The sequence below is a fragment of the Micromonospora sp. NPDC049559 genome (genome assembly GCF_040676675.1).
Classification (GTDB): domain Bacteria; phylum Actinomycetota; class Actinomycetes; order Mycobacteriales; family Micromonosporaceae; genus JBFAPK01.
Genome location: NZ_JBFAPK010000001.1, coordinates 114,340 through 172,010 on the forward strand (window position 1 = coordinate 114,340; position 57,671 = coordinate 172,010).

The window sequence follows — 57,671 nt, forward strand, 5'->3', positions numbered from 1 at the left end:
CCGACGCGTACCTCGACGGCGACGCCTTCGGCGTGTTCCTGCGTACCGAGAACGCGCGGCTGGCCGGCGTGCTCGCCCAGCTCGGCCTGACCGTCCCGCCGGGCGACGGTCCGGCGCCCGGCTCGACCGCCGCCGCGCCGGGGGATGGCCCGCCGGGGAACGACCGCCCGGTCCGCCCGACCGTCCCGCCCGGGCCGGGGCCCGGGTGAGCCGCGCCACTCGGCGAGCCGTAACCCGGTTGAGAGTTGCCGACCGGGGCGCTGGAATGGCCGGATGGAAATCCGCCGCATCCGCAACGAGGAACGCCCCGCCACCAGCTGGTTCCTCGGGGGGTACGCCTTCAACCCGTCCCCCGTTCCGGCCGAGCGGCAGGAGAAGCTGCGCCGCTACCTGCCCTACAACTCCGGCAGCGTCTCGCTGATCGCCGAGGAGGCGGGCGAGACGCTCGCCACCGTGACCGCGATCCCGATGCGGCAGAACGTGCGCGGCATCGTCTACCCGATGGCCGGCGTGGCCGGGGTCGCCACCCATCCGCTCGCCCGCCGGCGCGGCCACATCCGTACGCTGCTGACCCGGCTCCTCGGCGAGCTGCGCGACGAGGGGCACGTCGTCTCGGCGCTCTACCCGTTCCGCCCCTCCTTCTACGCCAAGTTCGGCTACGTCGGCGTGCCGGCCGCGCGTACCGTCACGTTCTCCCCCGGCGGGCTGGGCGAGCTGCTCCGGGCCGAGCTGCCCGGCGAGCTGACCTGGCAGAAGGTCGACGCCGGCTACGAGGCGTACCGGGAGTTCACCCTGCGTCTGCTGACCCGGCGGCACGGCTTCTCCGTCATGCCGGACTACCGCGCCGCCGGGCTCCGCGAGGAGGAGCTGTGGCTGGTCACCGCGCGCGTCGACGGTGAGGTCGTCGGGGCGGTGACGTACCGCATCGAGGAGCACGGCGGCACGCTCGCCGCCGGCGACCTGCTCACCACCGGCCCGCTCGGCCGGGCGCTGCTGCTGCGCTTCTTCGCCAACCACGTCGACCAGGTGGCCCGGGTGACCGCGCTCGTGGGCGCCGACGAGACCCCCGAGCTGTGGGCGACCGACCTGGTCGCGCGTACCGAGGCGAAGATCTCCTTCCCCGACTCGCCCGCGCCGATGGCCCGGGTGCTCTCGATGGCGGGGCTGAACGGTCTCGCCGCCGGCACCGGGCGGGTCGACGTGGAGATCGTGGACGACCCGTTCATCGCCGGCCGGTACCGGCTCGACGGCGGCGACGGCACGCTGGAGGTACGCCCCGGCGAGGGCGGCGCCCCCGCCGCGACGTTGACGGCGGCGGGCTTCTCGGCGCTGGTCTACGGCGTGCTCGACCCGGCCGAGCTGCCGCTGCGCGGGCTCGGGACGGTACCGGACGACGCCGCCGCCGAGCTGCGCTCGCTCTTCCCGCGCGAGCTGCCGTACCTCTTCTCCGCCTTCTGATCCGGTCCGCCGCCGCCCCGGGGTTCAGCCGCGCGAGAGGTCGCGCTGACCCCGGGGTCGGCGGCACGGCCCCCGGGGTCAGCGGGGCGAGGGGTCGCGGAGTTCCCGGAAGAACGCCCGGATGTCCTCGGTCAGCAGTTCCGGCTGCTCCATCGCGGGGAAGTGCCCGCCGCGGTCGTACTCCGTCCACCGGACGATGTTGTTCGTGCGCTCGGCGACGTGCCGCAGCGGGACGAAGTTGTCCCGGGGGAAGACGGCCAGCGCGGTCGGCGCGGTCGACGGCTCGGGCGGCCGGCCCCAGTAGTCGGCGTGCGCGCGCTCGTAGTAGATGCGGGCGGACGAGCCGGCCGTACCGGTCAGCCAGTAGAGCATCACGTTGGTGAGCATCTGGTCGCGGTCGACCGCGTCCTCGGGGCGCTCCGCCGAGTCGGTCCACTCCTTGAACTTCTCGACGATCCAGGCCAGCTGGCCCACCGGCGAGTCGGTCAGGCCGTACGCCAGCGTCTGCGGCCGGGTGGCCTGGATGTCCGCGTACCCCTGCCGCTCGCGGCTCCAGGTCTTCAGCCGCTCCCAGGAGGCCAGCGTGCGCTCCCGCTCGGCGGGGTCCAGCGCGGCCAGCTCGCCCGGTTCGGGTTCGTGCGCCTGGTGCGCGTTGGGCAGCAGGTTGAGGTGCACGCCGACGACCTCGGGCCGGGTACGGCCCAGCTCCCGCGAGATGACCGCGCCCCAGTCACCGCCCTGCACCCCGTACCGGGCGTAGCCGAGCCGTTCCATCAGCACGGCGAACGCGGCGGCCACCCGCTTGAACTCCCAGCCGGGCTCGGTGGTCGGCCCGGACAGGCCGAATCCGGGGATGCTCGGCAGCACCAGGTGGAACGCGTCGGCCGGGTCGCCGCCGTACCGGCGGGGATCGGTCAGCGGGCCGGCGACCCGCTCGAACTCGACGATCGAGCCGGGCCAGCCGTGCGTCATCAGCAGCGGGGTCGCGTCCGGTTCGGGCGAGCGGAGATGGGCGAAGTGCAGGTTCGCACCGTCGACGGTGGTGGTGAACTGCGGCCACCGGTTCAGCCGGGCCTCGGCCGCGCGCCAGTCGTACCGGTGCCGCCAGTGGTGCACCAGCTCCCGCAGGTAGTCGCGCGGGACGCCGTACGCCCACCCCACGCCCGGCAGCTCGTCGGGCCAGCGGGTACGGTCGAGCCGCCCGTGCAGATCGTCGAGATCGCCCTGCGGTATGTCGACACGGAACGGTTGGATGCCGTCGTCGGTCTCGGTGCTCACCCTGGGCATGCTATGTCGGCGCACCCGGGCGGCTGGACATCGCCGCTGGTCACGCACCTGCCCGAGAGGTCGTACCGCCGCCACGAGGGCGAGTCGACGGCCTCGTTCGCGAACCCGGCCTCGCCCGGCGCGTTGAAGACCTGTAGCGCCGGCCGGCCCGGCTCGAACCGGAACTCGACCCCGCCGAGCACCCACGCCTCGACCCGGCCCCCGTTGAGGTGCTCCAACCGCAGGTCGTTGCAGAGCACCCGGACCTCGCGGAGCGTACCGCCGACGACCGGGCCCAGCTCCGGCTCGTCCAGCTCGCCCCAGTCCACCGCCAGGTCGGGGTCGTCCTGCTCCTCGATGTCCGGCGGCTCGGTCAGCGGGATCCGGTCCCAGCTCAGGTAGAGCCGATCGAAGCCCGCCATCGTCAGCTCCAGGTGCCGGCCCTCGAAGTCGAGGACCAGCGGCCCGGTCGGGCACCGGTCGCCGTCCACCGCGAACCGCAGGCTCCACACTCGACACAGCCGCCGTCCGGTCAGGTCGGCGAGCCGTTCGCCGTGCCGGGCGAGCAGCTCCTCGACCGAGGTGAACGGCCTCGGGTCGTACCCGGCGATCCCCCACACGAGGGCCGAGGTTAGGCAGGCCGGCGGGGCAGGTCAACGACCTCCGTGACACCCGCCACGCCCGACGCTCGCCACGCCCGATTTCCGGCGTGGCGACACGGATAGTGGTTATTTCGGACTAGGCACGGCTGCACCGGTGGCGGTAGGTTCGTTTCGTGCAACCCGTCGCGCTCGCCCGCCCCCTGTGGTGGCTGGCGCTGCGGTCGCTGCGCCTCCTGACCGGACTGGTGCTCCTCGCGGTCGCGCTCGGCACGGGCCCCGGCCCGACCGCCGTCACGGCCACCGGCGCCCGTCCCGTCGCGGTCTCGTCGGCGGTGCAGGGCCCCACGGCGGTCGCGGCGCTGCGCCCGACGCTCGTGACGACGCCCCCCGGCAGCGGATTCCGTCCCGCGCCGAGGCGGGCCGGAACGACCGAGCCCGCCGGAGCGGATCTCGGCGCCGAGCGGGCCCTCCCCGCCGACCGAGTCGACCTCCTCGCCGCCGCGACAGCGCGGCCGGCGGCGATCCGACCGGCGACGGACTCCCGGCGGATCAGCGGCGACGCGCACGACTGGGCGCGCGGGCAGCGCGCACCGCCCCGGGCGTAGCCCGTTCCCGACGGCCCGGCCGCTCCGGCCCGCCGCTCGCACCGTCCCGCCGGTCTCCGGCATCACGCGCGCCCCTCCCGGGTAACCGGTCCGCGGGCGCCGGACGTGATCACGCTACGCACCCGCTCCGGGCGCACCCCGTACCTGTTCGCATCGCTCAACCTCATGAGGTGCTGGTCATGGAAACCGTCCTCTACCACTTCTTCGTCGACGTACCCCGCGCCGCCTTCATCTGGACCGGGCTGATCACGCTCGCCGTCATCGCCATGGCGGTGCTGATCGCGCTGCCGCGCCGGGAGCGGCGCGCGGAGGAACCGGAGCTCCGCGAGGAGGCCGGACGGCAGGCGATCCTCGCCGCCCGGGCCCGCGAGGCGAGCCGCTACGCCGACGAGGTCGCGGTCGCGGCCGACCGGGCCGCCGAGACCGCCCGCCGGCAGCGCGAGCAGTGGCTCGCCGCGCAGGAGGAGGCCGAGGCCGCCTGGCGGGCGTACGACGAGGCGGACGCCGCCGCCCGGCGGCTGCTCCCCGCCGCCGCGCTGCCCGCCCCGCGTACGCCCCGCACCCCGGCCGAGTACGCCGACCGCGAGCGGTACCTGCACCGGGCGGCGATGAGCGCGTGCAGCCACCGACAGCTGCCGGTGCTGGAGCTGAGCGACGTGCTGGCGAACCGCAACGGCTGGGACCCGCGGCGGCACCCGGTCGAGCAGGAGGTCATCCTGCGCCGGACGGTACGCGACCGGCTCTGGGCCGAGTACCGGGCGGCCGTGCAGCGGGAGCAGGAGGCGTGGCAGGCGGCCGAGGTCGCCGCGACCGCGGCGCGCAGCCTGCGGGAGGAGGCGTTCGCGGCGGCCGCCCGGGCGCACCGGCTGCGGCCCTGGCTCGCCGCCGAGACCGTGGCGGAGCCGTCGCCCGCCGACACCATCCGGCTTCCGCAGCGGCAGTCGGTGATCGACACGGTACGGATTCCGCAGCAGCAGTCCGCGATCGACACCGTCCGGATTCCGCAGCAGCCCACCCAGCCGACCCTCCGCTGGCACCCCGCCCGCGCCAGCTGACCCTCCCGTCGGAACTCGACCGCATGTTGCCGGTGCGCGGAGATGGCCCGTCTGGTGCGGGTTGACGGTCAGGGCTTGGCGGTCGGTCGCATGCCGTCGAAGAGGATGGTCAGTACCCGCTGGCGGAACTGCTCGCTCCACTCGTCGGTCATCGCCTCCTGGCAGATCGCCGCGAGCAGGGCGATCAGTTCGGCGGGTCGCAGGTCGTCGCGGACGGCGCCGGCCCTCTGGGCGCGTTCGAGCAGCAGATCGACGGCGGGTCGCAGCCGCGTCAGGGCATCGCCGAGGTGAACCCGGGTCCCGGTCTCGGCGAGCCGGGCGAACACCGCCCGGTTCTGGGTACCGATCGCCATGACGCGGGTGCAGAGCCCGAAGAGGGCGGTCACGTCCTCGGGTTCGTTGACCAGCTCGTCGACCTCGACGACGAGGCGGTCCCACAGGTTCATCACCACGGCCGCGAGCAGATCGGGTTTGGTCGGAAAGTGCCGGAACACGGTACCGATCGCGACGCCGGCGCGCGCGGCCACGGTCTCGGTCGACGCTGCGGCGCCCTGCTCGACGAAGACGGCCCTGGCCGCCTCCAGGATCCGCGCCCGGTTGCGGCGAGCGTCGGCTCGAACCGGTCGCCCGCCACTCGCGCTGCCGGCGGGCGATACACCGTCTCGGTTCATCGGCCCTCGATTCTTGCCAAGGTGAGTCGCACTCACTATCTTCGAAGTTGAGTTTCACTCATCTTAATTCGAGAGGTGGCACCGTGGCACAGTCGACAACCGCCACAGCAGGCCCGCTGACGATCTACCGGCGCATGCAGGAGGCGGTCCTGGGCGACAATCCCACCCTCCTCCCCGCCGAACTGCTGGCCGAGGACATCGTGGTCGAGACCCCGTTCTCCCCACCCGGCATGCGCCGTTACGACGGTCGCGAGGCCTGGTTGGCGTACTACCGGGCCACTAGCGCGGCGCTGCGGGTGCGCTTCGAACGGTTCCGGGAACTGGCCACCCACCAGACCGACGACCCCGAGGTCATCGTCGTCGAGTACGAGCTGACCGGGACGGTCGTCAGCACCGGCGTACGGTCCTCGGTCACCTGCGTCGGCGTCCTGCGGGTCCGCGACGGCCTGATCAGGCATTGGCGGGAATACCAGGACGTCCTGGCGATCAGCGAGGCGCTGAACGGGCGACCCGAGGACCAGACCGACGCCGGCACGCGCGTTCGGTAACGTTCCGCCCTCGTGCCACGCGAGCACGAGATCGACGAGTCCAATCAGGACTGTCTTCCCGCCGAGCGGGTGGCGGCCACCCCGTCGACGAAACAGCTCGGACCACAATGCGGTGGGGCCCACCGTGCCCGGCGAAGACATCAAGCCTGACGTGATTCGCCGGGTACGGTGGGTCCCACCCAAATGCGGAACTCGAATGCGGAACTCAGAGCATCGACATGTGCACGTGATCGGTGTGATCGGAGGCGCCGCTGTACGACTTCCAGCCCGACCCCGGCCACCAGATCTGCTTGTACCAGATGACGTAGAGGATTCCGAGCCGGTCCGCGTTGCGAATGAGGAACGCGGCGAGGTTGTTGCCGTACAGCTTCTGGTCCTGGGTCTTCGCCGAGGCGAATCCCCTGTTCAGCAACGACCAGTCGCAGGCACGACCCTTCGGGTGCTCGAACGGGCCGCCGGGGCGGTAGCAGCCGACGAACCGGTTGAAGCCGGCCTTCTTCACCTCGGTGTACGCGTTGAGCGTCCGGGGGGTGATGCAGCCGGAGGTGGTCGGGTCGTCCTTGCTGCACGACTCGTTCGGCCACTCACCGTTGGCGGTACGCGGCGCCGCCTTCGCCACCGGCGAGGTGGCGCTCACGAAGCCGTTGCCGATCAGACGGTTGCCGCCGACCAGGTCGAGCGCCTTGTCGGCCTCGCCCTTCCGCTTGGCCATGATGGCGAGCTGCTTCTGCTGCTCCCGCAGCTCGGCGTCGAGCGCGGCCTGGGCGCGGGCGACCTGTTCCTTCGCCTCGTCCAGTTCGGTGAGCTTGCCGTTGTTGACCATGTTCATCTGGTCGAGCCGCGCGACCCGCTCGATGAACGAGTCGCTGGACGAGCTGGAGAGCAGCACGGCCGCCACGCTGAGCCGGCCGGTGCGGTACGACTGCGCGGCGATCTGCCCGACCTGCGGGGCCAGTTCGTCGAGCCGCGCCTGCACCTTCCGCAGCTCGCCGTTCAGCTCGCCCTGGCGCTTCTTCGACTGGTCAACCTTGGCCTTGGCCTGGAGGTAGTCGCGGCCGGCCACTTCGAGCACGTCGCGCAGCAACGCCGGTGGGGCGTCCTCCTCGGCGGCCGGCGCGTCGGGCGCCGCCGTGGCCCCCTCGGCGGGCGCCACGACCATGGCCACGCCGGCGACCAGCGCCAGTGCGGGGGTGAGCAATCGGCGTAGGGGTGTAGTCAAGTCGTCTTCCTTCCGTCGACCGCCGACCGGGTTAGCTGACGGGTTCGGGACGGAAGTCGGTCCCTACCGCTGGCGCGGATTCACCCCATGGAACGTGGTTCCCCGATTCGCCCCTTCGGCGATTAGGCGGCGGCACCACCGGTACCGGTAGGCACCTGCGGGTGGTGACCGTCCGCGAGAATACCGGACATCGACCGCTGACTACCAGGCCCAGGAGCTGCGATAACCGTTGCAGGACAACAACTCTGAGTAACCTCCGCTGCTCCGGCGCCCGTAGACCACGGTCGATCCACCAGCCCGACCGGCACTCGGGGAACCCTACCCGATCTCCGAAGCGGGTTAGGAGACGCGGTACCGCCGGACCCCTTCCGCTCGGCCGCCCGGCGACGGCCGGGCGTACCGCTACGCTGTGGGGCCGCACGGGAGGGGGGACGGGGCGATGCACGGCCTGGGTGAGCTGGAGTCGGCGATCATGGACCGACTGTGGCGGTGGGACGGACCGGCCACCGCCCGCGACGTCGTCGAGGCGCTGCACGGCGAGCGTCCCCTCGCGTACACGACGGTGCAGAAGGTGATGGACAACCTGTACCGCAAGGGCTGGCTGACCCGTACGCTGCACGGCCGGGCGCACCGGTACCGGCCGAGCATCTCGCGGGAGGCGGCGGTGGCGCGGCTGATGCGCGAGGCGCTCACCGACACGCCCGACCACCGGGCGGTCTTCGCGCACTTCCTGGCCACGATCGACGCGGAGGAGTCCCGCGCGCTGCGCGCCGCCCTGCGCCAGCACGGGCGGCCGGAGCCGGAATGATCGCGGCGCTGGTGCTGCTCGCGTACGCGGTGGTGCTGGCCGCCGTCGGGCCGCGCCCGCTGGCCCGGCTGCCGGAGCAGCACGGCTATCCACTCTCGACGGTCGCCGCCTGGTACCTGGCCGGCACCTGGGCGGCCGTGGCGGCGGCGAGCGCCGTGGTGCTGCTGGTGGGGCTGCCGCCGCACGCCGACGGCCGGCTGGTCGGCCTGTTGCCCGGTTCGCCGGCGCTGGCGCACCACCCGCACGAGCACCTGCCCGAGCTGACCGCCCCGGTCGCGCTCGCCGTCGGCGCCGCGGCGCTGGCCCGCCTCGGCTGGGTCGCCGTCGCCGGGGCCCGCGCGCAGCGCCGCGCCCGCCGACGGCACCTGGCGTCGCTACGGCTGCTCGGCGGCGCCGAGGCCGCACCCGGCGTCCACGTCCTGCCCGCCGCGACGCCGGCCGTCTACTGCCTCGGCGGGCGGCGGCCGGTCATCGTGGCGACCACCGGCGCGCTGCGGGCGCTGACCGGCCGCCAACTCGCCGCGGTCCTCGAACACGAGCGCTGCCACCTGCGGGAACGCCACCACCTGCTGATCCTCGCGGCGAATCTCGCGGCGCGGGCGTTCCCGTTCGTGCCGCTGCTCGTCGCCGCGCGGGAACGCGTACCGGCGTTGCTGGAGCTGCGGGCGGACGACGTGGCGGCCCGGCGGCACGGCCCGCGCGCGCTGGTCGAGGCCCTCGCGGTGCTCGCCACCGCGCGCCCGGCGGCCGGACTCGCGGCCGGCGGTCCGGGGATCGCGGCGCGGGCCCAGCGCCTGCTGCGCGGCGGCGTACGCCCGAAACCGTGGCGTCTAATCGGATTGTTCGGTGCCGTCGTGCTCGGTCCACTCAGCGCGTTAGTCGTACCGTTCTGCTGGTGAGAAGCCCGGCCGCCGATTTCCGTGAATAGGCGTCTACTCGGTGTAACCGAATCCGCGGGCGGCGGCGCACTCTCCGACCTTGCTTCGGACAAAGAGGTTCCCTAAGGTGAATCACCGACCGCCCGAGGACCTGTCGGTCTCCACTGATTCCCCGCTACGGAGACGTCCCGGCGGTCAATCACAAAGGAGTCGGTACCGGTGGCAATTGTGCCCGCCCAATCCCGTTCGCCGGACCACGCGCCTGCCCGCAGACGTCGCCCCACACGTTCCTTCCATTTGCTGCTGGCGATGGCCGCGGCCGTGTGCGTCGGGCTGACCTCCGCCGGCAGCGCGCAGGCCGCGCCGACGGCGCAAGAGGTCGAGAACCAGATCGACAAGCAGTGGGAGCAGCTCGAACCGACCATCGAGCAGTACAACAAGGTCCACAACCAGCTGCTCGCGAACCAGAAGAAGGCGAAGGAGCTGGAGGACAAGATCCAGCCCCTCTCGCTCCAGACCGATCTCGCGATGACCCGGGTCGGCGGCATCGCGGCCAAGTACTACAAGATCGGTCCCTCCTCCGAGGTCAACGCGATGCTCGCCACGGGTGACCCCGGCACGCTGACCGAGCAGCTGACCATCCTGGACCGGCTGGCCCGGGACGAGCAGCGGCAGATCGCCGACGTGGTGGCCGCGCGGGACAAGTTCAACGCGGAGAAGCAGCGACTGGACGCGCTGATCGTCCAGCTCGCCCGGCAGGACGCCGATCTCGCCGCGAAGAAGAAGCAGATCGACGCCGAGATCAAACGGCTGGAGAAGCTTCGGGAAACGGCGGTCGGCAAGGTCACCATCGACGTCGGGGCCTGCCCGGCGGTCACCGTCATCGGCAAGGCGGCGATCGCGGTACGCACGGCGTGCCAGCAGCTCGGCAAGATGTACAAGTGGGGGTCCACCGGACCCAACACGTTCGACTGTTCGGGTCTCACCCAGTTCGCCTGGAAGAAGGCCGGCGTCAGCCTGACGCACTTCACCGGCGACCAGTGGAACGAGGGCCGACCGATCAGCAAGTCCGAGGCCCGCGCCGGTGACCTGGTCTTCTTCTTCGCCGACCGGCACCACGTCGGGATCTATCTCGGCAACAACCTGATGGTGCACGCCTCCCGGGCCGGGCAACCGGTCAAGGTGGCGAACATCCAGTACATGCCGGTGGCCGGATTCCGGCGGGTGGCCTGAGCCGCTCCGGCGGGAGTACGCGAGATCCGGGGCCCGTGGTCGACTCTCGACCACGGGCCCTGTTTCGTCTCGGGCCTCGCGTCCTCGCGGGCCGGTGTCCTCGCGGACTCCGGTAGCGGGCGACCCGGCGCGGTGAGGCGCGCCCTACCTCGAACCGGGCGGATGGCAGGCGTGTGCCCGTGACCTCGCCGAACCGACGATGTGAGGTATGAGGAGAACCCCGCGTCGCAGCCGCGTACCGCTGCGCATACTGGCGGTGGTCACCGCCCTGGCCCTGGCCGCCACCGCCGTGGCGCCGCCGGCCCTCGCCGCCGCCCGGCCGGCGCCCCGCACGGACGCCGTCGTCGTCGTCCAGCCCGCACCGGCCGGCGCCCAGCCGCCGGGCCATCAGGTCGCCGCCGCCCGAGGCCGGATCGTCAGCGTCACCCCGGTGCTGAGCCTCGACGCCGCCCAGGTGCGCACCCTGCGCTGAGCCCGACGGGGCCGCCGGCTCGCCAGGCCGGACCGGAGCCCGCTCGCCGGGCCACGCCGGCCCCGAGGACCGGGCGGCGTGGCTACATCCGGTCCGGACTGGCGATGCCGAGCAGGTGCAGGCCCTGGCGCAGCACCCGGGCGGTCAGGTCGCAGAGCACCAGCCGGCTCTGGCGTACCGGGCCGTCGGCGCGCAGCACCGGGCAGTTCTCGTAGAAGCCGCTGAAGGTCGCGGCGACGGTGTGGAGATACCCGGCCAGCCGGTGGAACTCCAGCGTCGCCTCGACGGTACGGACCACGGCGCCGAAGTCGAGCAGCGCGATGGCGAGCGCCCGCTCGGCCGGCTCGCCGACGATGACCGGGGCGCCCTCCGGTACGCCGACCCCGGCTCGGCGGAAGATCGAGCGAATCCGGGCGTGCGCGTACTGCAGGTACGGGGCGGTGTTGCCGTCGAGCGCGAGCATCCGCTGCCAGTCGAACACGTAGTCGCGGTTGCGGTCGGTGGCCAGGTCGGCGTACTTGATCGCGCCGATGCCGGCCGCCCGGGCCACCGCCGTCACCTCCTGCTCGTCGAGGTCCGGGTTCTTCCGCCGGGCCAGCTCGGCGGCGCGCGCCACCGCCTCGTCGAGCAGCTCGACCAGCTTGATCGAGTCGCCGGTGCGGCTGCGCAGCATCCGGCCGTCCGCGCCGAGGATCGAACCGAATCCGACGTGCTCCGCCCGGGCCGGCGGCCGCAGCCAGCCGGCCTGCCGGGCGACCGCGTAGACCATCTCGAAGTGCTGCCGTTGCGGCAGGCCGACGAAGTAGAGCAGCCGGGTCGCGCCGAGGTCCCGGGTACGGTGCCGGATCGCGGCGAGGTCGGTCGCGGCGTACCCGAAACCGCCGTCGCTCTTGCGTACGATCAGCGGCAGCGGCTGCCCGTCGCGGCCGGTGTACCCCTCCGGGAAGACGCAGGCGGCGCCGCCGCTGGGGCGGAGCAGGCCGAGCCGGTCCAGCTCGTCGGTGACCGGGGCGAGCTGGTCGTTGTAGTAGCTCTCGCCGTAGAAGTCCCCGGCGTCGAGCATGACGTCGAGCCGGTCGTAGACGGTCAGGAAGTACCGCTCCGACTCGGTGACCAGCAGCCGCCACAGCCGCAGGGTCGTCTCGTCGCCGCCCTGCAGGGCCACCACCCGCAGCCGGGCCCGCTGCTTGAACGCGTCGTCGGCGTCGAACTTCGCCCGGGCGGCCTTGTAGAACGAGTCCAGGTCGCCGACCGACAGCTCGTGCGCCGCCTCGGCCTCGCCGAGGTCGACCAGGTGCTCGATGAGCATCCCGAACGGGGTGCCCCAGTCGCCCAGGTGGTTGGCCTTGATCACCCGGTGTCCGAGCCACTGGAGCAGCCGTACCGTCGCGTCGCCGAGCACGGTGGAGCGCAGGTGCCCGACGTGCATCTCCTTGGCCACGTTCGGCGCCGAGTAGTCCACCACCACCGTCTCCGGCGCGGCGCTCGGCGCGACACCGAGCCGCTCGTCGGCGGCCATCCGGGTCAGCAGCCGGCCGAGGGCGGGCTCGGCCAGCGTCAGGTTGACGAACCCGGGGCCGGAGACCTCGGCGGCGGAGCAGAGGTCGGTCAGCTCCGCCGCGCGCAGCACCTCGGCGGCGATGTCCCGGGGTGGCCGGCCCAGCCGGCGGGCCAGGGCGAGGGCCGCGTCGGACTGGAAGTCCGCGTGCTGCGACCGCCGTACGGCCGGGGCCACCGGCTCGCCGGCGACGGTGGAGAACGCCTGTGCCAGCCGGTCGGCCAGCAGTTCTTCAAGACTCATGACAGGTACGCCAATCTCGCGCTGCCGGGTCGGACAGCTCGCGGGCAGGTGTGCGGACCCGGATCGATCGGCGCCTGCTGCGCTGGTCACGCCCCCGAGGGACGGCAGCGGTGGGAAACCGGCGGGATCGATCCGCCGGTAGCAGGATGGTCAGCTCAGGCGGTCGGAGACGGCTCGCGGACGAGCCATGGTTCGCTCCCGCCGGAGCGCCGGAACAGAGGAGGCCAGGTCGGACCGCGCCGCCTCCAGCGAGGAGGGCGCGCGGTGCAGTCGGATCTGCCGGCCGGCCATGGGCGGTAGCATACCGGCCCCGGCCCGCCCGCTCGCGCCGAGTTTCGGTCCCCTCGGTCGGCGCGGTCCGGGTCGCCGGTCGCCCCGGTCAGCGGCGGTGGCCGTTCCGGTCGGCGGTTCTGCCGTCGACGGCGGTGGCCGTTCCTCGCGGTCGCCCCGGGTCAGCCACGGTGGGTCGGACGACCGAGTTTCGCGAGCGCGACCAGGTAGCGGCAGTCCCGCCCCGTGGCGTTGACGAAGCTGCACGGCGCGGGCGGGCCGAGTTGGAGGCAGTCGCCGGCCTCCAGTTCGTGCACGGCGTCGCCCTCGTGGAAGCGGAGCTGCCCGTCGAGGACCCAGATCTGCTGGGAGATGAACGCGTAGGTGCCGGCCGCCACGTCGACCCGGGCGCCGGGCGGCAGCACGACCTCGACGAGTTCGAGCGGTCCGTCGCCCGGCGGCGAGACGGCGCGCCTGCGGTACCCGGTCTCCGGGTCCGTCCAGATCGGCTGCTCGGCCGCGCGGGCGAGGCGCGGCTGGCCGGTCTCGGCGCGGGCGATGAGTTCGGAGAGCGTCAGCCCGAGGGCGGCCGAGAGCCTCGCGAGCAGCGCGGCGGTGGGCTGGACCTCGGCCCGCTCGATCTTGCTGATCATCGCGCGGGAGACGCCGGAGAAGTCGGCGAAGCCGTTGACGGAGAGGCCGCGCTCCGTCCGCGCCTCGCGTACCACGACCGCGAGCCGGGCGGTCAGATCGTCCGACACGGCTGCGACTATAGCAGCAGAATTGGCTACTATCTGAAACGTGAACTCCCCGACCTCTGAATCGCCGGCCTTCGACGCACCGGCCTTCACCGTCCGCGACGCGACCGCGGCGGACGCGGCGGCCTGCGCCGCCATCTACGCGCCCTACGTCACCGGCACCGTCGTCAGCTTCGAACTCGTTCCGCCCGACGCGACCGAGATGGCGACCCGGATCGCCGCCGCCGCGCAACGCCACGCCTGGCTGGTGCTCGAATCGGGCGAGGCCGTTGTCGGGTACGCCTACGGGCACCCGTTCGCCGCGCGGCCGGCGTACCGGTGGGCCTGCGAGACCAGCATCTACCTCGACCGGAGCGCGGTCGGCCGGGGCGGCGGGCGGCTGCTGTACGAGCGCCTGCTCGCCCGGTTGGCCGAGCGCGGCCACCGGCGGGCGTTCGCCGGGATGACCCTGCCGAACGAGGCGAGCGCCGGGCTGCACCGGGCGCTCGGCTTCGAGCCCGTCGGCGTCTACCGCCAGGTCGGCTGGAAGGACGGCCGCTGGCACGACGTCGCGTGGGTACAGAAGACGATCCTGACCGAGGCCGATCCGCCGGCGGAACCTCGATGAGGGTCGACCTGGCGCGATAAGGGCTGGTCCGCCGCGACGAGGGCTCTCCGCCGTAACGACAAGTTGATCAAATGGTCCTAGGATCGGCCCGTCGATCCGATCTCGGAATCGGGTCATGTCCAGGAGGATCCTTTGACAGCACGACAACGCGTCCTGGCGGCGGCCGGTGCGATCACGCTCGTACCCGGTCTCGCCCTGATCGCCTCGGCCGCGCCGGCTGGCGCGGCACCGGACGAGAAGACGGCCAGCACGGCAGCGTCCCCGGGCGAGGCGAGGACCGGGCTGACCAACGACAAGTTCACCTTCAACGGGAAGCAGCTGGAGCCGCGCTCGTACGCGCCGAAGCGCGCGGCCCGTACGGCGGCGGCCGCCGTCGAGACCCCGGCCGTGGGCACGGTCCGGTCGTGGCCGGCGCGGGACGACACCACCGGCTCCCTGTACCTCAAGAGCTACACGCTCCGCGCGGTGGGCCAGAAGATCGAGGTCTGGGTGGCGAACGACCTGTCGTTCCCCGCCGGCGACTGCCGCAACGCCGTTCCCGGCACCACCGACGTCACCGACGCCCAGGCGCAGGCGCTGGTCACCGAGTTCGACACGAACATGTACCCGAAGGAGACGGCCGCGTTCAGCACGCCGCCGGACCGGGACGGCACCAACGCCCAGGTGGCGGGCGACTTCACCGGGGCGGGCGACCGTACGGTGACCCTCGTCGACAACGTGCGGGACGACAACTACTACGACTTTCCCGCCGCCAGCTCGTACATCGCCGGGTTCTTCTCCAGCGCGCTGAACGAGTACTTCGACCGCAACATCATGACGATCGACGCCTTCGACTGGGCGCACCGCACCGGTGCCGCCCCGGCGGACGAGCCGACGAGCGACCCGTGCACCAGCCGCCCGGCGCGGCCGCACAGCTACGAGGGCACCTTCGCGCACGAGTGGCAGCACCTGCTGCAGTACTACGTCGACCCGGCCGAGACCAGCTGGGTCAACGAGGGGCTCTCGGACTACGCCCAGACCCTGGTCGGCTACGTGGACGGGACCAAGACGGTCTCGGAGTACGGCTACGACGGTCACCTCGCCTGCTTCCAGGGCTTCGGCACCGTGCAGACGCCGTACAACCCGAACCCGCGGGACTGTGGCGGTCCGGAGAACTCGCTGAGCCTGTGGGGCGAGTCCGCCAACCCGACCGCCGTGCTGGCCGACTACGGCAACGCGTACGAGTTCATGCTCTACCTGAAGGACCGTTTCGGCGCCGACTTCCTGACGAAGCTGCACCGCGACGGTGCGCGGCAGGGCTTCGCCAGCCTGGCCGCGCTGCTGCGGACCAAGGGTGAGAAGGACATCCACAAGTTCCTGCACGACTACCAGACGATGGTCCTGACCGACCGGATCGTCGACGGCAAGCACGGGAAGGCGCAGGGCATCTCGAAGGCGAAGGCCACCTCGGCGAGCCTGAGCTCGACGGTCAACCTGGCCAACCCGGCCGCGTACGCGACCCCCGGGGCGGCCCCGAACGGCGCCGACTACGTACCGCTCGCCGACGGCAAGGGCCGCACGCTGAAGGGCTCGGACCTGCGGTCCCTGCGGTTCACCGGCGCCACCAGCCTCCCGGCCGTACCGTTGGCCTGGACCGTCGCCGACGACGACCCGGACCGGCCGGGCAACCCGGTGCTCTTCTCCGGCAACGAGAACAACACCGACGCCAGCGCGGTCGCCCAGGTGACCGTGCCGGCCGCCGACCCGACCCTGACGTTCCAGGCCAAGTACGGCGCCGAGGCGGGCTACGACTACGGCTACGTGATCGTCTCCACCGACGGCGGCGCCAGCTACACCGCGATCCCCGGTGACCGGACCGTCGACGGGCCGCGCGGGCCCGCCGTCAACGGCACCACGGACGGGTTCGAGCAGCACCGCTACGACCTCTCCGCGTACGCCGGCAAGACGATCCTGATCGGCTTCGAGTACGTCAGCGACGGCGGCGTCAACGAGGGCGGCTGGAAGCTCGACGACATCGCGGTCGGCGGCACGACCGTCAGCGACGGCTCCAGCCTCGACCCGTTCGACTCGATCACCGAGATCAAGCCGGTCTCCGTGGCCGGGTGGAACCTGCGCCTGGTCGGCCTCGACGCCAAGCACTCGACCGTGCTGCAGCGCGACTTCGGCGCCCGGGGCACGGTCACGCTCAGCGCGGGCGACCTGCGGGAGCTGAAGCGCTTCCCGCAGGTCGTGGCGATCGTCGCGTACGACGAGCCGACCGAGCAGGTCGCTCAGTACGCGCCGTACACCCTGACGGTGAACGGGGTGACCCAGCCCGGCGGCAAGTAGCCGGTTCGGCTGAGATGAGGGGGCCCGCGCCGGTCGGCGCGGGCCCCCTCGCGCGGGTACAGAAGGCGATCTTGGTGGCTGCTGGCCGTCAGGCGGGGCCGGTAAACACTCGGCCTCAGCCGAGGTGATCGGCGGGTGAGGTCTGGAGCAGCCAGGCCAGCGGCATCTTCGCCCGCTCGTCGTAACCGCCCTGGTCGTCGAGCCGATACAGGGTCACCGTCTGTGCGCCGTCCCGGTCGACGACCCAGTACTGCGGGATCCCCGCCGACGCGTACTCGCGGACTTTGATCACCGAGTCCATGCCCTCGGAGCCCGGCGAGACGATTTCGATCACGAGCGCGAGGTCGGCCACCCCGGACCACACCCCGCGCGATGGCGGCTTCCGCCAGACGCTGACATCCCGGATCCGGCCGCCGTCACCGCTCGGCCCGGGTATCCGGATGCCCGCCACCTGGAGCACCTGGTCGGCCGGCCACCCCGCCATGATGAGCCACGCGAAGAGACGGCTCGCGATCATCGCGTGTTCGGTGTCGGGCGGCGGCGTGACCGACAGGACCCCCTCGGGGCTGGTCTCGTAGCGATGGCCGTTCGCGTCGGCGGCGTTCATCGCGGCCACGTCGTCGAGCGTGACGACGGCGGGCATGTGGGTGCCGACGGCCGCAGCGCTCATGCGCCTCATGATATGCCCGATCAGGCGCTCTGGCCGGCTGCTCCGCGCGGTCGTGACGCCGGATGGCAGGCTCCCCCGGCCCGACGCGCAGCCGAGCGACGCCCCGGCCCGGCGCCTCCGGTTCGGGTGGAGGATCGTGCAGGATGGATCGGGTCGGGTGACGACCGAACCCGGGCCGGACGACTTCATGGAAAGGCAACCGCGTGGGCATCTACGACATCCCGCTGCACACCCTCGCCGGCGAACCCGGCTCGCTCGGGGACTTCGCCGGCAGGACCCTGCTCGTGGTCAACGTCGCCTCGAAGTGCGGGCTGACCCCGCAGTACACGGGGCTGGAGCGGCTGCACGAGCGGTACGCCGACCGAGGCTTCTCCGTCGTCGGCTTCCCGTGCAACCAGTTCGGCGGCCAGGAGCCCGGTACCGCCGAGGAAATCCAGGAGTTCTGCTCGACGACGTACGGCGTGACCTTCCCGATGTTCGCCAAGATCGAGGTGAACGGCCCGGGCCGGCACCCGATCTACACCGAGCTCACCAGCGTGCCGGACGCCGACGGCGAGGCCGGTGACATCCAGTGGAACTTCGAGAAGTTCCTGGTCGCCCCCGACGGTACGGTGGTCGGCCGGTTCCGGCCGGGCGTCACGCCCGAGGACGAAACACTGGTCGCCGCGATCGAGAAGCACCTGCCGGGCTGACCCCCGCGCCGGGCTTTCCGTTCCACCTGCCCGGCTGGACGCGCCGCCCGGCTCAGGATCAGGCTTGTCCGCAACTCACCACGGCGGTGGCCCGCCCACCGGTCGTCCGGAGGATCGGCCGCCGTGGCCATCCGCTCCCGGCGTTTCATCAGGAGCGGATGGCCACGGCTACCGCGACGGAGCTGGGCCTAGTTGCCGGCCACCGGCGCGCTCCGCGACGCGTTGAACAGCCTGTCACCCCGGTAGTGGGCGACCACCGGGGCGGCGAGTCCGCCGTGGGCGGTCCGCTTGAGCTGGGCGACTCCCTCATGGACCGGGGCAGACCCGAGATACGTGTCGCCGGCGTAGAAGTCGACCTTGCCGGACGGGTCGGCGACGTTGACGCTGACGGCGCCCACCGTCGCGGTCGCGGTGACCGTGGTGTTGGACGGGGCACCCGCCGGGGCGACCGCGACGTCGAGCCCGGTCGTGGTGGCCCGGAACGCCAGGGCGCGCAGGTAGTGGTCCAGCAGCGGGCGCCACACGTGCCAGGTGTGGACACCGGGCACGTTGAACTCGTCCAGCTCGACGCCGGCCGCCCGCAGCGCGGCGGCGTTCTGCTGGGACGCCTGGGCGATGTTGCCGAGCCGGTCCTGGAGCCCGGTACCGATCATGATGCTGCCGGCCACGGCCTTCATGCTGTCGACCTGCGCCTGGTTGGCGGCCGGTCCACCCATGCTCCAGGCCGCGTGGTAGCCGAACATGTCGGTGTGGTTGTACATGATCGTGTACGCCCGGCTGCCGCCGGCCGAGAAGCCGCCAGACGCGCGGTCCTGCGCACGGGTGGAGACGTGGTAGTTCTGCTCGACGAACGGGATGACGTTGTCGCGCAGTTCGTCGACGTAGCCCTCGTTGCCGCCGGGTAGGCCGTTGAAGTCGGTGGAGACGATCACCATCGGCTCGGCCGCGCCGTCCTTGATCGCGTTCTCCAGGATCAGGTGGGCAACGCCCTGCATGGTCCAGGCGGTCGAGTGGTCACCCGAGCCGTGGCTCAGGTAGAGGGTCGGGTACGGCTCGGCCCGGTCGCGGTCGTAGCCGTACGGCAGGTAGACGACGATGTCGTGTACGCCCGCCGGGTTGGTCGACCCCGGCGAGCTGTACCGGCGCGACTCCAACGTGCCGATCCTGGCCACCGGCGCCTGGTAGCCGGTGTCGTACGTCGGGAACCTGGTGCTGGCCGGGACGTAGATCGTGCTGCGCACCGCGCCGGGCGCGCCGGGGTACTGCGGCTGGATCTGCCACCGGTTCGCCGGATCGTCGTGCAACGCGCAGCCGGTGGCCAGCTCGTCGGCGCAGTCGTGGGTGAAGGCGTACCGGAAGGTGCCGGCGGGCAGCGGCGTGGTGAACGTCCAGACGCCGTCGGCGCCCTTCCGCATGGGCAGGATGTGCCACGGGGTGGCCGCGACGTCGCCCGGCTGCCACTCGGCCGGCGGACGGGCGTCGCCGCAGTCCTGGCAGGTGATGTTCTCCGGACGGGAGTAGAACCAGTCGCCGTAGATGTGGACCTGCCGGACGTTGTCGGGTGCCCGGTACCGGAAGGTGACCGCGTACCCGGTCGGCGGTTGGTTGGTGCGGGTCACGGTCGGGCCCAGCGGCGCGGCCGGCGCGGCGGAGGCCGCCGGGGCCACGACGGATCCGGCCGCGACGGCCACCGCCGCGAGCAGTACGAGCGTCAGCCGCTGGCGCGGCGGCGACGGTGACTTCGGACGAGGACGCACGACGGGCATGTGCCTACTCCCTCTCGGGTACCCGGCGAGACCGGTTCCACCGGTCCGGCCGGCAGTTCGATGGTGGAGGTGAACGGATACCGGGCACGATCGGAGCGGCATCGACAGCCGGCCGGATTCGGGCAGCGTCGATCGCGCGCCGCCGGCCCGGCACGTCTGACGCGATGGTTCAGCCCGTCACGGGCGGGCCGGTTCCCACCTCCCGTCGACGCGTCTGGCAATCCCGGTGAATTCGTCCCTGAGCTCCTCCGGCAGGAGCCATTCCGGCGCGTCCTGCCAGGCGATCGGGCGGAGGAACCGCCGAATCGAGGTGGCGCCCACGGAGGTGTGTACGGAGTTGGTCGACGGCCAGGGCCCGCCGTGGTGCTGCGCCCACGACACCCGGACGCCGGTCGGATAGCCGTCGAAGACGATCCGACCCGAGCGCTCGCCGAGCACGTCGGCCAGCCGGCGGACCTCGTCGGCGTCATCCTGGGGTCCGATGTGGATAGAGCCGGTGAGCGACGGCGGGACGGTGGCGAGGGCCGCGTCGAGTTCGGCGACCTCGCGATAGCGGACCACCACCATCAGCGGGCCGAAGCACTCGTCGGCGATCTCGGTGGTCAGGCCCGGCAGGTCCACCTCCAGCAGCACCGGCGCGACGGTGAAACCATCGCCCGGACTGACGTCGGGCCGCGCCGAGACGTGGACACCGGCGCGCTCGAACGCCGCCGCCCGGTCGACGAAGGCGTCCCGGATGCGCTCGTTGAGCAACACCGCGCCGCCGGCCGAGGCGACCCGCTCGCGTAGCGCCTCGACGAGCCGGTCGCCGGCGGGGCCGGCCGGGACGAACGCCAGCCCGGGCTTGGTGCACAGCTGCCCGCCCGAGCCGGTGAAGGAGCCGAACAGCCCCTTGGCGATCTGCCCTCCCCGGGTCGCGGCCGCCGCCGGCAGGACGACTATCGGGTTGACGCTGCTCAGCTCGGCGTAGAACGGGATGGGATCGGCGCGTTCGTCGATGGCGGCCTGGATGGCCCGGGCGGCACCGAGGGAGCCGGTCAGCGCGGCTGCCCGGATGACGGGGTGGCGCACCAGCGCGCGGCCCGCCTGCTCCCCGTACACCAGGGCGAGCACACCCTCCGGACCGCCCAGCCCCCGGACCGCCGACCCGATCGCCGCACCGGACTCGTGCGACGTCAGCGGGTGGGACGGGTGGGCCTTCACCACGACGGGGCAACCGGCGGCCAGCGCGGCAGCGGTGTCGCCGCCGACGACCGAGAAGGCGAACGGGAAGTTGCTGGCCCCGAAGACGGCGACCGGCCCCAGGGGGACGAGCATCCGCCGCAGGTCCGGACCGCGCCCGAGCGGCGTGTCGGCGGCGTGGTCGATGGCGGCCTCGACGTACCCCCCGTCGCGCAGCACGTCGCCGAACAGCCGCAGTTGGACCGCCGACCGGGTGAGTTCCTGGTCGAGTCGCGGGTGACTCAGCCCGGTCTCCGACTGCGCCGTCGCGACCAGGTTCGCACGCCGGTGCTCCAGCGCGTCGGCGATCGCGTCGAGCAGGTCGGCGCGGCCGGTCCGGCCCAGGCCGGAGAGCCACCGCGCGGCCCGGGACGCCTCGGTGGCGATCGCCGCCAACCGGGTCTCGTCGGTCTCGGTGAGGTCGGTCGCCCGACGCCGACCGTTGGCCGGGTCGACCGTGGTGATCACGTTCACAGCAGTCCTCTCCGGGCAAGGTTGCCCATCAGATCGCGGACCCCGAACTGCCAGGGCTCGCACTCCTCGGCGTGGCGGACCCGGTTGACCAGGGTGCCGAGCGTGGGGCAGCTGATCCGCACCACGTCGTCGACCTTGTGGGTGAACCCCTCGCCCGGTCGGTCCCGGTCCTCGATGGGCGCGAACATGGTTCCGAGCATCAGCACCGCGCCGTCGGGATAGTGGTGGTGCGGGCCGATCAGTTGCCGCACCAGCGCCGCCGGATCCCGGGACATCCGGGCCATCTCCGACACCGCCGTCAACTGGAAGCCGTCCCCGCCACTGACCTGTAGGCGCACTTCGAGCTCGCGTACCCGGTCCAGGCCAAACCGGTCGTCGAACAACCGGATCAGGGGCCCGAGGGCGCACGAGGCGTTGTTGTCCTTCGCCCGCGGGAGCAGGAGCGCGGACCGTCCCTCGACATCCCGGAGGTTCACGTCGTTGGCGAGGGTCGCGCCGACGATCCGGCCGCTGGCCTGCACGATGAGCGCGACCTCGGGTTCCGGGTTGTTCCAGGTCGACGCGGCGAGCACGCCGACGGGGACGGCGGTGCCGACCGCGGAGAGGATCTGGCCCTTGGTGAAGATCTCGGCGTCCGGTCCGAGCCCCACCTCCAGGTACTGACTCCAGACTCCCTCGGCGACCAGCAGGGCCTTGAGCCGCTCCGCCTCGGCCGAGCCCGGCGCCAGGCTGTGCAGGTCGGCGCCGATGTCGGCGAGCATGCGACCACGGAGGTCCGCCGCGAGCGTCAGGTCGCCGCCGGCCCGCTCCTCGATGACCCGTTCGATCATCGACACGGGGAAGGTCACCCCGGCCGCCTTGAGCGCCTGGAGATCGACCGGAGCGAGCAGCCACGGCCGGGTGTGGTCCCGGGTCGCGGCGTCCGTGTTGGCCAGGATCTCCGCGAAGCCGCCCAGCCGCGGCCCGTCGAGCTCGGCCACGACCGAGGCGGGATCGGGCAGCTCGCAGATGTCCCGTACGGTCGGAAACCGGTGACTCACGTCGAGGACTTCGCCGTCCCGGACAATCACGGGCGAGGGTCCGTCGACGGTGGGATCCCAGATCCGGCCGACGAGCAGGCTCCGCTCGACGTCGTCCGGCAGCGCCTCGGCGGCGGTGCCGATCCAGTCCGGCCCGGCGGCGGTGTCGACCCGGTCCGGCCCGGCGGCGGGCTCCTGGGGCGGTGGCAGCGTCATGGGGTGCTCTCCAGGTTGAAGTACGACCGCTCGTCCGGGGGTCGGATGTCGTACACGGCGTCGCGGAACATGCGGAGCGGGTGCGGGGTGAACGGGTGCCGCTCGATCGCGGCGAGGTCGAGCTCGATGCCCAGTCCCACGCCGGACGGGATGAGCACGTCACCCTCGTCGGTCAGCACCAGCCGCTCGTTGGTGATCTCGGGGCGCCACGGAACGTCGGTCGCCATGATCTCCAGGTACCGGAAGTTCGGCAGGGCCGCGGCGAGCTGGAGCGACGCGGCGGTGCTGAGCGGACCGCTCGGGTTGTGCGGAGCGAAGCCCACGTAACCGGTCGCGGCGAGCGTGGAGATGAAGGCGAGTTCGGCGATGCCACCGGCATGCGTGACGTCGGGCTGGACGAAGTCGACCGCCTGCCGGGCCAGCGCCGGGGCGAAGCCCTGCCGGCCGTACCACCGCTCCCCCGCCGCGATCGGCACCGGCGACGCGCGGCGGATGTCGACCAGGGCGTCGAGGTTGTCCGGCGGGCACGGCTCCTCGAACCACACCGGGTCGAACGGTGCGATCTCCTTGGCGACCTTGATCGCGTGCCGGACGTCGAACCGGCCGTGCCCCTCGATGAACAGCTCGACGTCGCGCCCCACGGCGCCACGGACGGCATCGACCTGGGCGAGCACCCGGTCCAACTGCCGGGTGGTGATGGTCATGTCGTAGTTCTCGAACGGGTCCCACTTGAGGCCACGGAAACCGGCCCGCACCGTCGCGCGGGCCGCGGCCGCGTACTCCTCGGGGGTGACGGCTCCGGAGAACCAGCCGTTCGCGTACGCGCGTACCCGGTCCCGGGTCGCACCCCCGAGCAGCCGGGAGACGGGAACGCCGAGGTCCCGGGCCGAGATGTCCCACAGGGCCATCTCCAGCGCGCTCAGGGCGGTCATGATGACCGGTCCACCGCGCCAGTACCAGTCCCGGGTGAGTTCGTAGAGGATCTTCGAGATGCGGGTGGGGTCCAGCCCCACGACCGCCTCGGCGGCCTCGGCGACCGCGCCCTGGACGGCCCGTTCCTTGCCCTCCAGGGTGGCCTCGCCGAGACCGACGATCCCCTCGTCGGTGTGGACCCGCACGATGACGAGGTTCGTGCGGTAGAAGTCGACGACCAGCGCGTCGACCGAGACGATTTTCATGTCCGCGTCAACCCTTCACCGCGCCGGCGGTCATACCGGAAACGACGTACTTCTGTGCCAGCAGGTAGAAGGCGACGGCGGGCAGGGTGAACATGAAGGCGACCGCCATCACCGTCTGGATGGGCGTTCCCAGCTCGCCGATGAAGTTCGCGATGCCGACCGAGGCCGGCTGCAGGCCCGGCGTGAAGATGAAGGTCACCGCGAACACGTACTCGTTCCAGGCGTGGAAGAAGGCGATGACCGCGGTCGCCGCGATCGACGGGGCGATCAGCGGCACGTTTATCCGGGTCAGGATGACCAGCGGTGATCCTCCGTCGACCCGCGCCGCCTCCTCCAGTTGCCGCGGAATGGCGTCGATCGCGCCCTTGAGAATCAGCGCGACGATCGGCAGGACGAAGGCCGAGTTCACCAGGACGAGGCCGGTCAGCGAGTCCAGCAGGTCGAAGCGGCGGAACAGCGCGAACAGCGGCACCACCATCAGCGCCTCGGGGAGCATCTGGGTGAACAGCAGCACCAGGGTCAGGACGGCCTTGCCCCCGAACGAGAATCGGGACAGCGCGTAGGCGAGCGGGATGCCGAGGCCGACCGAGACGACCATCGTGCCGACCGCGATCACCAGGCTGTTGAGCAGCCACCCGGCCGCCTTCCCCTCGGCCAGCGCGTCGACGAAGACCCCGAACCGGCCGAGGTCGGGGGTGAGCCGTGGCCGCGCGGCGAACAGGTCGCCGTTGCTCGACAGCGCCGTGACGAGCATCCAGTACAGCGGGAACACCGCGACGCCCAGCACGGCGAGCACGGCGACGATCCGCGCCGTGACACCGATGCGGAAGCCCCTCATCGGACGTCCTCCTTCTCCACCGCACGGGCGACGAGTCGGCTGCCGGTGATGACGATGAGCGAGATGACGACGCCGACCATGCCGATGGCCGCCGCGGCGCCGAGTTTCTTCGAGTCGAAGGCCTGCGAGTAGAGGTCGATGACCAGGGTCCGGGTGGCGCCGACCGGACCGCCCTTCGTCATCAGCCAGATGAGTTCGAACCGGCGCAGCGACCAGATCGTCATGAGCACGGCGAGCAGGCCGACGGTCGGCTTGACGACCTGCCAGGTGACGACGCGGAAGGTGGCCCACCGTCCCGCGCCGTCCACGATCGCCGCCTCGTTGAGATCCTGCGGTACGGCCTGCAGCGCCGAGAGCAGCACCACGGAGGTGAACGGGAACAACTGCCAGATGGTCGTCGCGAGCACCGCCGGCAGCGCGTATCGCGGGCTGTCCAGGATCGCGCCGCCCGGCACGCCGAGACCCACCGCGTCGAGGAACCGGTTGACGATGCCGTACTGCGCGTTGAGCATCCACGTCGCGACGAGCGCGACCGCGATACCGGGCGCGGCCCAGGGGATGGTCACCAGCGCGCGGGCCAACCCCCGGCCACGGAAGCCCTTGTTCAGCAGGAGCGCGACGCCGAGCCCGAGCCCGACCGAGCAGACGACGCAGGCGATCACGTAGCCGAGGGTGGTGAGCAGGGTACGGTGGAAGTCCGGGTCGCCGAAGATCGTCTCGTAGTTGTCGAGCCCGACCCACTGTCCACCGGTGGGGTTGAGCAGGGTCGTCCGGGTGAAGCTGAGGTACACCTCCTGGACCAGCGGCACCGCCTGGAAGACGAGGATGAACAGCGTGGCGGGCGCCAGCAACAGGTAGGGGGTCCACCTGCTACCCAGCGCGCCGCCGCGGCGGCGCCGCGGTCCGGATCTGGAAAGCGTTCCGGGCGTTCTGGTCTGCTCGACAACAGTCATCGAGTTCGGTCCTTCTCGGGTAGGAGGCTGCCGCGCATCAGGCTGTCGCGTCGCCTGGTCGAGGGCCGGTCAGCGGGGCAGCTGGCTCGCCTGGTGCTGCGGCCCGGTCAGCGGACCAGTTGGCTCGCCTGTTGCTGGGCGCGGTCCAACGCGGACTTTAGGTCCACCTTGCCCTGCAGCGCCGCGATCACGTTCTGCACGACCACCTTGCGGATGTCCGGCGTCTTGGCCTCAAAGCCCAGCACGATCTGCGGCAGGCTGGACTCGGTGAGCTGGTCGAAGACGGGGAGGAACGGGGTCTTCTGGAGTGACTCGGCGCTCCGTTGGGTGGTGGTGGCGACGCTGCTCGCGCCCAGGATCTCCTGCAGCTTGACCTGGTTTTGCGGCTCCAACGCCCAGCGGATGAAGGTCGCCGCCGCCTCCTTGTCCTCGCTCGCCTCGTTGACGACGATCGGCGCGAGGATCGCACCCTGCTTGCGGACCGGGAACGGGATGGGCGCGACGTTGAAGTTCAGCTTCGCGTTCTGGCCCCGGGTCGCGGTCACGTACCCGCCGTTGTTGAGCTCCATCCCGACCTTGCCCTCGGCGAACATCCGGCGGAACGTCGCCGCGTCCGCGCCGCGCGGGATCACGTTCGCGTCGTATAGGTCCTTGTACGCCTGCAGCCCCTTCAGGTTCTCGGGCGAGTTGATGGTCAGGTTCTTGCCGTCCGACCAGGCGCCGCCGAAGCCGTAGACGTAGTTGAAGATGTCCTGCCACACGCCGGCTTCCTCGGCCTCGGTCTGCCGGAACGCCAGGCCGTACACGTCGCCCTTGGTCAGCGACTTCGCCGTGGCGAAGAACTGCTCGTACGTGGTCGGCGGATTCGGGATCAGGTCCGCGTTGTAGAACATCGCGTAGTTCGACGCCTCGAAGATGACGCCGTACCGGACCCCGTCGTGCACCATGAACTGGTCCGGCTGCTTGAGCAGGTCGTACTTGCCGGCGTCGACGAGCTTGTCGAGCGGCGCGATCAGGCCGGCGTCGGCGGCGGCCTCGAACTCGGGCATGTCGAAGCGGACCAGGTCGGGTCCCTTGCCGCTGCCCATCTGGGTGAGCACCGTCTGGCCGAAGGTCGGGTACGGCACGGCCGCGGCGGAAACCTCCACCTTGTCCTGGCTGTTGTTGAACTCCTCGAGCCACTTCGTCAGCAGCGGCCCGCGCCCCGGGTCGCCGAAGGTCGAGGCGGCGAAGGTCAGCTTGGCGACGCCACCGCTGGAACCGCCGTCGGAGCCGCCACAGCCGGTCAGCAGGGCGGCCACCAGACCGAGAACGCATGTCGCCCCGGCGATACCGAGGCGCGCGGATCTCTTGCTCATCGTTGCGCTCCTGTTACAAGTCAAGGTCAGCTTAGAAAATTGCAACGATCGTAGCGCCATGCGCAACGGCGTCAAGTGGCAGTTGCGATGAGCGTCGTCTACATTGCATGATGCGCAACGCGGACCCCGACGGTCGGTCACCGGCCGGGTCGCGTACCGCGAGCGAGCGCATCCATCACACGAGGGAGACCGGCTGTGTCACAGTCGATTCGCCGCGCGATCGACCTTCTGCGTCGATCGGCGGAGCACCCGCTGACACTCACCGAGGCGGCGGACGTGCTCGGCGTCCACAAGTCCACGGCCCTGCGGATCCTCCAGACACTGGAGTCCGCGAGATTCGTCCGCCGGACCGGCACGGGGACCTACGTGCTCGGCAGCGGACTGATCGAGCTGTCGGAACTCGCGCTCGGCTCGATGGACCTGCGACAGCTCGCCGCCACGCAGCTACGTATCCTGCAACGCGAGACCGGGCACACCGTGCACCTGGCGCAACTGACCGGCGACGAAATCATCTATATCGACAAGGTAGACAGCCAGGCGTTCGACGCCGTGAAGCTGCCGTCCCGGGTGGGGCGCGCAGTATCGCTCTACGCGAGCGCCGTCGGCAAGACCATCCTGGCCTACCTGCCCCGCGAGGAACGCGATCGGCTCCTGTCCCACGTCGTCTTCGAGCGGTTCACCGACACGACCTTCGCCGACCGCGACCGCCTCGAAGCCGAACTCTCCCGCATCCGCGAGCACGGCTGGGCCAGCGACAACGGCGAGCACGATGCCTACGTCATGTGCGTGGCGGCACCGATCAGGGACTTCCGCGGCCACGTCGTCGCCGCCATCTCCATCACCGCGATCGAGGTCATCGCGAGCCTCGACAAGCTGAAGGCCAACCTTCCGACGCTACTGGAGACCGCGAACCAGATCTCCGCGGAACTCGGCTACACCTCTTCGGCCGCGGTGACGCCCGCCGGGCGGACCACGGCGGCGGCAGGAACCGGAGGGTAACGGTCACCGGCGCGGACATCGACGACTGGACCGACGACATCTGGCGTCGTCGCCAGCCTGGCCCGCACCCTGCCGTCCGACCGGACGACCGCGCTGCCCGGCCTCCCGGTGCCGCCTGGACCCGACCGGGACCGGCCGAACCTGGTGGGCGATGCGGTGGAAGCCCGCGTTGAACGCCTTCGCGATCACCTTCAGCGACCGCTCCCAGCAGCTGAAACCTACTAGCCAAGATCGCCGAAAGCACCGTCGGCGTGACAGACCCGCCCGCGAGGAAACCGGTGAGCGGCGGCGGTGGCGGTCTGGACCGCGGAGCACCTCGCCACTTTCCTGGGCGCCGTCGGCTACGACTGCTGTTCGCGTGCTGTGGCTGACCACGCTGCGCGGCCTGCTCCGCGGCGAGATGTGCGGGCTGCGGTGGAGCGCCGCGGTAACCGTTGCCTGCACCGGCCGTTCAGGGCGTGGGTGCGAGCGCTCGTTAGCGAAAGATCGCCAGCGCCCACATCTTGAGAACGCGATCCTTCTCGTCCCAGGTCTCCACTTTGCCGAGCACGCGGGCCGGAAACGACGCTTTGCCCTCCGGAAGCACATCCTGCTCACGTAGTCCGCTCCGGGTGATCTTCACGCGAACATGGGCGTCGCCGGAGGGGTACGGCGCGCGCAACCGCAGGTAGTCCTGGTCCGACCCGTCGCGCTCCTCGTACTCCTCGAAGCGCCCCTCGATCGACAGGAACATTCTGCTGTCACTCAGTCGCGCACCGCCTGTCGCGTTGTCGCCGAAGCTCCGGTGCGCGTGGACCTCGCCCTTGTGGAAGTCCGCGTACACGATCGCGTTGGCCTTCTCGAGTTCCTGCACGACCGTGCGGATGGCGGTTATGGGCCGCTCCTCGGCCTCGAAGGTCTGCCTCTCCTCGCCGTCCCGGATCCGGACCGCGCCGAGTTTGAACCAGCGAATCTTGACCTCGCCCTGCCCCTCCGCGCTCTCCCGGGTGTACTGCTCCACCTGCCTCTTGAGCGCCCGCACGTTCCCCCGGTACTGGAACATCTCCATGACCAGGGTCTCGTTGAGATACATCAGGAACTCGTTGGCGCCGATGCCATCCGTCCCGTCGCGGAGGCGGCGCCTACGGCGTTCGTACAGCACCACCGCGGCGGCCACGAGAGCCGCGCCGGTGAGTATGAGAGCCCAGAACCACGGGTTATCGGCAGCCACGGATCTCCTTGAATGCCTCGGACAGGGATGTCCCGTTCGCGTCGACCATGCGCCCGCCGGTGGCTTTCGCCGCTCGGTCCAGTTCCCCCGGGTTGGCTTCGGCGAGGCGGACGGTGTAGGTGTGCACAGCCTTCGCCGCGGGCGGCCGCGCCTCGTAGTTGCGCAGGAAACCCTGCAGGTTGATCCCGGTATTGTTCTCACCATCGGTCATCAGGACGATCGTGACCGGCCGCTCGGGGTGATCCCGGGTCATGGTTTCGGCCTTCCCGTACGCGGCATCCAGAGCCGACCACACGCCGGTGGTTCGGTCGAACTGCTCGGTGGCGACGTAGTCCCGGATGGCGTCGAGGTCGGACGGCCCGGAGATGGTGAAGTCCCGCTGGTCGAGCACCCGGCCGCCGAAACGCATGATGGTGAACTTCTCGCCCTTGTAGAAGCGCACGAACTTGCCCGTCGCGGACGGGTCGGCACCGCTGAAGCCGGCGAACGTGGCCCGCAGGGCGGCGATTCGCGACCCCCTCATCGACGCGGAGAAATCGAGTACGAATATCAGGTGCGAAGGATTGCGCGACTGCGGCTTGGCGTATTCGGCGACGAGCCGGTCGATGGTTTCCTTGCGCTCCGGAAAGTACAGGGTGTTGGTGCTGAAGTCGCGGAACCGAGGGTCACGCGGGACCTGGCCGTTCAGCGGACGACGCAGAGTCCGCTCCATAATCTCGCGCTGCGCGCGCTCAGACCGAAACCAGTTGACGACCATCTCGTAGCTGTCCCGCTTCGCGGGTTGGAGCAGCAACATCGGGTAATCGGCGAGAATGATGCCGTCGCGCGGGTAAAGGATCTCCAGCGGCTCGCGCAGCCTGCCGCTGGCATTCAAGGAGAGCAGTACGGATTCGTAGTTGATCAACGCGTCCGCGGCGTCCTGATTGCTCAGGTAGGAGTCGGCGAGCCGCCGCGAGGTGTCCTCGGTGAGGGTGAGCCCGGTGAAGAAGCCACGGAGTCGATCGCAGGTGATGTCCTGCTCGCGCAGGGCGCCGCCGGTTCCCGCCGCCGCCGTGGCGACGCCGATCAGTGCGGAAAGAGCGCTGCCCGCGTGCTGCGGATCCGCCATTCCGAAGCGCACCACCCCCATAGCCGAATGGTCGGCCAGATCCGACCACGAAAGATGCCGATCCGTCGTGGAGGTTCTGAGTAGATCCGCGATTTTCGGTTTGACACCGATGGCCAGCGGCGAAAACATGAACCTGCTGCTGATCGGCCGCTCGCCGGTGAAGCCGATCTGCTTCAGCCTCAGCTCGAAATAGCGGTCCGTGGACAACCACGCAATGTCGTGCTGATAATTTCCCGGATTCAGATCATTGGTCGCGTCGATCGTTCCACGGTGTTCCATAACGAGTTCGATGCCGGTGTCCCGCCGCAGCTCGTCGAGCAGCGGCTGCATGTCCGTCAGCTCGGAGGAGGCGAGCACCCGCAAGGTGGTGTGCGGTGGCGGCTGCTCGGGCGCGGTACACCCGGCGACCATCCCGAGCGCGACGCACAGTACCGCACCGGCGAACCTTCGGGGGCCGGGCCGCATCAGCAACCGCCGATCGTAATGATCAGCTTCTCGAACAGGTCGAGCGGCGGCAGGTACGCCCGGGTGTGATTGTTGTCCGAAGGCGGCACCTCGATCCCGCGCTCGGCGAGCAAGCCGGCCAGCAGGGGGCTCGCCGTATCCTGGTCCGCGTCGAGCACCCGGAAACCAAGCTCGACCGCCCGCGCGCGCAGCTCCGGATCGGTACGCAGCAGATCACCGACCTTCCTTCCGCTCTCGTTGAGCGCGATGAACGATGGCTGGGTCTCGAAATGGTCGGCGGGGTAGAGGAGCACGCGGTCCTCGTCGGGTTTTCCTTGAGGACGCCGCAACTGGTGGGCGAGGTACTGATGCTCGTAGATCACGACGATCGGCGCGATCCGCATCCCCTCCGGGGAGAGGTAGTAGGGAACCCGATCGGCCGTGGGTGCACCCTGTGCGCGGTAGAGCGGTTTCAGTGACTGGGCGAGTGCGGCCACCTCACTCTCGGCCGACGCGGCCCTGCCGTTGTTCTTCGCGTAGGCGATCAGACCCTGGTACGTGCCGCCGGAGTTGGACAGACACACGTCCGCGGTGTGGGCGAGCACCAGGTTGCTGTTCTCGATCCCGTAGTTGCGGATGCCGATGTCGTTCCAGCGCACGCCTACTTCGCTGAGCTGGACGAATCTACCGAGGTTGATCTTGTAGTAGAGGGGGTTGCTGCCGTTGGGATTCATGGCCGTAGCGACGCCCGCGTCCTGCAGCGCACGCGCGTACGGGCGGTAGGTGGCGAGCACGATCGGGCTGACGAACGGGAGGTACGCGTGGGCTTCCTTGTTGCTCTTCAACCTGGTGGACATGATCAAATCAGCCGCCGGCTGACCGGACGGGAAGACGAAGTCGTACTTGTCGACGTCATGCGTGGCGATCTCACGTGACCCGGTGTTGTCGACGAGCACCTCGATCTGCTTGCGCCGCAGAATCTCCCGCACCTTTGAGTCACGGAAGAAGTCGACCTTCGAGGCCATCTTGCCCTTCACGACGGTGACCGCAGGCACCGCCGGCGTCCGCGCCGGCCGGATCACGACCAACGGCAGCCCCATCACGAGGAGGCCGACCAGGCCGAGAACCAGTACGGGCGCGAGGCCAGGACGAGTTGGAGGTTGTCTGATCTTCAGGTCCGGCTCGGCCACACGCCCTCCAGCGGTTCACTCCACAGCCTGATCGACATTCACGGTTACGCCAATTGGTAAACGCGATACAAAGGCTCGATAACGCTTTGATCCAGGGGCATGACCGATCTACGACAAAAGCCCGGCCAGGGCGGGCCATCATTTCGCTGGCGTCACCTTCGACACGCACGGCGGCCACCGCAAGCAACGCCGGACCCCGACGGCATCACCACGAGCAAGGCCGTCGACGGTAGACATAAACGTACCCCGATCCGGCCACGGCAGCCAGGACGGCCCACGGCTCGGCTCACGGTTTCCGTGATCAATCCCTCCTGGGTAAGCCCACTGCCTGCCTTCGACGTGAACAGGGCGACAATGTCGGTCTGATGTGGACGCTCGCGGGGCGCCCACGGAGGAGACGCCCTGACGATGCGTTTGAGAAAGCTGTCGGCCGTCTTGCTGGCCGCGGGGTGACAACGGTGCTCACCACGCCGATGCCCGCGACGGCCGGACCGGTCCAGGCCGGGACGACGGCCGCGACACCACAGGCAGAACCGGTCCGCGTCACGCTGATCACCGGTGACGAGGTGGCCGTGAACGCGCACGGCACCGCCCTCACACCCGCGCCGGGACGAGCCGGCATCCCGGTCATGCGCCAGGTTCTGAACGGCGACCAGTACGTGATCCCCGCCGACGCGCTGCCGTTGCTCCGGTCCGGCCGGCTGGATCAGCGGTTGTTCGGCGTCACCGCGCCGCAGAGGTTCGGCTACACCGGGCGTCGGGACCTGCCGCTGCTGGTGCAGTACCCGAAGTCCGGCGCGAGCAGAGGCCCGGCCGGCGCGCGCGCCGCGGTCGGCGCGAAGGCCCGGGTGAGCCGCGACCTCGATCGGGTCGGGATGCTGGCGGTACACGCGCGCAGCGACCAGGCCGCTCTGTGGTCCTCGCTGACCAGTGGTACGACCAAGGCCCGTACCCTGCGCGCGGGTGTGCAGCGGGTCTACCTGGACGGCAAGCTCCGTTCCAGCGATGACGTCAGCAACCCGCAGGTCGGCGCGCCGACCGCCTGGCAGCAGGCGACCTGCGTATCAGGCTGCGGAATGTGCCGATCGGCATATGGCCGTGCGGCTCGTCCGCGGACACGCTGAACCCATGAAAATTGCTCTCCTCGCAATGACGGCGGCAGCCGCCGTTGGTACACCAGCCGCCGCTGGCACGCCAGTTGCCGATCCGACGATGCCTCCGCCCGTCCCCAGCACCCCCGGCGCGCGCGTACGCGGCGTCGGTCAATTCACCTACGACGAACCTGGAGTGCAGGGCCACCGGATCCGGTTCAGCATCAGAGCCAAAGTGGCAGCAAGCGGTACGACCAACGGAGTCCTCGGTTACCGGCACCTGCTACCCGATGGACAGGTCCTCGGCGAGGGTTACGCGGAAGTTACCTGCGTTAATGTCCAGCAAGGCACGGCATTGGTGGCCGCCGTCGTCCGTGAAGGCCACGGCAGCGTCCGCAACCACGGCTTCTACCTCAAGATCGTTGATGGCGGTGAACGGCGACCCGACCACATCGAGACGCTTCAGGCCCAGGATGGCCCCACACGTCCACCGCGATACTGCATCGACACCGCGATCGATCCGACCCTCAAGCGCTATCCGATCGAACATGGCGGGTACCAGATCCGATTTTAATCTCGGATAGCGCGCGTACGTTGTCGAACAACCATGGAGTTCATGGTCCGGCTGCCGCCGCCGTGGGCGCGCAGGACCTGAACGCTGTGCCTGCCCAGGCGACCGCACGCCGCCCGGCTGCGGTCTTGGGAGCGCCTTCGACGATCTGGTAGCCGCCATTGGTCCCAGTTCCGCTCGACAGTCAGCACGCTGCCGGCCGTGGACGGGTGCCGAGACAGCCCGGTGAAAGCCGCATGTAAGCCCGTGCTGGTCCACCGAGCCGGCGTAGAAATTGCCGATCGTAAACACGAAGCCGGCAAGAAGTGTCGTCCCTACCTCTCGGAGTCATTGAATGGCAGAAAAGTCCGCTCGCAACTGGCGACGCCACCTCGCGTTGGTTGCCGCCCTCGTGGTCGGGTCGCTGGGCCTACACGTATCGTCGGCGCAGGCGAGAGAGGCGGTGTCACTACTCGATTGCCCGACCATCCCACCCGTCCACGACCCGGCCGTCATCAAGACCGTCCACCGGCTCGCCCGTGTCCGTGCCGTGTCCGACAAGGTGATGTTGGCCGCCTTCGAGACCGGCTGGGTCGAGTCGCACATGAACAACCTGCCGTGTGGCGACCTCGACTCAGTCGGCGTGTTTCAGCAGCGCCCGAGCCAGGGCTGGGGCACGCGGGAGCAAATCATGAACGTCGAGTACGCCACCACGAAGTTCCTGGACGCGGCTATCGCCGTCGAGCGCAGGTCTCCCGGACTCAGCGCGCCGCAGGTGGCGCAGGAAGTGCAGCGGTCGTGCTGCCCGGAAAAGTACGGCCAGGCGGAGGGCATCGCACGGAACCTGATCGCGCTGGCGATCCGGGCCAACGCGGAGCGCATCTCCGATTGGAGTGGTGACGGGCATGCGGATTTGTTGGCGGTGGATCCTGGCGGGGCGCTCTGGTACTACCCGAACAATCAGCTGCGGTTGAGCGGGCGGGAGTTGCTGGGTGAGGGTTGGGCATCGTTCCTGCATGTGAAGGCCGCGGACTGGAGTGGTGACGGTTTCGCCGACGTGATCGCCGTCGATCCAGCTGGCGACCTGTGGTACTACCCGCACCAAGGCACTGGTCTCGCCGGCCGGCAGCGGATCGGCGTGGGTTGGCAGGGGTTTCGGCACGTGATGGCGGCCGACTGGAGTGGTGACGGGCACGCGGACATCATCGGCGTGACCGCCAGCGGGGACCTGTTGTATTACCCGCACCAAGGCGATGGGCTGGCCGCGCCCGAGCGAATCGGCGAGGGCTGGGGAGGATTCCGGCACGTCATGGCGGCGGACTGGAGTGGTGACGGTTTCGCCGACGTGATCGCCGTCGATCCAGCTGGCGACCTGTGGTACTACCCGCACCAGGGCACTGGTCTCGCTGGCCGGGAGCGGATCGGTACCGGCTGGAACACCTTCCAGGTCGTCCGCGCGATGGACTTCTCGGGTGACGGCTTCGCGGACATTGTCGCTGTCGATGCCGCAGGCGATCTCTGGTACTACCCACACCAGGGCAACGGGCTCGACGCAGGCCAGCACATCGGCGCCGGCTGGGGCGGCTTCACACACATCCTGTAGTCGGCTGGGTGGCCCGGGGGGCATCTCACCCCCGGGCTCCCGCAGCGGGCTCGAGGCAACTCGTGTAGCCAGCCGGCGCCGTCGTCGATCGCGCCGGACGGCGAGTCTGGCCGGCCAGCAGATCAGCGGTACGACAAGCCCGAGCAGCAGGATGGCCACAAGCAGCACGCCGTCGGCGGCACCGGCGGGTATCAGACAGTTCGGCGGCCGGTCCTCGTCGCGGCGGCGTCCGGTGCGGACGACGCCACAGATCGCGGTCCCACTCGTCCTGACTGTGCCCTAACGGCAATCCCAGCGACGTTGGCTCCTGCGCCGCCTGGTCACCCCGTCCCGGAACAGCCGAGCACCTATGAGCACCCAGCCCGACCGCAAACACGAGAATGGCTCCGACTCCGAGGCGAAGCCCCAGGCCAGAGCCGTGATCATCGGTGGGCCGCCTGGGACTCGAACCCAGAACCCGCGGATTAAAAGTCCCTGGCAGCCCATCCAATCCACCAGGATGGGCTCTACTGCAGGTTCCGTCCGATCGCAGCCTTCCCAGACCGACCGAGTCCCGCCGCGTCCGCGCAGGTCCACGGCCTGGGACCCAAGGAATCCAGCGCAGCCGATAGAGGAGGCGCCTTGTGGGAGGTCAGGGATCCGGTTGTGTCCCGGTGTCTCCGCGTCAGTTCCCCGACGTTCGAGCACCCACAGAGCACCCCGGGAGCGCCCAACGGCTTCCCCTGCGCGGCCGATCGCATCGCTAACGGCAAAAGGCCACCGCTGCAGCCGGACGGAGGCGCCGCTCGGCCAGGGCGATTTCGCTACGCAGGTCCGCGACTCTGCCGATGATCCGGCCGAACAGCGGGTCCTGGGCGGCCTTCTGCATCTGGGTTCGCGCGGTGTCTCCCCCTTTGAGTAGGCGGTAGCGGTCGGCGAGATGCCAGTCGAGGCCGAAGAGGTAGGCGAGGTTCGTGGTCGCGTCGGCGTCCGACCGCCGTCCGTGACTACGCACCGCGGTGTTGTAGCCGTTGGAGTTGGTGCGACGAATCAGAAAGGACACCAGATTCCGGCCGCTGATGCCGGCGTGCTCGTCGGGCAGGCTGAAGAGGTCGCGTTCGATGAGGCGCTGCCACTCCGCGAGCCGGAGGTGACCGGTGTTCAGTTCGAGTTGGCCGCGGTCGGTGGCTGGCGGCAGCGGGTCGAGGTGTACCCAGCCAGGGCGTGATCCAGTGCGCTTTACCTGCAGCGGTGTGGTGAGCTGAGACCAGTCGAGTGACAGGGTGAACTCGATGCCGCGCAATTCTGGACGTACAGCAGGAGTGGATGCGTCCGCTCGTTCCCCGAGGAGGAAGTGCCGTAGTTCGATCATGCTGGACTTGCCGGCACCGTTGCGGCTGTCGGTCTCCCGTGACCCGGGGGTGATGTCGGCGACGAAAACGGAGCCGACACGGCCGCCTCAGCGGGGGCGGAGTATTGGCCGCGCCAGCCGCAGAAACACCAGAGGAAATCTGGAGCTGTATCCCGACGATGTGGCAGCGAGCGTGGGCCGCCTGCGGTGCCCACTTCCACTCACTCTTGGCTACCCTGAGCGCAGGTCGAGCTCGGCCATGCGGGCAGCGGCTCCCGAGGCACCCCACCAGTCAGTTCCGGGAATCGGATATGGAGTCGGCGGAGTCAATAACCTGCAGTTCATTCGAGTGCACGTATTGGACGCTCAAGTGATCCCGGGCAGCCGAGGCAACGTAACCGTCTATGAATCGGGCGATGCCTTCGAAGTCCGACTGCACAACCCTCATCCCGTCGTGGTCGAACTGCCTCCAAGTCCCGTCCGATGCGCCGTCCAGGTGGACTCGGCGCAGTGTGGGTGTCCGGACTGGTAACCAGTGTTCTCTATGCCCCCTGTTCAGCAGCACCAACTCCTGCAAGGCGGTCATGTGCCCGATCTCCTTGAGATCGTCGACGCCCTCCAAGACCAGTAACCGGCAGGCGGTCATGTGCCGGAGCACATGACCGCTGGCGCCCCGTCCGTGCAACCACAATACCTGCAGGTGCGCGCCCCATCGACGCAACTCGCTCAGATCGGAGGTCTCGGTCAGGTTGCCCACCATCAGCATTATTGGTGGGTTGATCAAACGAAACGAATTTTCTGAAACGAGTTCCGGGCTGTCAAGATAGATACTATGGAGCGGGCCAGGAATGTTACTACTGGTAATCAGCTCGCGCAACCATGAATCGACTGGAGACGGACGGAATCCGACCATCCCATCGCGGGACCATTCCTCTATTATGCGATCCGGTCCGACTCCGTAGCTGCGCAGGCGCATGCGAATATAGCCTAAACCGAAGACCACACGTGCTGCCCGTGAATTGAGGAGGCTCCAGGCGGCAGCCGACGACACGTCGGGGACGGATATGCTCTCCACATTGGCTGCGACGGACAGCGCTTCAAGTACAGTTGGTTCCGACACAGCAGGGGTGGGAATCTGCAGTGCGCACCGTTTGGAAACGTGTCGCAGCGCCGCGAGCACCTGCTGCACATTGCTGGCCATTACAGGCATCCGATCAGCCGCGAGGGGTCGGACAATGCGGATCGCGTACTCGTCCGCGCCGAAGAACCGCCAGGCATCCATTAGTGCGCGTCTGACGGTCCACCGGGGATCGGCCAGGTGACGCTCCAGAAGTGCGATCCCGGCCGGATCCCCGATCTCACCCACGGTACGGATGATCGCCGTGACCTCCTTGACCGTGCGCCCGGGGAACTCGGCGAGCAGGTCGAGCACGAACGCTCCGGCTGTCGCCAGCGAGCGGGCCGCCGCGACGTTGTTGGGGGGAAGCAAACGCGTAGCCGCCGCTTTGACCCGCTGCCGCATCTCGGGCGTGAGTTCACGTACGGTCTCCAGGCACGAGACGGCCAGCAGGTGGAACACCTCCCGGCGGTGAGGCTCCCGGTCCCCTCGGTCCAGCAACGCGGAGACGAGCTCACCAGCCTGCTTTGGGGTGGCATGGCCGGCTGCCATGACGATGGTCTCCCGCCATTCAGCCTCGTCCGCGTTACGCGGAAGCAGCCCAACGTCGTCAGCATCGACGGCGGCCTTGCCAGCCAGATACTCCTGGAACGTGCGATGCACGAAATTCGTGTGCTCGTGCACCGGCTCCCGGATCAGTCCGCTGCGCTCCAGCAGATGCCGGTAGACCTCTTCCGCAGTCGCCTCGATCGCCGGCAGGTTGGGCAGCCTCGTGCCGATACGCTCGACCACTCGCGACGTGGGCGCCTCCGACCAACCGTTGCGGATCAACCAGTAGGCGACGTCCTGGAGCAGCAGGGTCTTCGCCGTACGGGTGAGCCCACGCACCGCGTCCAACCCGCGCTCGATGTCCCGCCGCTCGAGCAGCATATGCAGCGACACCTCGTAGAGCTCCATCCGACTGGACGGAAGGTGTGCATGCCGGTCCCTGTGCAGGGCGCACAGGAGCGCACAGAGTAGTGGATATCCGGCCAGCCGTCGCAGATGGTTACGCGATTCCAGCTTCAGCAGCAGACTCTGCTCGTAGCCGTCCAGGTCCTGCCGGGTGGAGGCGTCGCGGCTCTGTTCCCGCATGGCGCTGTGCCACCGCTTTACGAACTCGTTGATGTCTGCGCGGGCCATGGGTTCCAGTTCGCATACCTCGAAGTCCTCACCGTCGAGCCAGTCGGCCGGCGCGGCGGACGGACGCGAGGTGACCACGTACCGGGCCTCGTGGAAGAGGTCGACCAGGCCACGCAGCCAGTGCCGCACCTCCTCGCGACGCGTCGCACTGAGTTCGTCCAGCCCGTCAACGAGCACTACCGCCTGCCCGGACCGGAGCTTGGCGTGCACCCAACCAGGCGGCATCTCGGCGGACACGTGCCGCCCCAGTTCGGCAACAAATTCCTCCGGCCCGGGCAACGGTCCGTTGGCGTGCCGGCGCAACGCGATAAAGAACGGCACCGTGTCGTTCCAGCCCGACAGGGCGGACTCGAACGTCGAGCGTGCGCTATGAACCGCTATCCACTGCAACAACGTCGTCTTGCCCAGCCCCGCCTCTCCCCGTACGAAGATCCGCCGATGCCGGCTCAGTACGTCCGGCACCCGTAGGCCCGTCTCACCGAGCCCCTCGTCGCTCTCGCTGTCCCCGGAGACGGTCAGGCTGAGGTATGCGACCGAGAGCGGGTAGCGGCGGCTCGCTTCTGACAGCGTCGCGCCGAAAAACTCAATCTCGTCGAGCCGGTTCGCGACGAGCTGCCGGTAGTCACGTTCGAAATCGCCCTCACCACGCCGTTTCGGGAGCCGGTCAAGCGCCTCCCGCACCAGGTCGAGCAGTTGAGCGTCGCGTCGCAGCAACTCGCCCATCCCGGCGATCCCGGTTTGAGGAAGTACGGTACGGAACTGGATGATGTACGTGCACGACTCCCGGAGCACCAGGTCGTACAGGCTTCCTGCCTCGGCCGATAAGCCGGCCCGGTGTTTCGCGTCGGGCACCGCCCGTCTGACGTACCGATCGAGCTGCCCCGCGTCCAGGTCCATCGCGAAAAGATCGTCGTCGGTAAGCGCTACCCGGTCGAGGGTGTCAGTGACGGCCGCCACCGCGGCGAGTCGCTCGTTCTCCGGAAGCCCCCGGTATTCCCCGAGAATCAGTGGCTCCAGCCGCTCCGCCACCACCTCGGCGCTCTCGTCGACCATCCGCGTGAACCGGCGGCGCTCCCTGTAGCCGGTCAGGCGCTGGCCAGCGATGTCCACGGCTACACCGATCATGTCGGCGGCGATCTTGTTGCTACCGAGCCAGATGCCGACCGCTCCCTTGACGACGGCTCCGCCCAACGCGATGGTGATGGCCTCGACACTCATTCGGACCATCGTGCTGCACGCGGGCAACCGTGTCATCTCCCAATGCCATGACACTGCCGGGCGGCGACATCTCTTATCGGTGAAGTGACCTCTTGAGGCCGAACTCCTCCTGACCTGGCATCCTCCTGACGAGAAGGAAGCCGCGCTGGGGTCTCTCTCGTGAACGGCCCTGATATACAGTCCCGGCACCGGCGGCGCCGATGCCGCCGGACGCGCCGGTGACCACCGCAACGGGGGCGCGATCCATCGCTTCCGGTCGTTTAGTCAGCAGCGTGGGGGCGGGATCCCTCGGCCACTGGGCGTTCTCACGAGCGGTGAGACCGAGCAGGATCTCGACGTAGCAGCCTCAGGAGTTCCACGTTCGCGGCTTCCACCCCTTCTGGGTGAGTCCGATGGCGTCTAGGACCACCTTCTGCCGCCCGAGCGGAAAGTTGATGGTGTCGATCTCGAAGTCGACACCTTCGACGGGCAGGTCGGGCGAGGTGAGCGTGTCGATGACGTCGTCGAGCGAGCGAGGCTTGCCGTGGCTGGCCATGTACCGGAAGGACGTCGCGTAGATATCGTCGAAGGGCAGTGGCCGCAGACAGAGCTGCTGAGGCGTGGCCACGGCCCACGTCCAGGTGATTTCGGAGAACGCGGGCCAGCCCTTGGGCATCTCCACGACGGCACTGCCGGATGTCAGCTCCGTGCGGAGGCGGTTGACTTGGGTGGCGGCTGAACTAACCCAGTCCTCGATCTTGATGACTTCGGGAAGCGAGATGGCGTCGATGGGCCACTTGATCTCGAGGCAGAGGCCTCGCCGCTGGCTCCGGTCCACCGCCACCACGTCAAGGTCGCCAGCCGTTTGGCGGTCTTGACGCCGGGCTCGTATCCGGTCGGCCACAAGGACTCCAGGTATCTGACCGAGCCAGTCCTTCCACTTCACTGCCCGGTTTCCCTGCCGTTGACCGACGGGCCCGTACCGGCCGGGGTCGTAGGCGGAACTGCGCAGGATGATCGCGTCGATGACCCGAGGCGTGATGAGCGGCGGGCACACGATGATGGTGTCCTCGAGCTTTGCCAGCGGTGATACACGGCAGGAGCGGCCGGTAGTGTAGGTGAGGCGTTCGATGGTGGCGTCGATGCATGCCGTCGGAACCGTTGGAAGCAGCTCGGCCGTCATCTCGAGCAGCGTGGTCCGACGGAGGTTCGCCAGGGTCGTTTCGGTGCGCTTGAGCATGCGCGCCGCCGCCTCGCACAGTGAGGCGAATCCCATGACGACCGACAGCACATCAGCAACTTGGCCCACGGTCAGGCCGCCATCGAGCTGGAAGGAGTCGGGGAGGTTTCCCTCCGGCAGCGCGTGGCGGTAGGCGTCCACAGCCGTTTTCGCGCGCTGCGCCGCCGCGCGGAGGACATCCGCCGGGGGGAGTTCTCGGGATGCTCTTGGCCGGCTCCCGATCCACGCCCGTTCGACCGACGTGATTCCGGGAAGGTTGGCAGGGGCGGTGGCGTGTTCGAGGAAGGCGTCGGCCGCCTCGACTGCGGGATTCCAGCGGTGTCGGATTCGGAAGGCGTCGCCACGACGGCGAATCTCGTAACCACCGGCCCTGACGGTGCCGTGGAGGTTGTCGAGGCGGGTCGCTTCCAGGGCGGCGAGGCAGATGTCTGCGGCCTCTACGTCTTTACAGGGCCCTTCTCCCACGGGAATCTCGTGGTGCCACGTGATGATCTGGGCGAGGACGGACTCCCATGGCACATCGCTACCACGCCCTTGAGCAATCTCCATTGCACGGAGGCGAGTCGCATGCTGGAGCAGCGTGAGCAGCCGCTCCGGCGCGGACCGCCAGCCGGGAAGATCGCGTGCCGCCTGTCGGCGGCTGTCGATGAGGCTCTGGAGCTCGTCGTCGGGTCTCACGTCGTCATCCCGAGTCTCCCCGTCCTCTCACTCCTGTCGATTTGGCCCTGTCGATTGTTCAGCATTGGCCTGGCCGTGGCGACCCCTCCAACGCCAGCGCTGCGGCTTCCCGAGCCACAGTCCGCTGCGCCATCGGGGCGCGCCGGCCGAGCTTGAGGTCAGAGTCGGCAGAGGTTGTCACCATCGCCGAGCCAGGTTGTCGGTGCCGACTGGTGAACTTGGCGGGCGACCGAATCCATCAGGAGGAACGAGTGCCCTATCAGCCCGCCGAAGCGTGGAGGCACCAGCCTTCGTACCTGCAACCGGCGGTGCGGGTCCCCGATGTCGGTGAGGACCCTGCGCCTTGAACGTCGAGCGGTTGACTGGATCATGTCAGGCGGGCGGTGGCCGAAGGGGTTCCCGTGCTCTCTACAACGCCGCAAAGTCGTACGGAGGTCCCGGGCCTGTTCATGCGCTTGCTTCTCGTTCCGGTGCCTTCTGGGTGCGCACGCCAGGAGGGGTCGTCCTTGCCGGACTGGCACGATACGGCCTGCACCGGCCCAGGTCTGCCGGAATCAGCAGCCTCGGACGCCCCGACCGCAACGCCTGGAGTGAGCGTGCCGAGCTTGGCCAGAGGGCCAACGCGGTTGGTCGCGGTCACGGCTGCGGGGAGAGAGGTCCGACCAGCATCGCCGCCGCCAACCCGATACCTCGTCCCGCGACAGCGAACAGCCACTCGCCGATGGTTGCCTGATGGCATCGCCGAGCCTTGGCTCCAGCCAGATCCCCGGGCGAGCCAAGGGACGTATGAGCGTGGTCCTCGACGGACGCTCTCGCCGAACCGGTGAACATTATGATCTCTCGGTCGTTTACGATTGGCCGTCCCAGAGCCGACCAGCGGTTCGGACCTGGGGCGCAGGACCGAGGACAGCGATATCTGGGGAGCACGACGTGTGAGCAGCAGGTTGTCCTGATGTCCACTGCGGCGGAAATCTTGCTTTCACGAGCGTGTCTGTGTTCTCCTGGTCCTGGTTGATGTCACGCGTACGAAGGGTTGTGCTGTGAAAAAGGGGCACTACGGCGTACCTCTTCAACGCAGTGACTACCTCAAGCTGGATCCGAACGAGAACAGCTGCACCCTGGAGGGTTTCCAGGACTGGCTGGAAGGCTTCGGCAAGGGCAAGAGGCTGGCTGTGGACCTCTTTTCCGGCGCCGGCGGCCTCAGCTCCGGCATCGAGCGGGCGGGATGGACCACAGCAGCAGCGGTAGACTTCGACGAGCGTGCGCTGGAAACCCACCGGGCGAACTTCCCGGGCCTCAGCCTGAAGATGGATCTCGGTGACCCCGCCGAGCGCGACAGACTTGAAGGTATCCTCAGGCCCGCCAAGATCGATCTCGTCGCAGGAGGACCCCCCTGCCAGCCGTTCAGCAGGGCGGGGCGCAACAAGATCCGCGACCTCGTCAAGAACCATGGCCGCGACCCGGAGGACCGCAGGAAGGAGCTGTGGAGCGCGTACCTTGACATGGTCAAGCGGATCAGCCCGCGCGCGGTCCTCATGGAGAACGTTCCCGACATGGGGCTCCACGACGACTTCTTCGTGATCCGGACGATCGAGGAGGAGTTGGAGGAGCTCGGCTACGCAACGCAGGTACGGCTCGTTGACGCGTGGCATTACGGCGTTCCTCAGCATCGGAAACGTCTCATCCTTTTGGCGAGGAGGGATGTCGACGACTTCACGTGGCGGAAGCCCGACTCTGTGCGCACCACCCTGCGCGAGGCCATCGGCGACCTGCCCGAGCTGGAGGTCGTTCCGACGGAACGGGTCGGAGGTCGGGAGCTGAAGTACCGGAAGCCTCGCGACCTGTCCGCTTTCGCCGCGAAAATGCGGGAACAGGCGCCTCAAGGGGTGGTCTGGGACCATATGACCCGGAGAGTCCGGGTCGACGACCACCGGATCTTCGAGGTCATGGAGCCCGACACCAAGTACTCGGATCTCCAGGAGAAGCTAGCCGAGGACGAGAGGGAGTACCAGCGCTACAGCGCGGAGAAGTACACGGACAAGTACAAGAAGCTGGCCTGGGACAAGCTCAGTCGTACGATCACCGCCCATATCGCCAAGGACGGCTACTGGTACATCCACCCGCAGCAGCTTCGGACGCTCACCGTGCGGGAGGCGGCACGTGTTCAGACGTTCCCGGACCACTTCCGGTTTGCCGGTACCCGGAGTGACGCCTTCCACCAAATCGGGAACGCCGTCCCTCCGCTGCTGGGCGAGGCCGCAGCGGAGGTGCTGAAGCCTGTTGGCGACGCCACTGCCATGCCTGCCGGGCTCCGGCCCCATTGGCGTCAGGTCAGGAGTGGTCTCACGGACTGGGCGAGGCAGAGGTTGGTCGGCGGCGACTGGTATCAGTTTCCCGGCGAGAAGCCCGTACCGCTTCATGCCGCCGTGGTGGCCATGGTCTCCGGCGCGAAGGCCAAGCCAGCCGTGATGGCGGAGTTCATGACGAACGTCAGGTCGTCGAAGACGCTCACCGCAGCTCTGTTCAGGAGGCTCGTCGACGCGGCGCCCTCGGCGTCGGTCCGGGCCCGCGTGGACCGCTTGGCTCCGCTGGTGGACAGGTCCTATGACTGGCAGTGGAAAAAGCGGTTCGACGTACCCGCCAAGCTGGCCATGAAGCCAGCCGAGGCGGCTCTCTACCGGCTGCTGATCGGAGAGGATCTCATGCTGGTGGGCCAGAGCACGTTGAGGGTCGCGGCTCGGGTGAACGGTATCGAGCCGGATCACGCCAACCGCCTCAGCGAGGGCCGCGTCAACCTGGTGAAGCTCGTGGGCGCGGGCGAGGACGCACCTCTACGCATGGCCGCGATACGGTTGATCGGTATGGACCTCTGCAGGGAAGATCAACCCGTGTGTTCGGAGTGTCCACTCATCGCTCACTGTGCCAGCCGGAAGAAACTGCCCGGAGACCTGCTGACTCTGACCTTCGGTCAGGAGTAGCCGGTCGGCGCGTCACTCCGCGCCGTTCGAGTCCGCGGTCTTGGCGATTCGCTGTGCGGCTCCCTCAACATCACGTCGGATCTCGCACTCCCAGATCCGAAGCACGGTCCATCCAGCAGCCGTTGCTTGCTCGGTGTTGCGCGTGTCCCGTTCCCTGTTGGTTTTGATCTTCTCTCGCCAGAGTGCCGCGTTGGGGCCTCGGAACTGCCTGGGGGTGTGGTCGGGGCAGCCGTGCCAGAAGCATCCGTCGACGAAGACCGCGACGTGGTACTTGGGAAGTACAAAGTCCGCCGTGCATCGCGGCGTCACTCTCCGTTGAAGGCGGAACCTGAGACCGAGCCGGTGCACCGCGGTCCTGAGGGCGATCTCGGGCTTGGTATCCCTTACCCGCCGACCACGAAGGTGTTCCCCTTCCGCAGTGGTTACCCACCGTCGCCCTAGCGTCCCGCCACCTCCGGCCATGATCACACCCCCGGCCCGTGAACGTCATCCGAGTGCGAGAGTGCCACACTCTTCCCGCGGTTCGAAACCCACCCGAACCCGTCACCTGATACGGAAGCGAGGACGGCCTGGCAAGTTGGTGGGGCCCGTGACGAGCACGCCCAACGCGCGGCCTACATGCCGGGGTTGAATCCCAACCGTAGCGCCTCGCTACGAGCATGCAGGGCCTGAACGGCATGCGTCTCGGGAACCTCTTCTTCCAACTCGAGTCGCCTCCCCACAAACTGGGCCAACTGTCGCTGCCAGGGTTCGAGGTTGCGAGTCTCCTTGGCCCAACGCTCGATCGCGTACCACTCGTCGACCGAGATGAGAGCTACCTCTTCACCCCCTCCCTCTTCGCCACCGGCACCGCCAGCGAGCGCCGCATCGTCAAGGGCGTGGTCCAACAACTCCACCGCCAGATCTCGGGGAGTCTTCCAGGGCACCCTGGACACGGCGTCCCAGCACGCCGCCTTCTTGGCCCACTCGCCGACGTGGTTTCCCTCGTCCGGCTTGAGGACCGCCTTCATGACGCGGGGGCACAGGTCGTGGAGCGCAGCCTCCAGCGCGGGTGAGATGCCCTGTTCTCGCCAAATTCGATCGAGGTCGACGCGGCGGTCGGTCGCGAGCGAGAGGCGAGCGACGGTATACGTGGTCACCAGGCTCTTGTGGCTACCTGCCCGGTGGATGCCGGCAATTCGGTCCACCGCTTTGAAAAGGATGGCCATGGCGATCACTCTCTGGCAGTACTGGATGTCGACGCGTGGCGGCAGCTTGTCCACGTTGAGCATGAACTCGACAAAGTTTTTTTGTGCCCCTCGGCTCACGTGGTAGGGCAGTTGGTTCCACGAGTGGACGAACTTCGCGAGGTCCGCCTTGGTGAACTTCTGCTTTGTGGGGTTTAGCTTCTTGAACTGCCGTTGCCGTGCTGGGGTGCGGGCCTTGGCCAGTTCGTCCGTGTACTGGCCTCGCGCACGCTCGTAGAACCAGTGGGTCTCCTGGCCGCTGCCGTCGACCGCTGGGGCCCACAGGGATCGGGTGATCCGCTGCATGTCCACGTGGTAGTCGTGGTTGGAGCTGAAGTCGACCTGGGTCACCCGGTTCTGCGTGTTGGAGTACTCCGAGATCTTCGGAACAATCTCCGCCAGTCGCTCGGGTGCTACCTCCGTCAGCTTCATCTGTACTCGGACGTGGGACAGGTCTGCCTTGTCGCGGCTCAGGGCGTGATGGAGCGAGGCCGTCGTCTGGCCGCCGTTCACGATCTGGAGGCCGTGCACCGCGGCGATGTGGCTCGGCTCGCCGTCCGGGCCCGTCACGAACTCGACCTGTGAAGCGGTCGCGGTGATGCCGTTGTTGTAGGCCAGGAACCGTCCCGGTGCGTTCAGCAGGGTCTCCCGGATGCCCCGGTTGACCGCACCGCGGGTCTGGAGGAAGGAGCGAACGTTGAGTTCGAGGAGCCGGGTACCGTATTCGGCGTACAGTTCGGCGAGCATCTGACCGGGTACGACTGCTAGGACCACTGAGTGGTCCTCCTCCGAACTCGGCGCGGAGACACACGGCAGTGGAGGCTTGAAGGGCACCACTATGGGCTCGCCGAGAGCGCCCGACGTTGCGTGGCGGTGCAGTCGCGCCAGGTCCCACACCTCGTGGGTCACCGGCAGGCCGTCGAACTCCGAAACTGGAACCTCGTTTGCGGTGCACGCCCTGTTGCTGAGCAGGAAGAGTCTGATCCTGCGCACCTCGGTAAGGGCCTTCTCGACCGCCTCGCACATGTCGTATACATCGAACGACTCGTCGATATGCTGCTGCAGCCCGTCCCGGCAGCGCTGCACGAATACCAGAAGCCGTCGGAAGGACGTCAGGGTCTGGGCCTTCGTGAGCTTGGTCTCCAGGGGTTCCAGCTGGAAGTCCGTGATGAACAGGTCCAGGGACTCACCTGAGTCGCCGATACCGTATCCGTGAACCTCATGGCCGTGCATCTTGTGGTAGGCGGTGAAGGTGTTGGACACGACGCCGGCCTGCTCCAGGTCCTCGAGAACACGGCGCGTGAACGCCTCGGGGGTGGTGGTCCCCTCAGCATCAGCGGTCGCTTGAGTGTCAGCAACGACGCTCCGCGCGAACTCGGTCAGGTCGAGTTCAGCCACGGGATCCTCCGATCAGCTCCTTCACCGCATCGGGTGTGGTGCGGTAGGCGTCAAGACCCGAGGTGCTCACGTGGTACGTGCAATTGCCGACGCCCTCTGGCAGATTCGACTCAACCAGTCTGGGGAAGCCCTCGCGTACATGCCAGAACCGCAACTCTCGAAGGGTGTACCGGGGTTCTTCGTAGAGGTCAGAACGCCCGGGTAGGTAGCCGACCTGAATGAGCAGTCCGTCGAACCTCGCCCGGGCGGCGGGGCTCGTGAGCCGCTGTCGAATACTGTCCACCCTTTTGTTTAGGCTCTCTCCCGATCCGCCGCGTCGCTCGTCGAGGCTGGCGAGCGCCAGGAACAGCGCAGGCGTACCAGTTCCGTCCAGCTGCCTCTCACTGGCGATCCGTACGCTCGTCGGCCGCCTCGCGACGCTGGCCTTGGTCTCGATGGCCAGCTCAGGCAGCTGGAAGTCCTGGTTGGTTCCCGTGGGACCGGTCCACGCTCCGACCGCGTCGGACTGGTTCAGGGAGGTCAGGAGAACATCCCCGAGCACCAGGAGTTCGCCGTAGAGTCCGCGCCGCGCCTCGGCGCTCAGCCCGTCCCTGCTCACCGCACGCAGCAGTTCCTGCCACCGCTCGAACCTGTTCACAGCGGCTGCCAGAGCCTCCGCCGCGGCACTCGCGGCCCTGGCGGTCTCGGCAACGTCGGTGACGAGCGGGTTGAACACCTCACGGAGTCCGTCCGCCGTCAGGATCACCTGCAGCTCGTACTCGGTCCGCGACACCGCGCTCAGGCTCATCTCGATTCCGGCCGCTGTGGGGAGACGACCCACCGACCGCACGATCGGGTCGACGGAACGCGCGTCCGCCCTGAACACCAGCATGCGCTGTCGGCCGGGGTGGGAAACGGAGAGGAAGATGTCGAGCGGGGCATCCGGATGCAGACGGAGGCTGGACCGTCCCGGGACACTCTGTGGGCTTTCCAGTTCCCGCCACTCGTTCTCGGTGACCGTCACGCCTCGTCCTCCTCGTCGAGGGTGTAGATGTCCTCCTGGAGCCAAACGGTGTTGGCGATGTACTCGGTCTTCGACTGGTACTCGGAGTGCGGGAAGCTCACCTGGAAACCGACAAGGACAAGAGGTGGTGTCGTCGGCTCCCCGTCGTCAGCCTGCGGCACCTTGATGGGGTAGATCAGTAGGAGTCCCTGGTCGGTCCGCCGCTGCCGTCGGATGTGCGGGCCAGCCGGCGTTTTCGGGACTGACGGTCTCTCCTTCTCCTCTGCGGCCCTTCTCGCCGCGTCGGATGCTGCAGCCTGCTGCGCTTCGTCGAGATCGATGAGCTCGTCTGGTGGGCTGAGCACTCGGCGAATCGTGTACCTGCCCTCGGTCCTGAAGCCGGGATTGAGGGGCTTGCGGGTCACGAGGCCGACGGTGTGCCCGGCGATGGGCAGTGAAGTGGCCTTCGGCGTCGTGTTACTGACCAGGCACACCGTCCAGTTGCCCAGCTCGCCCACCTTGGCGCACTGCTCCACGTACCTGGCAATGAGTCCCGGACGTACCCGCTGAGCCATGCGGTCGGGCTCGTAGGAGGTGAGGAACTCGGAAACCACGCCAGGGGGCACTCGTTGCCACCGCACATTACCCGCCGGGGGACCGGGTACAGACTCCGCGACAGCGTCCAGCCGACGAACAAGGGCTTCGAGGGCCTTGAAGTTCTTCTCAACGGCTTTGTCCGCAAAGTTGAAAATCACCGTCTCGGGCCCTTCCCCCGAGTAGCTGAGGAGGATCTTCGTGCCCTGCCGCATCTTGTTGGCCGCAGTCACGGTGAGTCCCAGCGAGGAGGACCGAACCTTCAGCCCGAACTCCCTCGGGGTGAGTCTGAGCGCCGCCATCTCCTCGACCTCCCTGCGAAGTTCGTCGGTCGCAGCCGTGACCTCCGCGTAGGCCGCCTGAAGCGCGGGCGTGGTGTACAGACGGCACATGTCCTCATAGCCGGGCCGGTACCCGAACCACCGACCCATCTGCAGGAGGGTGTCGTATGTCTTCGAAACACGCAGGTAGTAGCTGACGGTCAGGCCGTCCAGGGTGAGGCCACGGGAAAGCTTTTGTCCCCCGATGGCGATCACGGACAGGCCGTTCCGCCGGTTCTCGTAGTAGTCGAGCGCATCCTTGGACGCCCCGTTCACCGTCTTGACCTGGATCTTCCTGAGGGCAGGTAGGAGCTGCTCCGATACCTGCTCCCAGGTCAGGCGTTGGGCCTCGTCAGCCGGGAAACAGGCTGTGGTGGCAACAAAGTCCTGCTCCCAGAGAGCCCTGAGTTCGGCACGAAGCGCAGGGCCGTTCCCGTACCGGTCACGGAGCGTTTCCACGATGAGCCGTAGGTGGTCGTCGACCTGGTCGCGTACCAGGGTCTGCACGGCGGTGAACCGGGTGACATGTACCAGCATCGAGTTGTGGACCTTCGTCTGGCCCCGCGCCCGACGAGCCGCACAGGCGAGCACAAACGAGGAAATCGCGTCGCGAAGGGACTGCGGGAGTCTGTCGCCGGGGCTGTCACCGGACCTGTGCTTGGTGGGGAGCCAGGTGTCCGCGTCGTTCACGTGCCGTACGAGCGGCAGCGGCTCCACGTCGTCCTCGTCCTCGTCGTCGACCTGCAGGCCGAAGACCCGCTCAGGACCCAGGTAGTTCGATGGGGACGGAAGAGTGCGGATAAAGCTGTACGGGAAGAGGTCCTCCCCGACGGTGTCGTGGTCGGCGTCCGGGTCGATGTAGATGTTGGCAAAGGGAGTGGCCGTGTATCCGACGTACGCGGCCTTGTCGAAGCTCTTCATGAGCCTACGGATCGCGTCGTTGGTCTTGGTCGGGTCTGCCTCGGGGTCACGGGCCGTGTTGATCGAGGCGTTGTCGGCCTCGTCGTCGATGACGAACAGGGGGAGGTCCTTCACGACCTTGTCGCCGTGTTCGCCTTCGGTCCCGTGGACGTCCGTCACCCACTTGCGCAGGTACTCGAGAATCTTGTAGTGCTTCTTGACGACGAGGACGACGGGGAAGCTGCCGAGGGGGAAGTTGATGGCCTTGGCCGTCGCGAGGCCGAAGTCGCCCTTTTCCGCGCTGCTTGTCGGGGACGCGATGTCGAGCTTTTTCGCGAGGGGCATGGCACCCGCGCCGATCGCACGTGAGCGGCCCTCCTCGTTGGACCTGCTCTGGTGCTGGGTGTCGAAGCCCAGAAGTCCCTCGTCGATCCGCAGCTGTGTCTGGCTCCGGAGATCGTTATGGATGCCGGCAAGGACCACGATGAACCGGTATCCCGCGTCCACAGCCTTTGCGGCAAGCCCGATGTACTGGCCGGTCTTGCCCGACTGCACCTGGCCGATTACCAGACCCTGCCGACGCCAGGGGCCAGGCCGGCGCGGATCCTCGATCTGGCTGAGCACCTCGTCGGAACTCTGGTCCAGCCGCCTCACGACCCATGGTGGAAGGTTTACGACGTCCTCGAGGTACCGCCGGTAACGCTCCCAGAAGTCCCAGGCTCGGTCGTTCTTCGCCTCGGGCAGCCAGGGTTCGTGCCCCTTGGGATCGACAAGCGCCATGGACCGCTCCTGGAAGACGGCGGTCATGGCCTCTATCTCCTTGGCCAACTGGTCCCGGTCAAGGTCCTCCCCCTGCGCGGCGAGCATTCCAAAAATCGCGTTGACCGCGGTCTGTACCTCCTCCGGCTTCGGCTGGCGATCCTGAGGCAGGAATCCGAGAACCAGGCGCGTGGCCTTGGCCATGGGCTCGTCGGCAGGGGCACTCACGTGGCAACCTCCAGCGGGACGTAGAGAGCAGGGACGGCCGCCGACAACGAGTCAGGGCTCATCTATTCCAGAAACCCTGCAGTTGGTTGAAAGGGGGCATAGTGCGCAACCTCTCGCGCGCGGCGGCGGGCGAGCGTCCGCCCGAAACAAGCGACTCGTAGATACGCTGCGCGACCTCGGTCGCCGCCTCGCCAGCGGGCCCTGGTCCGCCGAACGGTTCCGGGTCGTCGCTGGTGTCCGTCTCGTGCATCACGCGCAGGGCAGCGACGGGCACCGTCTCCTCCAGCAGTCGAACCAACGCGCGTACATCCGCCGTGTTGCTGCCGCCAGGCCTCAGCGCGGCCTGAACCAGTGGATGGCTGCGGTTGATCCGACAGGTGACCCTGCCGTCAGTTCGGCGCACGTTCCAAGCGTACGAAAGAGGATCACCATGAGTACGCGCAGCGACCTGTCCACGGTGCCGCAACACGTCCGCCGCCGACGCCCGGGCCTGCCTCGCGATCCGATTGAGATGCTGCCGTAGGCCGACGGGCGGAACGACGCTGGACTTCCTCACGTCGACGCTCCACTCGGCGTCTGTCTCCGCCGGGATGTCGATGGCGATACGCGCCAGGTTGTACTTCTCCTCGCGGCGCATGCCCCTGTGCCCCAGCCAGTCGCCGGCCAGAATCAGGCGATTGCGGCGGTAGACGTAGAAACCCTGCTGGTCGAGCCACCCCTGGGGCCCCGCAGCCGCCTCATACTCCTCCGGCGTGAGCCGGTGGGCGCTGGGGAGGATGAAAGCCTCGACCCGTACGGAATTGCCCCCGAGGGGCAGGTTCTCAGTGGGGAGCCGCTGTACCGAGGGGTGGTTGCTCATGAACGGATCCCAGGGTTCCACCGCGCTCCCGGACACCCGCAGGTTCCGGCGATGGCTCCCAGTGAGGAAGCGGGCAAAGACCATTGCGAGATGCGACTCCGTACGGGCTGCCTCGGCATAGAACTGCCTCTGAGTGCGCTCGTCGTCCTCGCTCACGTCACCGCCGTGGTAGCCGTTGAGCCGACGCCAGAGCACGATCGTGCCGTGGTCAGTGCCACTCCGAAGTCTGTCCAGCACGGTGGTGGTATCGACGTCAGCCCCGTGGAGCAGTCGCCACTCGCCAGTCTCCTCGACGACGTCGAGATCCCAGGTCCGTACGTGCCAGTCACCGGCCGTGGCGGTGGCCACGGAGAGCTGCCGCGACTGCGAGAACGAGGCCGACTTCAGGCCCACTCCGAAACGACCCAGGTCGGTGGAGGCGCGTGACGTCGCAGGCCCACGGGCCGCCACGGTCATGGCCGTTACGAGCTCCTGGATGCTCATACCCCTGCCATCGTCGACGACCGCGATCCACGAGTCCCGCCCCGCCCAGGTGAACTCGACGTCGATGTTACGGGCCTCCGCCGACACGCTGTTGTCTATGAGATCCGCGACAGCCGCCGGCAGCGAGTACCCCAGGGAGCTGAGCGAAGCAACCATGCCCGCGGGCTCGGGGGCCACGATGTCGTACGTCATGGACCGTAACAGCCTGCTTCCCTGACAGGACCCCTGCTTGGTGTACGGCTTTCCCGGATCGAGCGGACCATGCAAGGGGACACCGCAAGGGTCGGGGGATGCCTCAGCGTCGTCGGCCTACGCACGCGACACTCCGCTCACGGACCGATGGTAATGGAGACACGGGCGCCTGGCGGTCTCCAAATTGAGGCACTGTCCATCTCGGAAGGTAATTTGAGAGCCTACGTCCGCTTCGATTTGGGCCGGCTTCGCGCGGCTGCGTGCATCGCCCGCCGCGCACCCGGACATCCTCGCCGCAGCCGGTTTCGGCCCCAGGTTCGCCGCCCAGCTCTCCACCGTGAGCACGGGCTACGCAAGCCGAACCCGGAACTGGCACGGCGGGTGGCTGCCGCTGTTGACGTGCAGATCGAGGAGTGCTGGTTCGTTGGAAACACCATCACCGAGACATCCTGTGCGCCCCCCGCGCTGGCACCGGCGCCGCTATCCTGATGCGCTCGACACGCACCGGCCGGGAACAGGCCGTGCCGGACGTCGTCATTGAGGACGGGTATGGGGTGCGCGATCTCCTGGGCCGGGTCGAAGGGTCTTGATCGTTCACTGGCCGATATACCGACCGCCTCCGAGCGAGCCAACGCTGGCAAGGCGGACGCCGGTCGTGGTGTAGCCCAACCGGATCGCGGCTACGAGATAGGCCAGTTCAGCAACGAATCGGGTCGCCGCCGTGGTCGGCGCGACGTACACGGCGCGGCTGGTGTGGCTCGGGCCGGTCGCTGAGGGCGTGTGGCGGCATCGACCTGCCGGCACGCTTCACCTTCATGTGCTGGGGAGCCGGCGGGTGAGCATGGCCGAGGTCCCCGCCGGGCTGCGCGCGGTCCTGGACGGCATCGCCCAGACACGGGTACGCCCGGCGGCTGGCGTCGAGGCGGCCATCCGGGCCCGCGACCGGCTCGCCGCAGTGACCGTGTCCAGCCGACACCCGCTGGTCGAACAGGCGATGCAGCACTTCACGGCCGCGATCGAGCGCCTGCGCGAGGCCGACCGGGACGCGGCCCTGGCAGCGGCGGCCCTTGTGGCGTATGGCCGCACCGTCGGCATCAGCCTCCCGAGGTCCTGTCATGCTCCCGCAGCCGCATGAACACCGGGGTGAAGTCTGCGTCGGTCGACAGGACGACGAAGTCGTCGAACCGGGTTGGGTGCGTGAGGGTGTCGAGGATGTCGAGCACCATGTGGATGTCGGCACTGTTCTTGCCCATGCTTGTCAGCGACGGGCAGTCCACGACCCGGAAGCCGGCCCGCGTGAAGTATGAACGGAACTTGCCGGAGTGACTCGGCTCCAGGTAGCAGATCCGGCGGAGCAGCATCCGCGGAGTTTCTTCGTCGTCGACCCGGAATGGGCCGAGATCCTGCTCCATCCACCGCACCCAGCGGCTCGGGTCAGTGGCGAACGCCGCAGCCGCGTCGGGGCTCGAGTTGCGCAAACCGATGTACACATTCTCGAAGTCGACGAATAGCGCCGCACGGCGATATACGAACCGAGCTGGGCTTCGGTCACGCCCTTACCTCCGGAGATGCGGACTTTCGACCATAGACGACGTAGGACGGCCCGGCGTCGACCGTTCGACCCCAAATTCCGTGCCGCCATGACAAGTACCAGCGAGGAGCTGGCTGGCGCCCCTGCTGACGACGGGTGGGCAGCCCTTGGGTTATGCCGGTCTTGTCGCGCCACGCCGACGCGGGACGGCCGATGCGGTTGCTTCGGCTGCGGCGTGGGACAGCTCGGGGAGGACGTCGCCGTAGAACTTGGAGGTGAAGTGAGGGCTGGCGTGGCGGAGCCGCTTGGAAATGACCTTCATCTGGACGCCGGCGGCGAGGCCGATAGTCGCGGCACCGTGGCGAAGGTCGTGGAGCCGGATGGGTGGTAGGTCGGCCTGGGTGGCGAGGTGGTGAAAGTGGTCGGTGACATCGGCCGGGTGGAGTTGGCCGCCGGTCGGAGTGATGAACACCAGCCCGGTCTTGGTCCAGGCGGCGCCGGCGGCGAGTCGTTCGCGGTGTTGGCGGGCGCGGTGGGCACGCAGGACGGCGACGGTCTCGGCGTCCAAGGCGACGGCCGCCTCACTGTCGGCAGTCTTCGGGGTGTCGATGGCGGTGGCCCAGCCGAGTTGGACAACCTGCCATCGGACGGTGAGGGTCCGGGCGTCGAGGTCGAGATCGTCCCAGTGCAGCCCGCAGGCTTCGCCCCGGCGTAGTCCGGTGAAGGTGGTGAGGTGGTAGAGGGCGTAGAGCCGGTCGTTGGCGTCATAAGTGTGGTCGAGGAAGCGTCCGGTCTGTTCGGGGGTCCAGATCATGACGGGGCTGGGGATCTTGCCGGTGTCGCGCCACGTCTTGACGCGTTGGTCGGTCCAGATGGTCGGCTTGGGTGGCCGGGCCGGGGGTAGCTCGACCATGAGGGCGGGGTTGGCGTCGATGAGCCGGTGACGACGCGTCGCGTCGTTGAGGGCCTTACGCAGGGTGGCGTGGATACGGTGCTGAGTCGCCGGGCCAACCGTGCGTTGGCCTTTGACCTGGTCTCGCTTCGCCTGATCACGGCTGGCACGCAGAGTATCGATGGTGGTGTTGCGTTCGTCGATGGCGTCGTACATGGCGTCGATATGGCCGGGCCGAAGCCGGTCGATACGCAGGTGGCCGAGGTACGGATTCAGGTACAGCCGGATATGGCCCTCGTAGGAACGCAGGGTGCCCTTTTTGATGTTCTTGCGCCCGGCGAGCCAGTCGGCGAGGTAATCGGCCATGGTCGGCAGGTCGGCCGGGGTGATGTCGAGGTGCAGCGCCCGGCGGATCTGGTCCTGGGTGGGGATGGGCGCGCCGGTCTTGACGGCGGTTTCGATGAGGTCGCCGGTCTTGATTGTGGCGTGCCGGTCGGTGGGGTCGGGGACGGTGAGCGCGGCCCGAATGCGGTCCAGGACCGCGTCGGCGTCTGCCTGGGTGGTGTACGGGCCGTGGCGTAGCGGCCGGCGGTTGCCATCGGCGCGGGCGGGAAGTTCGATCTGCCAGTGCCACTGGCCGTGGTTACGGGACCAGCCACCGCCGGGTCGGCGGAGCTGGGGGCAGGAGCGCCCCAGTCGCCGGCCCGAGGTGGTGTCGCGGCAGCCGCAGCGTTTGAAGGTGGACCCCTTCACTCATCGTCTCCCTGCTCGGCGCGGTGCCGCCAGCGGTGGTGCGCGTAGTCCGCTGGCGGCGCGGTCGTTGCATCCACGCTCGTCTCGGCGCCGGGATCAAGTCGCCGGTCGGCGGCTTGGGCGGGGGTTTCGAGCAGCAGGAGCCGGAGCAGGCCAGCGACCGGGACGATGATGCGGGTACCGGCCCGGACCACCGGTGTGGGGAAGGCGTCGGCGGCGGCGAGCCGGTACGCCTGGGATCGGCTGATCCCGAGTACGGAGGCGGCGGTGGCGAGATTCGTGGTCACGCCGAGGGCGCGGAGTCGTTCTGTGGTCCACACCTCGTCCGCCGCGGGTACGGGTTCGGCGGTGTGGGTGGTGGGCGCGGTGTTTGCTGTAGTGCAGTAAGCGTGCTCAGTTGGATTGATGTGGGTGCTCATGATTGCGGTGCTCCTGACCGTTGTGGGCTTGTCTGGGATCCGTGGTGTCGAGGGTTGCTGTCCCCGTCGGGCCGGTTGGTGGTGCCGGCCGGGTGGGTGGGCGAGCTGACGACCGCCGATTGCTGACGAGGTGGCAGCGGCGGTGCCAGGCTCGTGCCTGGTCGAGGCCGGTTGTCCTGGAGGGCGGACGTCGGAGATGACTCGGCTTTGATGGTCTTGAGGAGATCGGATACTCGGGTGTTGGAGACGGCGTGGCCTGCGGTGCGGAGGGCCTCGGCAAGTGCTGCCCGGGTGAGCGCCTGCTCGTCCGTGGCGAGTTGGTCCCGGATGCGCCGTGCTGCGGGAAGCAGCTCGTCCGCGTTCTGCGAGTGGTCCGCGGACCGTTCGTGACGTCTTCTGTTGCGGTGGCGGGTCGGTCCGTCCGCTCGATGGCTGCTGCTGGATGGGTGGACGGTCCGGCGGGCGGACCGCTCCCCCGCTGGTTCGGCGGACGGCTCGGCGTCAGCGGTCCGGTCCGGCTGGCGTGTTGCGGATGGGGTGGCCTCGGTCCGGGACGCCATGTTGGTGTAGCCGAGGGCTACCTTGACCATGACGAGGAAGCCGAGCGCCGGTACGGCTGCGGCGATCCAGCCGATCGGTGACGGTTCGGCCTCGACGACCTGCGCGGCGAGGGACAGTGTGACCGCGCAGCCCAGTACGACCGCCGGGAACTTCGTCGAGGCGTGGGCGCGTTTGCGGCGGCGCAGCTCGAGTCCGGAGGCGATGGACATCAGTTCCAGGACGATCGCGTCCGCCCAGGCGAGCCATCCCGGTTGACCGTGCGCCGCGGCGACGTTGTAAACGTGGGTGAAGCTCGCCGCGCCGGCGGCCCCGCCGATCGCGAGCATGATCAGGATCTGGACGGCTCCCTCAGCCCGGTCCGTCCGCCGGGGACCGTCCGCGTCGTCTTGCGGCGTACTCGTGGCGAAGCACCTCCTCCGCTGGGACCGCAGCGACGTCGGCTCTGACGGCCGCCGGGATGGACTGCACGGGGACGAGGATCATGTCCGTACCTTTCAATCTGCTGATGACAGCGGCGCATAAGCGCTGGTACCGGCCGGCGGGAAAGCGCGGGACGATACCTCGGGAACGGTGGTGCCCGGAGGGGCCCGGATCTGCCACGGCCTGGTCCGTACCGGCAGGTTTCGCCGTGACGGCCGGGTGAAAGGTCGTCTCTCTTTCTGTCAGCGGGGTCAGAGCGGTAACGGGCGCGCT

At 68.8% G+C, this 57,671-nt stretch carries 46 protein-coding genes, 1 pseudogene and 1 riboswitch (1 of these 48 running past the window's edge); of the genes and pseudogenes, 18 read left to right on the forward strand and 29 right to left on the reverse strand.

Annotation, left to right across the window (positions count from 1 at the left end):
• On the forward strand, window positions 1-209 hold the final stretch of the coding sequence (locus tag AB0J86_RS00515; protein ID WP_363850257.1) for a tripartite tricarboxylate transporter substrate binding protein. Its footprint begins 934 nt before the window's first position; 209 of the gene's 1,143 nt are visible here — the last part of the coding sequence; the start codon falls outside the window, past its left edge; its stop codon occupies window positions 207-209.
• A gap of 64 nt (window positions 210-273) precedes the next feature.
• Entirely contained in the window at window positions 274-1,458 is a 1,185-nt protein-coding gene (locus tag AB0J86_RS00520) for a GNAT family N-acetyltransferase (RefSeq protein ID WP_363850260.1), read from the forward strand.
• A gap of 78 nt (window positions 1,459-1,536) precedes the next feature.
• Here AB0J86_RS00520 and AB0J86_RS00525 read toward each other — a convergent pair whose 3' ends face one another.
• Entirely contained in the window at window positions 1,537-2,712 is a 1,176-nt protein-coding gene (locus tag AB0J86_RS00525; RefSeq protein ID WP_363851552.1) for an epoxide hydrolase family protein, read from the reverse strand.
• A 20-nt stretch (window positions 2,713-2,732) separates the two neighbouring features.
• Window positions 2,733-3,344 carry a hypothetical protein gene (locus AB0J86_RS00530; RefSeq protein ID WP_363850263.1) on the reverse strand — a complete coding sequence of 204 codons (612 nt, stop codon included), beginning with the start codon at window positions 3,342-3,344 and terminating at the stop codon, window positions 2,733-2,735.
• Window positions 3,345-3,499: 155 nt separating this feature from the next.
• On the opposite strand from AB0J86_RS00530, the gene AB0J86_RS00535 reads away from it, so the two are divergent.
• Window positions 3,500-3,931, forward strand: a complete 432-nt coding sequence (locus AB0J86_RS00535) for a hypothetical protein (protein WP_363850265.1) — start codon at window positions 3,500-3,502, stop codon at window positions 3,929-3,931.
• Between the two features lie 179 nt (window positions 3,932-4,110).
• On the forward strand, window positions 4,111-4,986 hold the full coding sequence (locus tag AB0J86_RS00540; protein WP_363851555.1) for a hypothetical protein: 876 nt from the start codon (window positions 4,111-4,113) through the stop codon (window positions 4,984-4,986).
• A gap of 68 nt (window positions 4,987-5,054) precedes the next feature.
• On the opposite strand, the gene AB0J86_RS00545 is transcribed toward AB0J86_RS00540, so the two are convergent.
• Window positions 5,055-5,657: a helix-turn-helix domain-containing protein gene (locus AB0J86_RS00545; RefSeq protein ID WP_363850268.1), complete on the reverse strand. Its 603-nt coding sequence runs from the start codon at window positions 5,655-5,657 to the stop codon at window positions 5,055-5,057.
• 83 nt (window positions 5,658-5,740) lie between these two features.
• On the opposite strand from AB0J86_RS00545, the gene AB0J86_RS00550 reads away from it, so the two are divergent.
• Window positions 5,741-6,205 (forward strand): nuclear transport factor 2 family protein, encoded by a 465-nt coding sequence (locus AB0J86_RS00550; protein ID WP_363850271.1) that lies wholly within the window; start codon window positions 5,741-5,743, stop codon window positions 6,203-6,205.
• A gap of 205 nt (window positions 6,206-6,410) precedes the next feature.
• Here AB0J86_RS00550 and AB0J86_RS00555 read toward each other — a convergent pair whose 3' ends face one another.
• On the reverse strand, window positions 6,411-7,424 hold the full coding sequence (locus AB0J86_RS00555; protein ID WP_363850274.1) for a hypothetical protein: 1,014 nt from the start codon (window positions 7,422-7,424) through the stop codon (window positions 6,411-6,413).
• Window positions 7,425-7,428: 4 nt separating this feature from the next.
• A riboswitch (cyclic di-AMP (ydaO/yuaA leader) is annotated at window positions 7,429-7,563 on the reverse strand.
• Window positions 7,564-7,863: 300 nt separating this feature from the next.
• Between AB0J86_RS00555 and AB0J86_RS00560 the strand changes: the two genes are divergently transcribed.
• The 4 genes from AB0J86_RS00560 (at window position 7,864) to AB0J86_RS00575 (ending at window position 10,815) form a co-directional block, all read left to right on the forward strand.
• Window positions 7,864-8,232 carry a BlaI/MecI/CopY family transcriptional regulator gene (locus AB0J86_RS00560; protein ID WP_363850275.1) on the forward strand — a complete coding sequence of 123 codons (369 nt, stop codon included), beginning with the start codon at window positions 7,864-7,866 and terminating at the stop codon, window positions 8,230-8,232.
• Window positions 8,229-9,131 (forward strand): M56 family metallopeptidase, encoded by a 903-nt coding sequence (locus tag AB0J86_RS00565; protein WP_363850278.1) that lies wholly within the window; start codon window positions 8,229-8,231, stop codon window positions 9,129-9,131. The genes AB0J86_RS00560 and AB0J86_RS00565 overlap by 4 nt, the downstream gene beginning before the upstream one ends.
• A 288-nt stretch (window positions 9,132-9,419) precedes the next feature.
• Window positions 9,420-10,343, forward strand: a complete 924-nt coding sequence (locus AB0J86_RS00570) for an NlpC/P60 family protein (protein WP_363850281.1) — start codon at window positions 9,420-9,422, stop codon at window positions 10,341-10,343.
• A 208-nt stretch (window positions 10,344-10,551) separates the two neighbouring features.
• Complete coding sequence (locus tag AB0J86_RS00575) at window positions 10,552-10,815, forward strand: hypothetical protein (protein WP_363850284.1); 264 nt, start codon at window positions 10,552-10,554, stop codon at window positions 10,813-10,815.
• 82 nt (window positions 10,816-10,897) lie between these two features.
• On the opposite strand, the gene argS is transcribed toward AB0J86_RS00575, so the two are convergent.
• Window positions 10,898-12,616 (reverse strand): arginine--tRNA ligase, encoded by a 1,719-nt coding sequence (argS, locus tag AB0J86_RS00580; RefSeq protein WP_363850286.1) that lies wholly within the window; start codon window positions 12,614-12,616, stop codon window positions 10,898-10,900.
• A 452-nt stretch (window positions 12,617-13,068) separates the two neighbouring features.
• The gene (locus AB0J86_RS00585; protein WP_363850289.1) at window positions 13,069-13,647 is read right to left on the reverse strand and encodes a helix-turn-helix domain-containing protein; all 579 of its coding nucleotides are present in this window, start codon (window positions 13,645-13,647) and stop codon (window positions 13,069-13,071) included.
• 40 nt (window positions 13,648-13,687) lie between these two features.
• Here AB0J86_RS00585 and AB0J86_RS00590 point away from each other — a divergent pair, with 40 nt between their 5' ends.
• Window positions 13,688-14,251 (forward strand): N-acetyltransferase family protein, encoded by a 564-nt coding sequence (locus tag AB0J86_RS00590; protein WP_363850292.1) that lies wholly within the window; start codon window positions 13,688-13,690, stop codon window positions 14,249-14,251.
• A gap of 132 nt (window positions 14,252-14,383) precedes the next feature.
• The gene (locus AB0J86_RS00595) at window positions 14,384-16,579 is read left to right on the forward strand and encodes a choice-of-anchor J domain-containing protein (RefSeq protein WP_363850294.1); all 2,196 of its coding nucleotides are present in this window, start codon (window positions 14,384-14,386) and stop codon (window positions 16,577-16,579) included.
• Window positions 16,580-16,694: 115 nt separating this feature from the next.
• On the opposite strand, the gene AB0J86_RS00600 is transcribed toward AB0J86_RS00595, so the two are convergent.
• Window positions 16,695-17,249, reverse strand: a complete 555-nt coding sequence (locus tag AB0J86_RS00600; protein WP_363850297.1) for a Uma2 family endonuclease — start codon at window positions 17,247-17,249, stop codon at window positions 16,695-16,697.
• Between the two features lie 203 nt (window positions 17,250-17,452).
• On the opposite strand from AB0J86_RS00600, the gene AB0J86_RS00605 reads away from it, so the two are divergent.
• On the forward strand, window positions 17,453-17,941 hold the full coding sequence (locus AB0J86_RS00605) for a glutathione peroxidase (protein ID WP_363850300.1): 489 nt from the start codon (window positions 17,453-17,455) through the stop codon (window positions 17,939-17,941).
• 188 nt (window positions 17,942-18,129) lie between these two features.
• Here AB0J86_RS00605 and AB0J86_RS00610 read toward each other — a convergent pair whose 3' ends face one another.
• The 7 genes from AB0J86_RS00610 to AB0J86_RS00640 all read right to left on the reverse strand — a co-directional run bounded on the left by AB0J86_RS00610 (window position 18,130) and on the right by AB0J86_RS00640 (window position 26,964).
• Window positions 18,130-19,707 (reverse strand): alpha/beta hydrolase-fold protein, encoded by a 1,578-nt coding sequence (locus tag AB0J86_RS00610; protein ID WP_363850303.1) that lies wholly within the window; start codon window positions 19,705-19,707, stop codon window positions 18,130-18,132.
• Between the two features lie 177 nt (window positions 19,708-19,884).
• A complete protein-coding gene (locus tag AB0J86_RS00615; protein ID WP_363850306.1) occupies window positions 19,885-21,402 on the reverse strand; it encodes an aldehyde dehydrogenase (NADP(+)) in 1,518 nt (505 codons plus the stop codon).
• Complete coding sequence (locus tag AB0J86_RS00620) at window positions 21,399-22,637, reverse strand: fumarylacetoacetate hydrolase family protein (protein WP_363850309.1); 1,239 nt, start codon at window positions 22,635-22,637, stop codon at window positions 21,399-21,401. Before AB0J86_RS00620 ends, AB0J86_RS00615 begins: the two co-directional genes overlap by 4 nt.
• Window positions 22,634-23,815, reverse strand: coding sequence for a mandelate racemase/muconate lactonizing enzyme family protein (locus tag AB0J86_RS00625; protein ID WP_363850312.1), 1,182 nt, complete (start codon window positions 23,813-23,815; stop codon window positions 22,634-22,636). The genes AB0J86_RS00620 and AB0J86_RS00625 overlap by 4 nt, the downstream gene beginning before the upstream one ends.
• 7 nt (window positions 23,816-23,822) lie before the next feature.
• On the reverse strand, window positions 23,823-24,653 hold the full coding sequence (locus AB0J86_RS00630) for a carbohydrate ABC transporter permease (protein ID WP_363850314.1): 831 nt from the start codon (window positions 24,651-24,653) through the stop codon (window positions 23,823-23,825).
• Window positions 24,650-25,606: a sugar ABC transporter permease gene (locus AB0J86_RS00635; RefSeq protein WP_363850317.1), complete on the reverse strand. Its 957-nt coding sequence runs from the start codon at window positions 25,604-25,606 to the stop codon at window positions 24,650-24,652. Before AB0J86_RS00635 ends, AB0J86_RS00630 begins: the two co-directional genes overlap by 4 nt.
• A 107-nt stretch (window positions 25,607-25,713) precedes the next feature.
• Entirely contained in the window at window positions 25,714-26,964 is a 1,251-nt protein-coding gene (locus AB0J86_RS00640; protein WP_363850320.1) for a sugar ABC transporter substrate-binding protein, read from the reverse strand.
• 195 nt (window positions 26,965-27,159) lie between these two features.
• Between AB0J86_RS00640 and AB0J86_RS00645 the strand changes: the two genes are divergently transcribed.
• Window positions 27,160-27,963, forward strand: a complete 804-nt coding sequence (locus AB0J86_RS00645) for an IclR family transcriptional regulator (protein WP_363850322.1) — start codon at window positions 27,160-27,162, stop codon at window positions 27,961-27,963.
• 475 nt (window positions 27,964-28,438) lie between these two features.
• Here AB0J86_RS00645 and AB0J86_RS00650 read toward each other — a convergent pair whose 3' ends face one another.
• Genes AB0J86_RS00650 through AB0J86_RS00660 form a run of 3 tightly spaced genes read right to left on the reverse strand, consistent with a single transcriptional unit; the run spans window position 28,439 to window position 31,915 of the window.
• The gene (locus AB0J86_RS00650) at window positions 28,439-29,173 is read right to left on the reverse strand and encodes a hypothetical protein (RefSeq protein WP_363850324.1); all 735 of its coding nucleotides are present in this window, start codon (window positions 29,171-29,173) and stop codon (window positions 28,439-28,441) included.
• A complete protein-coding gene (locus AB0J86_RS00655; protein WP_363851558.1) occupies window positions 29,160-30,746 on the reverse strand; it encodes a substrate-binding domain-containing protein in 1,587 nt (528 codons plus the stop codon). The genes AB0J86_RS00650 and AB0J86_RS00655 overlap by 14 nt, the downstream gene beginning before the upstream one ends.
• Window positions 30,746-31,915, reverse strand: coding sequence for a hypothetical protein (locus tag AB0J86_RS00660; RefSeq protein ID WP_363850327.1), 1,170 nt, complete (start codon window positions 31,913-31,915; stop codon window positions 30,746-30,748). The genes AB0J86_RS00655 and AB0J86_RS00660 overlap by 1 nt, the downstream gene beginning before the upstream one ends.
• 365 nt (window positions 31,916-32,280) lie before the next feature.
• Here AB0J86_RS00660 and AB0J86_RS00665 point away from each other — a divergent pair, with 365 nt between their 5' ends.
• The 3 genes from AB0J86_RS00665 (at window position 32,281) to AB0J86_RS00675 (ending at window position 35,159) form a co-directional block, all read left to right on the forward strand.
• Window positions 32,281-33,039 carry a hypothetical protein gene (locus AB0J86_RS00665; protein ID WP_363850330.1) on the forward strand — a complete coding sequence of 253 codons (759 nt, stop codon included), beginning with the start codon at window positions 32,281-32,283 and terminating at the stop codon, window positions 33,037-33,039.
• A 4-nt stretch (window positions 33,040-33,043) separates the two neighbouring features.
• Window positions 33,044-33,580: a hypothetical protein gene (locus tag AB0J86_RS00670; protein WP_363850333.1), complete on the forward strand. Its 537-nt coding sequence runs from the start codon at window positions 33,044-33,046 to the stop codon at window positions 33,578-33,580.
• Window positions 33,581-33,911: 331 nt separating this feature from the next.
• Window positions 33,912-35,159, forward strand: coding sequence for a VCBS repeat-containing protein (locus AB0J86_RS00675; RefSeq protein ID WP_363850336.1), 1,248 nt, complete (start codon window positions 33,912-33,914; stop codon window positions 35,157-35,159).
• Between the two features lie 742 nt (window positions 35,160-35,901).
• Here AB0J86_RS00675 and AB0J86_RS00680 read toward each other — a convergent pair.
• The 3 genes from AB0J86_RS00680 to AB0J86_RS00690 all read right to left on the reverse strand — a co-directional run bounded on the left by AB0J86_RS00680 (window position 35,902) and on the right by AB0J86_RS00690 (window position 41,903).
• Complete coding sequence (locus AB0J86_RS00680) at window positions 35,902-36,441, reverse strand: hypothetical protein (protein ID WP_363850339.1); 540 nt, start codon at window positions 36,439-36,441, stop codon at window positions 35,902-35,904.
• A 340-nt stretch (window positions 36,442-36,781) separates the two neighbouring features.
• On the reverse strand, window positions 36,782-40,006 hold the full coding sequence (locus AB0J86_RS00685) for an NACHT domain-containing protein (protein WP_363850342.1): 3,225 nt from the start codon (window positions 40,004-40,006) through the stop codon (window positions 36,782-36,784).
• A 346-nt stretch (window positions 40,007-40,352) separates the two neighbouring features.
• Window positions 40,353-41,903, reverse strand: coding sequence for a hypothetical protein (locus tag AB0J86_RS00690; protein ID WP_363850345.1), 1,551 nt, complete (start codon window positions 41,901-41,903; stop codon window positions 40,353-40,355).
• 1,040 nt (window positions 41,904-42,943) lie between these two features.
• On the opposite strand from AB0J86_RS00690, the gene AB0J86_RS00695 reads away from it, so the two are divergent.
• The gene (locus tag AB0J86_RS00695; protein ID WP_363850348.1) at window positions 42,944-44,881 is read left to right on the forward strand and encodes a DNA cytosine methyltransferase; all 1,938 of its coding nucleotides are present in this window, start codon (window positions 42,944-42,946) and stop codon (window positions 44,879-44,881) included.
• Between the two features lie 12 nt (window positions 44,882-44,893).
• Here AB0J86_RS00695 and AB0J86_RS00700 read toward each other — a convergent pair whose 3' ends face one another.
• The 5 genes from AB0J86_RS00700 to AB0J86_RS00720 form a co-directional block, all read right to left on the reverse strand.
• Window positions 44,894-45,343: a very short patch repair endonuclease gene (locus tag AB0J86_RS00700; RefSeq protein WP_363850350.1), complete on the reverse strand. Its 450-nt coding sequence runs from the start codon at window positions 45,341-45,343 to the stop codon at window positions 44,894-44,896.
• 152 nt (window positions 45,344-45,495) lie between these two features.
• Window positions 45,496-47,505, reverse strand: a complete 2,010-nt coding sequence (locus tag AB0J86_RS00705) for an AIPR family protein (RefSeq protein WP_363850352.1) — start codon at window positions 47,503-47,505, stop codon at window positions 45,496-45,498.
• Window positions 47,498-48,508 carry a PD-(D/E)XK motif protein gene (locus tag AB0J86_RS00710; protein ID WP_363850355.1) on the reverse strand — a complete coding sequence of 337 codons (1,011 nt, stop codon included), beginning with the start codon at window positions 48,506-48,508 and terminating at the stop codon, window positions 47,498-47,500. Before AB0J86_RS00710 ends, AB0J86_RS00705 begins: the two co-directional genes overlap by 8 nt.
• Window positions 48,505-51,288 carry a Z1 domain-containing protein gene (locus AB0J86_RS00715; RefSeq protein WP_363850357.1) on the reverse strand — a complete coding sequence of 928 codons (2,784 nt, stop codon included), beginning with the start codon at window positions 51,286-51,288 and terminating at the stop codon, window positions 48,505-48,507. The genes AB0J86_RS00710 and AB0J86_RS00715 overlap by 4 nt, the downstream gene beginning before the upstream one ends.
• 58 nt (window positions 51,289-51,346) lie before the next feature.
• On the reverse strand, window positions 51,347-52,822 hold the full coding sequence (locus AB0J86_RS00720) for an ATP-binding protein (RefSeq protein ID WP_363850360.1): 1,476 nt from the start codon (window positions 52,820-52,822) through the stop codon (window positions 51,347-51,349).
• A gap of 841 nt (window positions 52,823-53,663) precedes the next feature.
• Between AB0J86_RS00720 and AB0J86_RS00725 the strand changes: the two are divergent.
• A pseudogene (locus AB0J86_RS00725) lies at window positions 53,664-53,954 on the forward strand (hypothetical protein); the annotation flags it as partial.
• Here AB0J86_RS00725 and AB0J86_RS00730 read toward each other — a convergent pair.
• The 4 genes from AB0J86_RS00730 to AB0J86_RS00745 form a co-directional block, all read right to left on the reverse strand.
• On the reverse strand, window positions 53,917-54,312 hold the full coding sequence (locus AB0J86_RS00730) for an NYN domain-containing protein (RefSeq protein WP_363850362.1): 396 nt from the start codon (window positions 54,310-54,312) through the stop codon (window positions 53,917-53,919). The pseudogene AB0J86_RS00725 and the gene AB0J86_RS00730 overlap by 38 nt on opposite strands.
• Before the next feature lie 213 nt (window positions 54,313-54,525).
• Complete coding sequence (locus tag AB0J86_RS00735; protein WP_363850365.1) at window positions 54,526-55,998, reverse strand: tyrosine-type recombinase/integrase; 1,473 nt, start codon at window positions 55,996-55,998, stop codon at window positions 54,526-54,528.
• Window positions 55,995-56,417: a hypothetical protein gene (locus AB0J86_RS00740; protein WP_363850368.1), complete on the reverse strand. Its 423-nt coding sequence runs from the start codon at window positions 56,415-56,417 to the stop codon at window positions 55,995-55,997. Before AB0J86_RS00740 ends, AB0J86_RS00735 begins: the two co-directional genes overlap by 4 nt.
• A complete protein-coding gene (locus AB0J86_RS00745) occupies window positions 56,414-57,304 on the reverse strand; it encodes a DUF2637 domain-containing protein (RefSeq protein ID WP_363850371.1) in 891 nt (296 codons plus the stop codon). Before AB0J86_RS00745 ends, AB0J86_RS00740 begins: the two co-directional genes overlap by 4 nt.
• Window positions 57,305-57,671 lie beyond the last annotated feature (367 nt).

Coding starts and splice junctions, on each gene's coding strand:
- AB0J86_RS00520 (WP_363850260.1), top strand. CDS start 274: ATGGAAATCCGCCGCATCCGCAACGAGGAACGCCCCGCCACCAGCTGG.
- AB0J86_RS00540 (WP_363851555.1), top strand. CDS start 4,111: ATGGAAACCGTCCTCTACCACTTCTTCGTCGACGTACCCCGCGCCGCC.
- AB0J86_RS00545 (WP_363850268.1), bottom strand. CDS start 5,657: ATGAACCGAGACGGTGTATCGCCCGCCGGCAGCGCGAGTGGCGGGCGA.
- AB0J86_RS00560 (WP_363850275.1), top strand. CDS start 7,864: ATGCACGGCCTGGGTGAGCTGGAGTCGGCGATCATGGACCGACTGTGG.
- AB0J86_RS00565 (WP_363850278.1), top strand. CDS start 8,229: ATGATCGCGGCGCTGGTGCTGCTCGCGTACGCGGTGGTGCTGGCCGCC.
- AB0J86_RS00570 (WP_363850281.1), top strand. CDS start 9,420: ATGGCCGCGGCCGTGTGCGTCGGGCTGACCTCCGCCGGCAGCGCGCAG.
- AB0J86_RS00575 (WP_363850284.1), top strand. CDS start 10,552: ATGAGGAGAACCCCGCGTCGCAGCCGCGTACCGCTGCGCATACTGGCG.
- argS (WP_363850286.1), bottom strand. CDS start 12,616: ATGAGTCTTGAAGAACTGCTGGCCGACCGGCTGGCACAGGCGTTCTCC.
- AB0J86_RS00600 (WP_363850297.1), bottom strand. CDS start 17,249: ATGAGCGCTGCGGCCGTCGGCACCCACATGCCCGCCGTCGTCACGCTC.
- AB0J86_RS00610 (WP_363850303.1), bottom strand. CDS start 19,707: ATGCCCGTCGTGCGTCCTCGTCCGAAGTCACCGTCGCCGCCGCGCCAG.
- AB0J86_RS00620 (WP_363850309.1), bottom strand. CDS start 22,637: ATGACGCTGCCACCGCCCCAGGAGCCCGCCGCCGGGCCGGACCGGGTC.
- AB0J86_RS00625 (WP_363850312.1), bottom strand. CDS start 23,815: ATGAAAATCGTCTCGGTCGACGCGCTGGTCGTCGACTTCTACCGCACG.
- AB0J86_RS00630 (WP_363850314.1), bottom strand. CDS start 24,653: ATGAGGGGCTTCCGCATCGGTGTCACGGCGCGGATCGTCGCCGTGCTC.
- AB0J86_RS00635 (WP_363850317.1), bottom strand. CDS start 25,606: ATGACTGTTGTCGAGCAGACCAGAACGCCCGGAACGCTTTCCAGATCC.
- AB0J86_RS00640 (WP_363850320.1), bottom strand. CDS start 26,964: ATGAGCAAGAGATCCGCGCGCCTCGGTATCGCCGGGGCGACATGCGTT.
- AB0J86_RS00655 (WP_363851558.1), bottom strand. CDS start 30,746: ATGCGGCCCGGCCCCCGAAGGTTCGCCGGTGCGGTACTGTGCGTCGCG.
- AB0J86_RS00665 (WP_363850330.1), top strand. CDS start 32,281: ATGTGGACGCTCGCGGGGCGCCCACGGAGGAGACGCCCTGACGATGCG.
- AB0J86_RS00670 (WP_363850333.1), top strand. CDS start 33,044: ATGAAAATTGCTCTCCTCGCAATGACGGCGGCAGCCGCCGTTGGTACA.
- AB0J86_RS00675 (WP_363850336.1), top strand. CDS start 33,912: ATGGCAGAAAAGTCCGCTCGCAACTGGCGACGCCACCTCGCGTTGGTT.
- AB0J86_RS00685 (WP_363850342.1), bottom strand. CDS start 40,006: ATGAGTGTCGAGGCCATCACCATCGCGTTGGGCGGAGCCGTCGTCAAG.
- AB0J86_RS00700 (WP_363850350.1), bottom strand. CDS start 45,343: ATGGCCGGAGGTGGCGGGACGCTAGGGCGACGGTGGGTAACCACTGCG.
- AB0J86_RS00720 (WP_363850360.1), bottom strand. CDS start 52,822: ATGACGTACGACATCGTGGCCCCCGAGCCCGCGGGCATGGTTGCTTCG.
- AB0J86_RS00740 (WP_363850368.1), bottom strand. CDS start 56,417: ATGAGCACCCACATCAATCCAACTGAGCACGCTTACTGCACTACAGCA.
- AB0J86_RS00745 (WP_363850371.1), bottom strand. CDS start 57,304: ATGCTCGCGATCGGCGGGGCCGCCGGCGCGGCGAGCTTCACCCACGTT.